Below are 57,671 nucleotides of genomic sequence, written 5' to 3'. Positions count from 1 at the left end.
TGGATATACCGAAAAAGATATTGATATTTTCATCTTTGATAAAGAAACTAAAAACTGGAAAAAACTTCAAAGGGATAAAATAGAAGCAGGTTCAGACAGAGTAAGTGCAAAAACTAATGGTTTCTCTGACTTTATTGCTGGGATTATTAAACAACCTGAGTCTCCCGATACCTCAGGCTTCACACCAACAAGCATTAGCGGACTAAAAGCCTCTGAACCTTTCGTGGGTATAGAAACTATTGCTCCACCTACAGCAAACTCAGAAGGAAGTGCAAGCACCTCATTTAATATACTCCTTCCTAAAGGGAGAGCAGGAATGCAACCCTCACTCACCCTCTCTTATGGGCACGAAAATGGACATTCCTGGCTCGGTACAGGCTGGAATCTTTCTTTACCTTCCATTAATATAGATACACGGTGGGGAGTGCCGAGATATGATACTCAAAAAGAAACAGAATCTTATACCCTCTCTGGTGAAGAACTCCTACCTAATGCTCATAGACAGGACTGGGAAGACAGAACCTCCGACAAACAATTTTTCCCAAGGCACGAAGGAGGATTTAATAAAATCATACGAAAAGGAAACTCTCCCCAAAACTATCTTTGGCTGATTAACTCAAAATCTGGAGCTACAACTACCTATGGTGGAAATGGGGCACAACTCAAAGATGCCTCTGGAAATATCGGCTACTGGGCTATAGCCAAACAGGAAGATCTTAAAGGAAATACCATCTCCTATGAATATATTGAGGAAAACGGTGCCCTCTACCCTAAAACCATCTACTACACAGGAAAAACTGGTGATAAAGGTGCATACTCCATTCATTTTATTACCGAAGGAGGAAGAGAAGATGTACAAATCTCTGGAAGGCTTGGCTTTAAGCAGGAATTTAATAAACTCCTGAAAAGAATTGAAATTAAATACCAAGATCAGCTCATCAGGGCTTATGAATTCGTATACAAAGAAGGGCAATTCCATAAAACACTCCTCACAGAAATTAAATCCCTTGATGCTAAAAATAACCTCTTCTACTCCCATAAACTCGACTACTACGATGATGTAAAAGAAAAAGGTCTCTTCTCAGATATCCAAAAATGGGAAACACCAAAGGATGACCTTAAGTATACTTTCTTGGGTATTGATGGCTTTTCGGGCAAGCCTACCTTGGCAGGAACATCAAGATCTGAAAGTGGGGGTGTAAACTTTAGACTGGGAATAGGAATACCAGGTATTGGAAAATTTAATGAAAATACCATAGGAGGACACGGAGGAAGTGCCTGGGGAAAGACTGATGCCAAAGTAATACTCCAAGACATAGATGGAGACAATCTGCCAGATAAAATCTTTATAAAAGATGATAAAGTCTATTATCATAAAAATTTATCCGCATCTGGGAAAAATGGATTCTCTACCGAAAGCATACAAATAAATCTCCCTCACTTGGGGAAAACCAAGTCTAACACCTATAATTTTGGAGCCAGCCTTCAACTTAACGGAAAAATAGCGGTAAATGTAGGGTATGACAGGCAAATATCCAGAAGCAGAACTGAAAGCTACTTTATGGATTTTAATGGAGATGGTCTCGTAGATTTCGCGAATAATGGCATCGTTTATTATAATAGACTCATCAATGGTGTTCCTCACTTTGAAAACAGCAGTACTAGAACTCCTTTCCCTATTAATGCAAGCAGTGCTCCTCTATCATCTGGTGGGCACACTTCGATAAATAAAGACAGCTTGAAACTTATCAATCCTCTACACGATGTTGTAAGAACTTGGACAGCTCCCCATTCTGGATTTATTAAAATTAAACATCAATATAAACTCTTAGAAAACCATTCTCAAGAAAGACAAAAATATAAGAAAAATGATGGCTCCCCAAAAGCTGATGGAGTAAGATTATTTGTACAGCACAAAGACTCCCTTCTTTGGAAAGAAGATATCTCAGCAGATGACTACACCCTAAAAACCAGAAAAGATTCTCTCCAAATAGAAAAAGGAGAAACTCTATTTTTCAGACTATCCTCAAAATATGATGGCAATTATGACCTCACTTCTTGGACGCAGCAAATATCCTACTCACTAATCAACGACCAAAAAGACTATAATGGTCTCGACTTAAAAAACTACTCATCCGTTAGCGATAGCCTTTCTTCGGCCGTTAAAGTTTATACATTTACAGAAGCTTCTCAACCTGAGCTCAAAGGAATATTCAAGAAAAAAAGAACTACCGATAAAGTCATTTTAAGGATTAATAAATACGATATTACCTTTGAACAAAAAACAACCCTCTTTGAAAGAGTATTTTCAGATGATGAAGGCTCTCTGGATATAAGCTCCCTTAATATAGGCTCTTTCGAGGCTGGAGAGTCTATAGAAATCAGAGTTGACAGCCCTACTGAAATCAATTGGCAAGACATTAATTTCACTCCAGAAATCTCTTTTTCCTCTTCATCTAATCAAAATCAAAAAACATCAGTAAAACTTAATGTTAACTTCGGTATATTTAATAAAGTTGATGAGCACTATTTCCCTGTTCTTGTAACGCCTCAGCAAAAAGGAAAACTTAGGCTTTCCTTAGATATTCCTGATACAGCGCTACTCTCTAGCCTTGAGGGAGAAGTACTCCTCTCCGCTAAGCAAAACGGGAAGGTAATGTCTCGCCGTAAATATTCTATTAATAACGGTAACATTTCCAATATTACACCTCCGCAGGAAATTATCAGAGACTCTATCGTAGCAAATAAAGATTTGTTTTTAGAAGTAAGTATTTGGAACAAAAACAAAGATAAAAGCATTGCCAGAATACTTAAAAACAATGAAATAGCTATTAATCTCCAAATTAAAGACTCTATTAAAATCCCGAGTAACGACCCTCGTTATCCAAATGAGAAATATGAAATCATTACTACAGAGCAAAAACACAAAAAATATGCTATCTATGAGCCTTTTGAAGAACCATACACCCAAACTCTCTTTGGAAAAGAATTCCGAAACTGGGGCTCTTTCATACTCAATGGTACCTTGGCTAATGAGATTATCGATAGAACAAGGCTCACCGACCACAAAGGAAACTATGACGATACAGATGATGGAAAACCTAATATAGACGAAAATAATCCTAATATAGATTCCAACTCTGGAATGGAAACCTCCAAAGCCTACTTTATAAGAACTACGGCTAACTATCCTCTAAAAAAACACTTTGGACTTGAAGATGACATCTTTGTAGCACCAGAGCTAATGTCACCATCCAGATTAGGAGAAAATGACCTTGAACAGTACCTTGACTTCTCCCTCCCCAATATCCAAGGAGGAATGGGGCTTGCTCTCGCAATGATTAATGAAAGCAAAAGTCATTCTTTCTCAAGTGATAATTTAAACGCATCTCATTCATTAGGCGATGCTTTCGTTACCCAAACAATGGCTGACCTCAATGGCGATAGATTTCCCGATTTTATCCGCGGAAATAATGTACAGTTTACCGCTCCAAAAGGAAATCTCTCCTCACAAACAACCAATATTGGCAACTTTGCTTCATCTAAGACCACTACTACTGGTAAATCTTTTAATGGCGGTTTCCAGCACGGAGAACCTAAATCCTCTCTCATCACTGTAAATTATAAATCTTCGGGTAGCCAGGATGCCAATAAGGTAAAAAACTCAGTCTCTATATCCGGAGGGCTATCTGGAGGGAATGACCATTCGGAATACACCCACACCGATATTAATGGCGATGGACTTACAGACCGTATCTCTCAAAATAATGTGAGCTATAACTTGGGGTATTCCTTCTCTCAAAATAAAGAAATTAATCTTCAAAAAATTAATGCTGGATATACATCTAATTTTTCTGCTGGATTAGGATACTCCGCCTATGCCGGTTCCTTTAAAGGTGGGCTCAACTATACCCGATCTAATAACCAAATGCAAAACCAGCTCTTAGACCTTACAGGCGATGGACTTGTAGATAAGGTTATCTACAAGGAAAGCACAATCCTCATCTATCCGAATCTTGGAAATAAATGGAGTGAAAACCCCATTACCATCCCTATAGAAAAATCAACTGAAAGCGTATCTGTAAGTTATGGTGGTAGTGCTGATTTCTCTATTCCTTTTAGTCTGTGGTTTATTAGATTCAGCATTACATCAGGAGGGTCATACGGTACAAATACCAACCGCTCCGAAGCTACTTTTATGGACATCAATGGAGATGGGCATTTAGACTATATCATCTCTGAAAATGAAGATGACCTGCGTGTGGCGCTATCCAATATCGGGCGTACCAACTTCCTCAAGTCCATTTCCAATGCTACAGGAAGTACTTTTGAAATCGATTACTCTTGGACGCCCCCTACCTATCAAAACCCAAACTCTCACTGGAAACTTGCAAAAGTATCTTCATTCGATGGGCATACTGGAGATGGAGAAGACTACTCTATTACTCAATATACTTATCAAAACCCTTACTACGACCGTTGGGAAAGAGCTTTCTATGGATATGAAACCGTAAAACAAGAAGTCTTAGACCCTAAAACATCCAAAGTCCTAAGGTCTTCATTACAGGAGTATTTCAATAAAGACTTCTACCGCAAAGGGCTACTCAAAAAAACATCTACCTTTGATAAAAACAATAAACTCATATCCGAGGCTCACAATGAGTACATCATCCTCCCGGTGAATACCTCCACAGGCAAAGTAGAGACTTCAAATCCGCTCTCTGCTGCGAATCTTGATTCTTCAGCCTGGCTGATGGCTAATACTCCATCGCTCTTTATAGCCCCTGTAAAAGAATATTCTAAAGTCTATGAAGGTCCAGATTTCCTCGAAACAAGCATTGAAAAATCATACGACAGCCACGGGAACATCATCTCCTATACCGATAATGGTAATGGCACCAATACCTCCAAAATCACCGCAGAAATTGAGTACCACGAAAGTGCTTCTCCTTACTTTGGCGGTATCCCTAAGTCTTTAGAAGTAAAAGACATCTACGGCACTGTAAGAAAACGAACCGCAGAAATCAACCCTCAAACTGCAGAAGTTACCCGTATCACACAGTTCTCAGATGCAAGTACCACTTCTTCTACCGAACTCTCGTATGACAGTTATGGAAACCTCTCAAAAATCATTGGAGCTCAAAACTATAAAGGCGAGCAATCTACCCTCTCTTATGAGTATGATGAGCCTACCCATAGCCATATTACTAAAATTACTGACCACTTCGGTTATACCTCCTCTATGGAGTATGATTATCGTTTTAATACTCCTGTTAAAACTACCGACAGGAATGGCGAGAGCATCCTCTATACACTTGATGATAAAGGGCGTACCGCTTCTATTCTCGCACCTAAGGAAGCCAAAGCTGAGAAACCTTACACCGTAGCCTATGAGTATTATCCTCTCGAAAAAGTACCTTATGCTAAAACCTTAAACTACGACTCTCAGCATAATGCCAATATAGAAACTTATACCTACTCCGATGGATTAGGTAGAGTAATTCAAGTAAAGAAAACTGCTTCTATATTTAAAGCTAAAGACACTCCTGATGACATCAAGCACATCATCTCTGGAAAGCAAATCTATGATGCTCTTGGAAGGGTTACAGAATCCTACTACCCTACTACTGCACCTATATCCGAAAACTTTGAGGATAGAATCTCTCCCCAGCCTCCAACAAAAAATATCTATGATGAAAAAGACCGCGTTATAGAGCAGATTCTCCCTGACCAGTCTTCCATCAAAACCCAATATCAAATCGCTACCATAGAACATTTAGGGGCAAATGAAAAAGTGCTTAAAACCACTATTACCGATGCTCTCGGCAGGGCTTCTGCTTCCTTTACCGATGTACAGGGAAGAACCCTAAAACAAGTTCAGCCTACGGGTATCGAAACCCTCTATAAATACTCTGCTATCGGAGAACTACGCTCTGTAACCGATGCCCACGGAAATATTACCGAAAGTTTCTATGACCTGCTCGGTAGGAGAACCAAACTCATCCATCCAGATGCAGGGACTACCACTCTACAATACGACCCTGCGGGAAACCTCATCAAAAGGCAAACTTCCCAAATACGGGAGCAAATGCCAGATGCAGCCATTACCTATCACTATGATTTTAATAGACTTAAAGAAATAAAATACCCTAAGCACCCAGAAAACAATGTGCGATACCACTACGGAAAAGCCTCCGAATCTCCAAGCCGAAGAGGTAGGCTATGGCTCGTAGAAGATGCCTCTGGAGGTGTGGAATATTTCTATGGAAGCCTCGGAGAAATCACCAAAGAAATCCGAACCATAAGAATTACGCCTACTGATATTCAGACCTACATCACTCAGTACGAATACGACTCCTGGAATCGTATTCAGAAAATGGTATATCCTGATGGCGAGGTACTCCACTACCACTATAACCGCGCGGGGAACCTCCAGTCTCTCATTGGGTTTAAAGACCCGGGAAATAAACCTGCAGGCATAAATCCACCAGCAGGAAGTAGCCAGCCACAAGATACCGACAAAGAATACATCTACATTAAACAGCAGGGGTATGACGAGTTTGAGCAAAAGATATATCGACTCTTTGGTAATAATACCGAAACCCATTATACCTATGACCCTATAATGCGCAGGCTATCCGCTCTCAAGTCTATAAGCATACAAAAGGGGCAAAACCCTATACTCTTCCAAAACAATACCTACTCCTACGACCTTGTGGGCAATATCCTCAAAGTTGATAATCAAGCTCCTGCTCTTCACAACCTGCTCGGGGGTGCCAGCTCATATTCCTATCAGTACGACGAGCTCAACAGGCTTATTAATGCAAAAGGTTCTTTCTCAGGAGAAATCCAGCAGGCAGACTACAGCCTACAAATGACTTATAACAAGCTCGGTGGCATTACACAAAAGGCGCTAAACCATAATCTCAATGGCACACCAAAAGGATATACGCTCAGCTATCTCTATAACGATAAAAACCACCCGAATGCACCGTCTTCTATCCAAGAACTCGGTAAGCCAAAACCCCGCTCCTACTCCTACGATGGAAACGGTAACCCTACTTACTACGACGAGTTTAAGTCCTTCCGATCTATGAATTGGGATGAGGAAAACAGACTACTCGGGATTAATGATAATGGGCGACTGCATTTCTACACCTACGACCACAAAGGAGAGCGGGCACTCAAAAGCAGCGGAGAGTCCAGCAAAGTCGTTATCAATGGGCAGACCTCCGCTATCATCAATCATACCGATAACTACACCGCATACATCAGCCCTTACTTTGTGGTGAATAAAGGGCGGTTTACCAAACATTATTTCGAGGGAACCAGCAGAATTGTCTCAAAACTCGGTGAGGGCACCTTTACCCAACCTGCACAAATCAATGCTGGGGGTATCAACTTCATACGCCAGTCGGCTCTTATGCAGCAGGCGCGAGATAAATACATCCAAAGCCTTGGCGTACCCCCTGGTCCGCCTACCCAGCACGGTATCTACGCCACCCCCGAATATACTGGGCAGCCCTACCCTTCCATCGATTGGAAAGATATCTCCCAAAACCAAGAACCGCCAGAAGGATGGCCTCGACCACCTAAATTCAACCCTCCTGGCGATGTACCCGGTCCTCCTGTACAATTCGGCGAACCTATCTCCCCAGATACCGCACAAGGTGGCTTTGGCTTCATCCCTAATGGCATCCGTGAAAAAAACATCTTCTTCTACCACCCTGACCACCTCGGTAGCTCATCGTATATCACTGGACAAGACGGCAAAGTCTCCCAGCACACAGAATACATAGCCTTCGGAGAGATATTATTTGATGAGCATAATACAGAGCACACTATGCCATACCTTTTCAACGGTAAAGAACTAGACAGCGAAACTGGATTATACTACTACGGAGCAAGATACTATGACCCGAGAGTAAGCATTTTCTTGAATGTAGACCCATTGGCAGAAAAAACAATGACACCGTACGCATATACCAATAATAACCCGATAATGTTAGTAGACCCTGATGGAAGAAGTGGAGAAGACCCACCAATAAGTTTTGGTTTTAGAATAGGTGTTAGTATAGGAATAGGTAGCAATGGTATCAACTTTAATGCCGGAATATCTGCTGGTGTTCAGTATAGAACACCTAACTTCCAAGCTGTAGCATTTGCAAGTGCAAATGTATATGGAGGACAACAGTTAGGAACATCTTATATGACGAAAGGGGTACAATACGACTTAACAGCGGGAGCCTATGCAAGTATAGGAAATGGTACGGGAACACCTCATAATTTCTATACATTAAACTATAATACTCCTTCTCCTTTTAATAACACCTTTGATAGTTCACTTTCCTATGGACAAATGCTTACTTATAATTCTGCTATAAATGCATTAGGAGATGGTCCTGGTATACAATCACAAGGGTTTGCAGGAGGAAGGTTTGGCAATAATTTCTCTTTTTCTACAAATAATGATGCTAGTGCATATGGTTCTGATTTATTATATAATAAAAAGACAGACGCAGGATGGACTGGAGGAATAGCTATAAATGTAGGAGGGATAGAATTTGGCTACCAGAATTTTAGCGGATACTGGCCTGAATTTGGATCTAAGGGACCTGATGGAAAGCCTTTATATCCATATGGACATGTATTCTCAGCTGAAAATAGAAGGGGTACAGGACAAAATGGGAAATATCACCAAGGATTAAATCGAGCGTTTAATTTCGTGAGAAAAGGAAGTGTTACAGGAGGGGTCTTCTCAGAAGCATGGTTTCAGAATTGGATTCATAAGAAAGTTTCAAATGATGGGACATACATCTATAATAATCAAGGAAATGTAAATATATCATCAGGAAAATGAAAAAGTTAGTATTATTATTTAGTTTATTATCGCTGTGTAATTCATGTTTTTTAATACACAAAGGAAGATGGGGAGATGGGATGTGCAGACCTAAGCATCCTAATTTTAAACTGCTCAAAACGCCATTTAAAGAGACCAATCTGCTTGTATTTGATAAGACTTATTTGGGAAAGTCGATTACTTCTTTTGCTCTTAAGTTTTACTCGGATGGGAGACTAATCTTCTTTACATCTCAAGATGGTTTTACTATAAAACCAATTGATACCTTTAATAAAAGATGGGAAAATGCTCCTAATATAGGTTATTGGAGAGTAGAAGACAATAAAATCAAGGTAGAATATTTTTTATGTGGTGATAGTGGTTTCTATGAAAGAAAACAAGGAGAAATAAAAGGAGACACTATTGTTTTTTATGAAAATTTTTATCATCCCTTTTATAAAGAAGTTCGAGAAGAGCGATATGTATTATCAGACATGTCATTTGAATAGCTAAGCTTCTCTACGAAGCAAAATTTCTATCGGGATGGAAAAATTTTTCCATCGAGACGGAAAGTTTGCTGGAACGGGACGAAAAAATGATTATCTTTAGATTGAATTATAAGAAATTTTCAAATGATGGGACATACATCTATAACAATCAAGGAAATGTAAATATATCATCAGGAAAATGAAAAAGTTAGTATTATTATTTAGTTTATTATCGCTGTGTAATTCATGTTTTTTAATACAGCAAGGACATATTATAAATGGAATGTGTAGACCCAAACACCCTAAATTCAAATTACTAAAAATTCCCTTTAAAGAAACGGATAAATTAACTTATAATAGAGTTTATATTAACCAATATTTGGTGGGGTTTGGGATTGGTTTTTATCCTGATGGGAGATTAATGTATTTTTATTCTAGAGATGGATATGCATTGAAAGAGTCTGATATCAAAAATAAAAAATGGGAGAACGCAAGGAATATTGGATATTGGAGGGTAGAAGGAAATAAGATAAAAATAGAATATTTTGTCTGTTCTCAACAAGGAACATATTTTAGAGAAAAAGGAGAAATAAAAGGCGATACTCTTGTTTTTTATCAGACTTTATTTTCTCCTATTAAAGGGAAAGTTATTCGTGAGACCCAATATGTATTATCAGACATGTCATTTGAATAGCTAAGCTTCTCTACGGAGCAAAATTTCTATCGGGATGGAAAAATTTTTCCATCGAGACGGAAAGTTTGCTGGGACGGGACGAAAAAATGATTATCTTTGGATTGAATTATAAGAAATTTTCAAATGATGGGACATACATCTATAATAATCAAGGGAATGTAAATACAACTATCGGACAATGAAAAGTATATTATTAACAACAATACTAAGACCCCACAATACCCCTGCCAATATGTCACAAAAACAAGAAATTTTATAAAACAAGAGGTAAGAGGGAGGTAAGAGCGATGTAAGACCTACCTCGAAGAAACTCCCTAAAAAATCCATCTGCCATTATGACAGAAAATAGAGTTGCAAAGCAATCACCCCACAACTATAGTTGTGGGGTTCTCTTCCAAAACAATACCTACTCCTACGACCTTGTGGGCAATATCCTCAAAGTTGATAATCAAGCTCCTGCTCTTCACAACCTGCTCGGGGGTGCCAGCTCATATTCCTATCAGTACGACGAGCTCAACAGGCTTATCAATGCAAAAGGGGCTTTCTCAGGAGAAATCCAGCAGGCAGACTACAGCCTACAAATGACTTATAACAAGCTCGGTGGCATTACACAAAAGGCGCTAAACCATAATCTCAATGGCACACCAAAAGGATATACGCTCAGCTATCTCTATAACGATAAAAACCACCCCAATGCGCCGTCTTCTATCCAAGAACTCGGCAAGCCAAAGCCTCGCTCCTACTCCTACGATGGAAATGGTAACCCTACTTACTACGAAGAGTTTAAGTCCTTCCGATCTATGAATTGGGATGAGGAAAACAGACTACTCGGGATTAATGATAATGGGCGACTGCATTTCTACACCTACGACCACAAAGGAGAGCGGGCACTCAAAAGCAGCGGCGAGTCCAGCAAAGTCGTTATTAATGGGCAAACCTCAGCTATCATCAATCATACCGATAACTACACTGCATACATCAGCCCCTACTTTGTGGTGAATAAAGGGCGGTTTACCAAACATTATTTTGAGGGAACCAGCAGAATTGTCTCAAAACTCGGCGAGGGTACCTTTACCCAACCTGCACAAATCAATGCTGGGGGTATCAACTTCATTCGCCAGTCCGCCCTTATGCAGCAGGCACGCGATAAATACATCCAAAGCCTTGGCATACCCCCTGGTCCGCCGACACAGCACGGGATCTATGCCACCCCCGAATATACTGGGCAGCCCTACCCTTCCATCGATTGGAAAGATATCTCCCAAAACCAAGAACCACCAGAAGGATGGCCTCGACCTCCTAAATTCAACCCTCCTGGCGATGTACCCGGCCCTCCTGTACAATTCGGCGAACCTATCTCCCCAGATACCGCACAAGGTGGCTTTGGCTTTATTCCTAATGGAATTAGAGAAAAAAACATCTTCTTCTACCACCCCGACCACCTCGGTAGCTCCTCCTACATCACTGGGCAAGACGGAAAGGTTAGTCAGCATACAGAATACATTGCTTTCGGAGAAATCCTCTTTGATGAGCATTCTAGTGAACATACTATGCCGTACCTCTTTAATGGTAAAGAGCTAGACAGTGAAACCGGATTATACTACTACGGAGCAAGATACTATGACCCGAGAGTAAGCATTTTCTTGAATGTAGACCCATTGGCAGAAAAAACAATGACACCGTATGCGTATACGAATAACAATCCTATAATGTTGGTGGATCCTGATGGAAGAGAAGCTACAGACGATTATCGACTTGATAAAAACGGTACTATTTCTTTAATCAAAAAAACAAATGATAATTTTGATAGACTTATTTCTCAAGATGGAAAAAATAGTATCATTATCAATAAAAAAAGTACTAATGATGGTAGTATTATTAGTGAGCTAGTAAGTCCTAAACAGGATAAACCTACTTATTTGGATACTCTTAAAACAGCAAAACCAGGTAATATTTCTGTGGGCCAAACTAATAATGTCAATGATGCTGTAAACTTATATAATTTTTTAAATATAAATACAGAAGAAAATATTGAATATGGTTTATTTAAATATAATAAAGGAAATAATGTTAATTATTTAATAGCTACTCAAAGAGAATATGATACAATGTCAAAAGCTTTTATATATGCAATGAATAATTATGTGGGAGAATATAGTAATTTAATAGCTTTTATACATAATCATGATGGATATGCAGGAAGTCATCCAGAAGAAATAGGTAACCAATGGTCTTCTGATCAAGGAACAAGGATTAGGATTTATAATGGTTTAACTCGATCAGGAATTCGTCAATATCCTAGATTCATGACAGTGCATGAAGGATTGAATAATACACTTATTGAACTTAATAGAGATGGACATGAAAAAACTAATCTACAATTAACACCAAACATAATTAAAAATTTAGACAAAATTAAAAGATAATGTTGAGATATATTTTTTTACTCTCTTTTTTATGTTTTTTTAATCATCAATGTAAAAAAGAAAATAGTATTGTTAAGAAGCAAATACCTCAAAAAATAGATTCTTTATGTAGATATAAAGAATTTGACTCAAAAGAACTATTTATTATACAACATGAAAAAAAAGATAATAAACATTTTATTAAAATAACAACTTCTGAGTATTTCGATGCAGATTCTGTTTCACTAGTATTAAACTATAAAAATAAAGTTATTGCTTATTATTCTCCTTTTTTTAATTATCCAGAGAAAAAGGTTACAAAAAAACAAATCACAACACAATATGCTAGTTTGATATATAAAGAAGGTATGATATCTATTTTTCACCCAAAGTATGCTATATTTGAATTAACAAATAATGGTAAAATGAAAGATGTAAAAAAAGATAAATGGAGTAATTTATTTCAATATGATTATATCAGAATTCCAGAAGAAATAAAGTAAGGAATATATGTTCCAGAAGTGTTGTTTTTATTATTAAAAATTCACAATAAAACCATAAAATAATTAGAAAACCGTAAACGAGAGGACACCGAACCTTCACCGAAGGATCTCCGAAGGAACACCGAAGGAAGAAAGCATATGGTAAATTATCAAATCCTTAAAAAGAGTAGTAGTTCTTTAAGAAAATCATAAAAAGCGGGGTATGGCTTCGTTCCGAATGGAATAAGAGAAAAGAATTTGTATTTTTACTACCCAGACCATTTGGGAAGTTCCTCTTACATCACCGATAGGGAAGGAAGAATAACCCAGCATACGGAGTATATAGCGTTTGGAGAAGTGTTATTTGAAGAGCATTCTACAAGCAAGACCATGCCGTATTTGTTTAATGGGAAGGAGTTAGATACAGAGACTGGATTATATTACTACGGAGCGAGATACTATGACCCGAGGGTAAGTCTGTGGCTGAATGTAGACCCGCTGGCGGAGAAATATCCACATGTCTCGCCGTATACCTATACACTGAATAACCCAATTAAATTTATAGATCCTGATGGAAGAGATATAGTTTTACCTAAAGGGACTTCGGTAAAAAATACTTATATTATCTTAGGAAATCTTCAGAAGTTAACAGATGATAAATTAGTATATTCTACACAAAAAGATGGAACAATTAGAATTAAAATTGCAAGTTTAGGAAAAGGTAATAAGACAGCAGGAACTAGATTAATAAGAAGGTTAAATAGTTCTGATAAAGTGACAACCATAGAAATAGGTAATAAAGGGAATTCAGCAAGAGCTAATAGTAAAACTGCTTCAGGAAAAACAGATTGGACAAAAGCAATGAACGGAACAGGAGATGATGCAACAGTTAGTTTTAACCCATCTTCGGATCCTTTGATCAAAACAGTTGAACCTAAGACAGGAAATATTTCAGGAAAGAAAAGACCAAATCAAATTGGTTTAGCACATGAATTAATACATGCTGATCATATCAATAATGGTAGTGTTGACTTTACAAAAACAGAACATACATACCAAACTGTTGGTGGAAATATGACCCAAACGCATCCAATAGAAGAATTTAGAACAGTAGGTCTAAAGGGAACAAAAAAAGGCGATATTACTGAAAATCAGATTAGAAAAGAACAAAGTCAAAACCAAAGAGGAGCTTACTAATGAAAAATATAAAAATATTAATCTTATTATTATTGATATTTTCTTGTAACTCACAAGAGAATAATAGAAGACATAAAGAAGATACGATTCTAAAAATAGAATATAATTTTTATCCTTCAAGTGGTGGAGATCCAATTTATAGAGTTAGCTATTTTAATGAAGAAGTTATTGTTGAAAATTTGGAATATTCTTATATATACAAAGGAAAAATAGCTAAAGATAAAATAGAAGAAATAGAAAATATCATATCAAAATTAAAACCAAATAATGATATAGAACCAGATATTATTTTAGATTCTTGGAGAATAGAATTAATAATTAATGACATAACATATTATAACAAAACAGAAGTTACAAAGGAGACCTTGCCAAAAGATATTAAATATCTTTTGTATATATTAATTAAGAACTCAAATGTGGATATAGATCTATATAATTTTTCTTAGGTAAATGATCTAGATTCTTGGGAAGTTCTTCGTATATTACAGACCGAGAGGGAAGGATAACCCAGCATACAGAGTATATTGCTTTCGGGGAGGTATTGTTTGAAGAACACAGCACAAGCAAGACCATGCCGTATCTGTTTAATGGAAAGGAGCTGGACAGTGAGACCAATCTGACTTATTTCGGTGCTCGTTATCTAGATATGAAGACCAGCCTTTGGCTGAATACTGACCCGCTCAGTGGTTATAATCCTATACAAGAAACTGAACACTATATAGACGGTCAGCATAATAATGGGGTGTTTAATCCAATGAACCATAATACCTATGGATATACTTACAATAATCCTATAATATACATAGACCCAAATGGGAAGCAAACATTATCTCCAGATGTATATAATGTTGCTTTTATATATTATGTTTCAGGAGGTACAGGTCATACCACTGTAGGATATTATGGTAAATATGATAAAAATAAAGGTGTCTTATATGTTCCTTTATCAGGGAATGAGACAAAACCACAAAGAAGAAGGGGGTCAGATGGTGTATGGTATGAAGGTAATGACGAAGCAAAAATTATAAAGGCTTATTTAGATAGTGGAGATAAAGTTAAACGATATCATTATAAACTTAAGGATAAAATTTTAAAAAATTTAGCTGAAACCCTTGAAGCAGAAGCTAGAAACCCAGGAAGTGTATGTGAGGGGGTATATTGTACTCTTCAAGCTAAAGATGCAATAAGACAAGCTGTTGAAGGTGTAGAAGGAGTTAATGTTAAAAAAGCAGTAGATAAAATTATTCCTTATTCAATACCTAGTGATTTATCAAATGATGAAATATTAGAAACAGGCAGTATAAAATATGATGTATTTGAAAAAGATAAAAGCAATGGAAAATATTATAAAACTACACATACATGGGATCCTAGGGATGTGGGAAAAAATAAATTAGAGAGGTGGTTAGGAAAAGATGGTTGGTCATCAAAAAAAGTAGAAATAAAATTTGAAGATAAATGATAAAAATGATGGAAACACTAAAAATGATACTAAAACTAGCATTGAAAATAATAAAAGTTTTCTTGTTGCTAATATTTATTTTGATAGGAGGAATAATGATTTATTTCCAGATAAAAGTGGAAACCTATAAAAACCAATTAATAGAACTTTATGATTTTGATTATTTGAAAAGAGAGAGAAAAAGATATCATCCTTTTGTGGTATTTTATTTATACAGCAAGTTATATGGTAAAAATAAAGAATATTTTAGGAGTACTCGTTATCCATATGAGCTGTATGATATAAAACATAACATTACATCAGATAGGGATTATATACTATCTAATATAGAATATAATGCGTATCTGATGTATTGCTATGATTTTAAAAAACCTAAGTAATAGGAGTAGTGTGGTAATGTTCCAGATGTGTTGTTTTAATTATAAATAATATATAACTATCTGATAAACAAAGTTAACATGTAGAGAAGAAGATCTTTAAAGCCGTATCTATTCAATGGAAAGGAGCTGGATACAGAGACGGGATTATACTACTACAGTGCTCGTTATTACGACCCCAAAGAAGGATATTAAAGAATTAAAATCTTTAATTAATATTTTATCAAAAAATGATAGAAGATTAGGATTCAAAAACTTAAAAAAACTTGAGAATACAGTAGAGAAATATGGCGGTAAAGTACGGTATGATATGCTTCCAATAAAAGGGAAAAGAGGTCCTCATGTTCAAATTGAAGGATTTGGAACATCTGTTAAATCTAAACATATTCAGCTAAGTAAAGAAGCTATAAATAAAATAAACAACTAATATTATGTTTCAAAAAAATATCACCCTCATTAAAACTATTTTACAATTTTACTCTGTTAGTCAAATAACTGACATAAAAGTAATTGATAATAAAATATTTGGAAGAGCTATTTGGGAAGATATACCAAATAACTTTGATTATCAAGATTTCGTACTGCAAAATCTTCTTTCTGATAAAGAAGCAAGCGATATTATAGAAATGCTAGATTTTATTTATAATAATAATATGTTTGATCATGATAAAATTCTTGCTGAGGATAAAATTATTAGTAAATATTTTCAAACAAAATGGGATACTAATAGAATAAGGAATACTATTGAAAACTTATATAATATAGAAATTGATATGATTGATGAAAATGGCGATTTAAATGATGCTTTTTATCTTCATCAATAGAGTATTAAAAATGATATAAGTACCTTTAAAATCAATCCATACTAATGGTAGACACTATCCAAAACCAAGAACCACCAGAAGGATGGCCTCGACCTCCTAAATTCAACCCTCCTGGCGATGTACTTGGACCGCCTATACAATTCGGCGAACCTATAAAACCTGAAACTGCACAAGGCGGCTTTGGCTTCATCCCTAATGGTATCCGTGAAAAAAACATCTTCTTCTACCACCCCGACCACCTCGGTAGCTCCTCCTACATCACTGGGCAAGACGGAAAGGTTAGTCAGCACACAGAATACATAGCTTTTGGTGAGATACTGTTTGACGAGCATAATACAGAGCACACTATGCCGTACCTTTTCAACGGCAAAGAACTAGACAGCGAAACAGGATTATACTACTATGGAGCGAGATACTACGACCCTAAGACAAGTATATTCTTGAATGTAGACCCGCTGGCAGAGAAAACCATGACACCATATGCATATACGAATAATAACCCGATAAATCTGATAGACCCTACAGGGATGAAGCCAGAAGACGATTACATTGATGCAACAACTGGAAAATTGTTAGGAAGTGATGGTGCAAAAACAAATAATATAAGAGTAATATATAGAAGTGACTGGAACGACATAAAAGAACAATATAAGGGAACAACCTCTGAACAAGCAACAAGTGAATTACAAAGTAGAAGTTCCATAGTAACTATTAATTCCACACAAATTAATTCCGATATTAATAATGCAAATAATGAAACTATTGCCGACCAAACAAAAGAAAGACAAGTTTTTATTGGCTTAAGTGTGACTAGAAATGATATACCTCTTGGAGAAATAACATCAGTAAGAGGACCTGATGGAATAGATGGGATAACAAATGTTGGTATTGTAACAAGAGGAAACCGAATGGTTTTTGAGGGAACAAGTATAATACCTGCTGCACAAGTTCATACCCATAATTTAAGTCAAGATACAAGAAAAATAAATATACCAGGTACATCTTTAAAGGATAAAAAAACCTCGAACAGTTTTAATATCCCTATTTTTGCTGTGGACTCCTACACAGGAAATACTCCTAATGGTAATGCTATACATAGAGTTTTACCTGATGGTACCCAAACAAATAATATAGGAACAACAAATAAACATAATATAGGACAAGAAGCTTTAAAACATTTTATTAATAAACAAAAATAAGTATATGAGAATAAAACATTTTATAGTACTAATATGCTTAGTATTTTTATATAATTGTAATACCCAAAAATATAGTAGTGATATTATTTATTTTTTACCTACTTCTGTTAGTGAAATAATAGAGAGAGAATTACAAAACCCCAATTATAAAAACCCTTATATGGTTTTATATAAAGAGAGTGACGATTATATTATATATGTATGTAGGGGAAAACACCCTATCTTCGTACAATATAGTAATCGCTCTGTATTTATCAATAATGATTTAATCCCATTATATTTCGCTTCAGATGAGTATTTTGCCTATGCTCAAAAAGGGAAAGATGTATTAAAAAATATGAAAAACGGAAAAGAACTTATAAAAAGGATTTATATAAAAGAAAATACTTTTTCAATAAAATTTGACCTTTCTGGAAAAATAAAAAATTAGTAATTAAAGTAATACCTAAATATACCCCCCCCTCCTAAAAATTTTTAGGAGGAGGTTTTTAAATTTACTAAAAAAGTAATACATTCGTAGAGATAACAAATAAAAAAATCAAAATTATGGCAAAATCAGTAAATAACATTATCACGCATGGCTTAACGGGTAAAATTGGCGATTTATTAGTATTCAGGCAGGTAGATGGCAAAACGGTAGTCTCCAAAGTGCCAAGAAAAACTACCACAGTAACAGAAAAGCAAAAACAACAAAGAGCAAAATTTCAAGAAGCCGTAATTTATTCTAAAGCCGTAATGCAAGACCCTCTTCAAAAAGAAGAATACGCAAAAGAAGCCAAAGAAAAAGGCATTCAGACTAACGCCGTAGCGATAGCAGATTTTCTGAAAGCCCCAAGAATAGAGGAAATCAACCTATCCGAATACACAGGAAAAAAGAACGATATCATCAAAATAAAAGCCTTTGACGATTTCAAAGTAAAAGCTGTAACGGTAAAAATAGAAAATGCCGACGGCACACTTGTAGAAGAAGGAAACGCCGTAGAGAGTGGACTTTACTGGATATACACCGCCAAACAAAACAATGCAGATTTAAGCGGAGATAAAATCACCGTAAGAGCTACCGATATTCCTGACAATTTGACAGAAAAAGAGGAAACTTTATAAAAGCTAAAATCGGAAGTTTACCGAACCTTCACCGAAGGATCACCGAAGGGACACCGAAGGAAGAAAGTGGAATGTAAATTATCAAATCCTTAAAAAGAGTAGCGGTTCTTTAAGAAAATCATAAAAAGCAGGGTATGGCTTCGTTCCGAATGGAATAAGAGAAAAGAATTTGTATTTTTACCACCCAGACCATCTGGGGTCAAGCAGTTACATTACCGACCGAGAGGGAAGAATAACCCAGCATACGGAGTATATAGCGTTTGGAGAGGTGCTCTTTGAGGAACACAGCACAAGCAAGACCATGCCGTATCTGTTTAATGGGAAGGAGTTAGACCAAGAAACCAATCTGACTTATTTTGGTGCGAGATATCTGGATATGAAAACCAGCCTTTGGCTGAATACTGACCCACTCAGTGGTTATAATCCTATACAAGAAACTGAACACTACATAGACGGTCAGCATAATAATGGGGTATTTAATCCAATGAACCATAATACCTATGGATATACTTACAATAATCCTATAATATACATAGACCCTAATGGAAAGCAAACATTATCTCCAGATGTATATAATGTTGCTTTTATATATTATGTTTCAGGAGGTACAGGTCATACCACTGTAGGATATTATGGTAAATATGATAAAAATAAAGGTGTCTTATATGTTCCTTTATCAGGGAATGAGACAGTGCCACAAATAAGAAGAGGGTCAGATGGTGTACAGTATAAAGGTAATAACGAAGCAAAAATTATAAAGGCTTATTTAGATAGTGGAGATAAAGTTAAACGATATCATTATAAACTTAAGGATAAAATTCTAAAAAATTTAGCTGAAACCCTTGAAGCAGAAGCTAGAAACCCAGGAAGTGTATGTGAGGGGCTATATTGTACTCTTCAAGCTAAAGACGCAATAAGACAAGCTGTTGAAGGTGTAGAAGGAGTTAATGTTAAAAAAGCAGTAGATAAAATTATTCCTTATTCAATACCTAGTGACTTATCAAATGATGAAATATTAGAAACAGGCAGTATAAAATATGATGTATTTGAAAAAGATAAAAGCAATGGAAAATATTATAAAACTACACATACATGGGATCCTAGGGATGTGGGAAAAAATAAATTAGAGAGGTGGTTCGGAAAAGATGGTTGGTCATCAAAAAAAGTAGAAATAAAATTTGAAGATAAATAATAAAAATGTTAAAAAAGATGAAAACACTAAAAACGATACTAAAAATAGCATTGAAAATAATAAAAGTTTTCTTGTTGCTAATATTTATTTTGATAGGAGGAATAATGATTTATTTCCAGATAAAAGTGGAAACCTATAAAAACCAATTAATAGAACTTTATGACTTTGATTATTTGAAAAGAGAGAGAAAAAGATATCATCCTTTTGTAGTATTTTATTTATACAGCAAGTTATATGGTAAAAATAAAGAATATTTTAGGAGTAACCATTATCCATATGACTTGTATGATATAAAACATAATATTATTAGAAAGGATAATGAATCATATTATGTATTGTCTAATATAGAATATAATGCATATCTGATGTATTGTTATGATTTTAAAAGACCTGAATAAAAGGAGTAGTGTGGTAATGTTCCAGATGTGTTGTTTTAATTATAAATAATATATAACTATCTGATAAACAAAGTTAACATGTAGAGAAGAAGATCTTTAAAGCCGTATCTATTCAATGGAAAGGAGCTGGATACAGAGACGGGGCTTTACTACTATGGAGCAAGATACTATGACCCTAAAGTAAGTATATTTGTAAATGTAGACCCGCTGGCAGAGAAGTATCCGCATACATCGCCTTATACATATGTAAACAACAATCCAATAATGTTAGTAGACCCTGATGGAAGAGATATAATAGGTGTTACAAGAAAAGATGCTCAAAACTTTCAACAAGATATTTATAGAGTATTAAAGGATAAGAAGTTTGAAGGAGTAAGAGCTTTAATAAGTATTAAAGGAAGTAAATTTAATAAAATAGATGTCTCAGCACTTACCAAAGCATTAGAAAATATATCCGTTAATACAGATGAAAAAGCTTATATTGATATGGTGGCTAACACAATAAATTCAAAAGAAATACATAAAGTGGAATATTTAAGTGGAGATTTTACATCAGCTGAAGGAGCTACTGCTTTTAGAGATCATATGAATAAAGCTCAAGAAGGGATAGGAGATATGTTACTAACTCCTGATGGTAATTTTAGTTCAACATTTATTGATAGCCAAGGAGGTGGATTAAATGTGCCTACAAAAGATGGTTCTCATTCATTCATTAGTGCTATTCATAAAGATGATGATAGAGCTATTACATCGGGACACGAATTATTTGGACACGGAATACCATCTGCAAAGAAAATGAATGATAAAACAAATAATTCTAATGCTATTAGAACAGATAATTTAATTAGAAGATTATTAGGAAAGCCTGAGCGAGATGGCAGTGATCACGCGGGATATAATCAAGGACATATTACAGAACCAAACGAATTACCTATGACCAAATGAGAACAAAAGTATATATATGTATAATACTATTTTACTCTTTTATAGAGCATAATGCCCAAACAATTTGGGAGAAAAAGATAGACTCATTAGCCTTAATAAGTAGAGATAAAGCAGATAAAGTATTAAAACAATTTGATGAATTTAATACTTCTAAAATTTTATATTCATTAGAAGACAAGTACTACTATTTGATAATACAAGACATACCCTATAATAAGGAATATTATATTGAGTTAGATGATATGGGGAATATAAAAAAAGTTCACCCTATGATATTAATTAATATTAAAAATAGAAAACAGCAGAAACAATATTCTAAATTACTATCAGAAGCAGGAAATATATTTGACTCAAATAAATATCATAAAGGTTTTATAACAAAAATATCTGATGCAAAACTGATATTAGGAATACCCTCATATTTTGTATTTAAAGATAGGGATGATAAAAGATATGGAGAGTATCGATTACCATCTATTACATTACCATTGCCAATAAATTCAAGTCTTTGGGCATATCTAATTAGGAGATTATCAGATGAAATCAAACAATAAGGGAATTCACAATAAAACTAAAAAATAATTAGAAAACCGTAAACGAGAGGATGCCGAACCTTCACCGAAGGATCTCCGAAGGAACACCGAAGGAAGAATATCTGTCAAAAAGACAGAAACAGAATAAAAATCACTAAAAAATGCTAAACAGCACCACCCAAAAACAAGAACGCAGTGCATTGCGTGAGAGATGGCAGCGGATACCCCACAGCCGTAGTTGTGGGGTTTTAGCATGGCTCACGGCGAGGAGTAATAGTGTACAGCCCGACCCGATGAAGCAGGAACAGCCTTGGCGAGGGGCACGCCCAAATAAAAGAAGCTACAACAACCCTTCCCACCCTCACGCCCCAAGTGAAATCATGGAGATGGGCAAACCTAAACCCCGCTCCTACTCCTACGATGGAAATGGTAACCCTACTTACTACGACGAGTTTAAGTCCTTCCGATCTATGACTTGGGATGAGGAAAACAGACTACTCGGGATTAATGATAATGGGCGACTGCACTTCTACACCTACGACCACAAAGGAGAACGAGCTCTGAAAAGCAGCGGCGAGTCCAGCAAAGTCGTTATCAATGGGCAAACCTCAGCTATCATCAATCATACCGATAACTACACCGCATACATCAGCCCCTACTTTGTGGTGAATAAAGGGCGGTTTACCAAACATTATTTCGAGGGAACCAGCAGAATTGTCTCAAAACTTGGTGAAGGCACCTTTACCCAACCTGCACAAATCAATGCTGGGGGTATCAACTTCATTCGCCAGTCGGCTCTTATGCAGCAGGCACGCGATAAATACATCCAAAGCCTTGGCATACCCCCTGGTCCGCCTACCCAGCACGGAATCTACGCCACTCCCGAATATACTGGACAGCCCTACCCTTCCATCGATTGGAAAGAGATCTCCCAAAACCAAGAACCACCAGAAGGATGGCCAAGACCTCCTAAATTCAACCCTCCTGGCGATGTACCCGGCCCTCCTGTACAGTTCGGCGAACCTATCTCCCCAGATGCCGCACAAGGTGGCTTTGGCTTCATCCCTAATGGCATCCGTGAAAAAAACATCTTCTTCTACCACCCCGACCACTTAGGAAGTAGCTCTTACATTACTGGTAATGATGGAAAAGTCTCCCAACACACAGAATACATAGCCTTTGGAGAAATCCTCTTTGATGAACATTCTAGCGAGCACACTATGCCATACCTCTTTAATGGCAAAGAACTAGACAGCGAAACTGGACTATACTACTACGGCGCAAGGTACTATGACCCTAAAGTAAGTATATTTGTAAATGTGGATCCATTAGTAGAAAAAACTATGCAACCTTATGCCTATGCCAATAACAACCCTGTGAGGTTTATTGACCCTACAGGGATGGAGGGAAAGGAACCTCCTATTAAGGGAATTGATTTTTTTAGTGATAATACAGGGAATTATTTTTGGAATCTATCAAAAAATCAGTATGAACACTATCAAAAAGGGAAAGATGGACGAACATATTTTAAAGGTTTCTATACGCCAACAGAAAAGAAAGGACCTGTTGGAAATTATTCTATAATACATAATAAAAAAGAATTAGCCATTAGAGATTATGTAGAAGAAACATTCTACACTGATACTTTTAAAGAAGAAATTTCCCATCCTATAACTTTAGAATATAGTAGTAGAGATATCAAAAAATCCGAAGTCTTTGTAAGAGACAAAAATACTAAAGATAAAATCACACTTATAGAATCCATAAATCAACCAAGAACAATGACAGATCATATATCTGGTATATCAATCAAAGTTAATAAATATGTAGAAACTCGTGGATATAATACTCTTCCAAGACAGAAAGCTATGCCCTCTCCGACTAGTAATGCAATGGAAAATATAGCCGTAGATATTCTTTCTACATTCATAGAAAAAACAATAAAGAAGAAATAGATCATGAAACAATATATAACTTACATATTACTACTAATTATGATAATTTCTTGTAATAAGAAAATTACAAACCAAAACTACAATGAATCTCTTTTATATTTTCAAAATAAAAATAAAAAACTCGTATCCCATTTCCCCATAAAGAAAAATTTATTAAGTAAATATTCAGTATCTGTAGATACCAGTGCATATTTTAACACTGAAAGTTTAAATATAACCATTACTAATGCCAAAGAGGAAATAGAGCGTATAAAAAAAGAAAATAAGTATAATTTATATAAAATTACAGACCCTTGTATAGTAGCTGTTAATGATTTTATAAAAGAAGATAATTTTCCTTTTATAGATGATGACCCACAAAATAATAATTATCACACTACATATTCCGAAAATTGTAGGAATAAAAACTACAAAATAATTCCTAATTTCTGGGGTGCTATCTATGGTAAAGATAGTAAAATAAAAAACAACCTTAGTTCTAATTTTAAATATATTATTCTTGATTCTAATACAGAAACTATTTACTCTGATAAAATAAGACAAGATATATCCTACATGCCTGCATTTATAAATCACGGCTATTCAAAAGGAGTAGCTTTTAATGAAGATGAAAATATTATTATCTATTGGGTGGTTTTATGGTAATAAATTGGCAAGAGATAAACCAAAATCAAACCCCTCCGGAAGGTTGGCCTCGACCTCCTAAGTTCAACCCTCCTGGAGATGTCCCTGGCCCTCCTATACAGTTCGGCGAACCTATCTCCCCAGATACCGCACAAGGTGGCTTTGGCTTTATTCCCAACGGCATCCGTGAAAAAAACATCTTCTTCTATCATCCTGACCATTTAGGAAGTAGTAGCTATATTACAGGACAGGACGGAAAGGTTAGCCAACACACAGAATACATTGCCTTCGGAGAAATCCTCTTTGACGAGCACAACACTGAACACACTATGCCGTACCTTTTCAACGGCAAAGAACTAGACCAAGAAACCAACCTAACCTATTTTGGGGCAAGGTATCTGGATATGAAAACTAGCCTGTGGCTAAATACTGACCCGCTCAGTGGCTATAATCCTACCTTTGAACACGAACACTATATAGACGGTCAGCATAATGGAGGTATCTACAACCCAATGAATATGGCAACATATTCCTACACTTACCAAAATCCGATAAAATATATAGACCCAAATGGAAAGCAACTTGAAGCACCTAATATAATAGGAATACAAGCTCATGAAACATTTGCTAACTATATGAGAGGTATCAGTGGTAATTCGGGTAATTGGGTTGCGGAAAGTTATATGTTTGATAATTTTAGACCAGATTTATTATATTATGGTGGAAAAAATAATATATCAGGAATGGGAGCAGTATGGGAGTTAAAACCTTTTTCACAACAATTACCATTAGCAACTTCAATGAATAGTATTTTACAAGTAAACCATTATGTTGGAGAGTTAAACGCAAGAAGAGAGGGAGGATTAATATGGGCTGCAGGAACCACAGCAGAGGGAACCCCAAAACCTTTTGAAGGAAATTTGGCACTATCAAATGGAAAATATAATTTTAAATATTATATTCCTGATCCAAAGACAAGAATTATATATTATAATCAATCGTTAAATAAAGAACCACAAAAAACACCTATAAATATACCAGTTCCTATGCCAAATGGAATTAGAATGCCTAATATAAATAGTAATGTAGTAAAAGCTGGTGCAGCAGTTGGAGTTGGTGCTATTCTATTAAAAGGGTTAGAAATATTTATTAATAGGCTATCTCCTCCTATATTTACAATTACTCCCTTTATGATGCCACAAACAGCCGAACAACAAACAATAGAAACTTTATGAGATGATTAAAAAATATTATGAAAAAGATAAACAATAAAGGCTTCATATTTATCAGCAATGATAAGGAAGCTGACACGACAATTAAAGTAAATTATAAAGGTTTTGTGTTTTTTGATGTCTATGGATTGGAGAATGACAAGATCTATAAAATAGTAGATGATTTAGTATATCAGTTTGATCTAAGAGCAGGGAAAGAACATTTTTTTGAAGAAGAATCCTTTGTAGTGTTAATAGAAGGAGGAAAAGAAATCATACAACAAGAATTTGAAGGTAGAATGTTCTATTTTTTAGAATGTAGCCTACTGTTTCCTCCACAAGCATTAACATATGATTGTTATTTTTGTTGGGAAAAATTAGATAGTGGCGAATTACAAGCCTATTGGACATCAGACTTTCCTGAAGAAGAACTAAAACAATATGTAGAAAAATCAACAAAAAGAAAAAAAAGGTAATATCCCAGATATGTTATTTTAATTATAAATTAAGATACAGAGAAAAAGTTCTTTAAAAAAAGAAGAATAACCCAGCACACGGAATACATAGCGTTTGGAGAGGTGTTGTTTGAGGAACACAGCACGAGCAAGACCATGCCGTATTTGTTTAATGGGAAGGAGCTGGACAGTGAGACCAATCTTACCTATTTCGGAGCTCGCTACTTAGATATGAAAACAAGCCTCTGGCTAAACACTGACCCACTCAGTGGTTATAATCCTATACAAGAGACTGAGCACTATATAGACGGACAGCATAATAATGGGGTGTTTAATCCAATGAACCATAATACCTATGGATATACTTACAATAATCCTATAATATACATAGATCCTAATGGGAAGCAAAATTATTTTGCAATCAAACAAAAAGCAGAAAAACTAATCACTCATTCTTCTGCTGCTGGATTAGGAGCTTCTCATGCCGTTGCATCTGCATTTTCTCTGGGACTAGGAGATCTATTTAATTTAACTGAACCACCCAAAGGGATGACCAAAGAATATTTAATTTCATATTATGCTGGTAGAGCAATTGCAGATATAGCAATGATTTTAAAAGGTGGAGAAATAGCCTCTACAGGTGGTAGTGTAGCGCTGGCAACAGGAGCAGAAACAGCAGGTGTAGGTGTTATTGTCGGTGGTGGAACTGCAGCATATGGAGGGGGTGTAGCACTTACAGGATCTGTAGATTTAGCTCAATCAATAGTTGAGCTGGGCAATTTAGGAATAGATTTATATGAAGCTAACTCCCAAAAAGGAGGAGGTATTGGTTCTAAGAAATCAAAATCAGGTGATAAAATGGGGACTAACACACAAGCTAATAAACAAATAGATGATGTTGCTAGAAAATATAAAATAAATAGAAAAGAATTTGGTAAATATATAGAAAAATTAAAAAAGAATGAAGGAAGAGGAGGCGCAGATAATTATAGTTGGAGAGAATTAGAAGATATAGCGAAGAAATATAGCGAAAAATAATTTTACTATGGATATACAAAGAGAAAATGGTATTGATGAGATAAATTGTGTTTTTAGAATGTTAAATATCGATTTCGACCAGTTTATTGAGATACAACATTTTATTGTGAGTTTAGACTTAGACTTTGAGATTAATGAAGAGTATAGAAACATTATTATAGATATTAATCGGAAAGAAGATGTTTACACAATTATTAAATTATGTAAAAAATTTAATATTAAAAAAGGAAATATATATTGTTCTATTATATCATCTTATGATCATGGAGGTTTTAGACTGCCTTCATATATTATATATTTAATAAAAGAAATGAAAGAAATAGAATTAGACTTTTCGTTTGTAGTATGTTAAGGTAATATGGTAATGTCCCAGATGAGTTATTTTAATTATTGAAAATTCACAATAAAACCATAAAATAATTAAAAAGCCATAAACGAGAGGACACCGAACCTTCACCGAAGGATCTCCGAAGGAACACCGAAGGGAGAGAGTAGAATGTAAATTATCAAATCCATAAAAAGAGAAGCAGATCTTTAAGAAAAATATAAACCCAGCATACGGAGTATATAGCGTTTGGAGAGGTGCTCTTTGAGGAACACAGCACGAGCAAGACCATGCCATACCTTTTCAATGGCAAAGAACTAGACCAAGAAACCAACCTCACCTATTTTGGGGCAAGGTATCTGGATATGAAAACCAGCCTTTGGCTCAATACTGACCCGCTCAGCGGTTATAACCCAATCCAGGAAACAGAGCATTATATTGATGGACAACATAATGGAGGTATCTACAACCCAATGAATATGGCAACATATTCCTATACTTACCAGAATCCGATAAAATATATAGACCCAAATGGGAAGCAGGTAGAATGGAAAAAGGCATGGGAAAGTGTTAAACAAGGAGTAAAAAATTTTGTATCAAATCCCCTAGTTCTGGATGCATTAACAGATGGGGGATATAGTAGAGGATTAAGAGAAATAGAATATGCAAAAACCAATCCTTCTACAATGGAATGGGCGGCATTCCAAGCAGGAGAAAATGCAAGAGAAATAAAATCTGAATTCCTAGGTGGTTATGGTGTTGGGGGAATAATGAAAAATAATAATGCAGAAAGAGTTAAGTTATATAGAGGTGTTAATAATACAAGTCCTGCATATACTGCTGCTAAAAAAGGGAATGTTTCTCCAAGAGGAGGCAATGCTTCTGCATTGGAACATAATTTAGGAAATACAGAAAGTATATTTACTTCTTGGACAACAGATATAGAAGTTGCTACAAACTTTGCATTAAGACCAAGTGGAAAAGGAGTTATTTTAACGGCAGATATTTTAAAAAGTAAATTAGTTAAAAGTCCTAATAAGAAAAAAACTAATTTAATGCAATCACCAGGAAAAGTAATAAGTGAAGCAGAAATTTTAGTGAAAGGAAACATAACTAATGCTAATGTTAAAGAAATAAAAATAGATAAATAAAATGAACTTTCCTAAAATAAAAGAATCAGAGTATGCAATTTTAATAGCAGATAGTAATACAGGTATCATATTAGATGTTGATTTTAATATATACATAGATGATAATCAAGCAATTTATAGAATTTTTTCAAGTATTGATGAAGTAAAAGAATTTATAGAAGAAATTCTTAAAGAAAAAGAAAATATAGAAATTATTGTGTATGATAATAATAAGAATGTAGTAATGTTTCAAAAGTAAAAGGAATGTAATGTTCCAGAAGTGTTGTTTTTATTATGAATAAGATACAGAGAAAAAAATATAAAAATGAGGCAGTCATCACCCACATGGACGACTATACCGCCTATGTGAATCCTTATTTCGTGGTGCAGAAAGGAGAAGCAAAGATAAAAACTATTGAATGGAAAGTAAGTAAAGAAAAAGAATAAAAAATGAAAAAGATACTCCTATTATTAATATGTATGTCTTGTTTTGAATCAAATCAATTTGAAAGTAATATTTACACAAATATAAGACAATTACAAAAATATATAGATTTACCTGTTCCTATCCAAAATGCTAAATATGAAATATCTATTAAGAAGCTCCGAGATGGAGCACAAGATTGTAATGAAATTACTGAGATATATGCAATATTAGAGTTTTCAGAACAGGATTATATAAAAATAATTGAATTAGCTAATGAAAAATATAATTTTCCTTTAGTTGTGAATAAAGATTACTGTAGAGATTGGTATCCTAATTATATTAAAGAATATTTTATAGAAGACAGTAAAGAGTTATATAAAATAGCTTCTTCTTATGAAGGACATAAATTTTTAAAAGAAAATATTATAGGAAATGTAATATATTTTCCTACCCAAAACAATACTATTTGTTATATTATTTCTATTTGTAGTAACCAGTAACAAAGAATCCCCATTCTCTCAAAAAAATTGCTGGGATGGAAAAAATCATTACCTAAAAAGTAAGAATAGAAGTGGTAATGATCCAGAAGTGCTGTTTTTATTATGAATAAGATATAACTATCTGATAAACATAATAAATATAAAACAGAGAAAAAGATCTTTAAAGCCGTACCTTTTCAATGGCAAAGAATTAGATCAAGAAACAGGGCTTTACTACTACGGCGCAAGGTATTTGGATAGTAAAACCTCCTTATGGCTCAATGTAGATCCATTAGCAGAAAAATATCCTAATATCTCTCCTTATGCCTATGTAGCTAATAATCCTATAAAATACATAGACCCTGATGGGAGAAGAATTATTGTCCCTCAACAAGCAGATAGAACTAAAGTAATATCATATTTAAATAGAATTTACGGAAAGGATAATTTCTCATTTAATGAAAAAGGGATACTTGAATTTGTAGGTAATACAAAAGATATGAATAGAAAGCAAATTAAATCATTAAAACTTATGAAAAAGGCTATTGATATAGATTATGATATAAATATAAAACTAAGTAATTTTACAAATGATGAAAATCAATTAATTGAAAAAAAATCAAATGCTGTTGCAACAGAGGGAGGCGCCATTTCACTAATATATACGAATGAAAATCATAAGATAGTAAAAGCCTCTATTCTAATGGATCCTCAAAATCTTACAGATATTCCTCTATATAATGAAACATATATATATCAAGATACAAATGGAAACCTTGTAACTGGTGCCCAAAGTTGCCCAGATGGCACTAAGTGTGGTAAAGCTCACGAAGTGATATTTCAAAATAAGAAAGTTATGACTGCACCTAAAAGTGCTGAAGCAACACTGATTCATGAAATTGCTCATACTATTTATGAGGGAAGAAATCAAAAAAATGTTATTAAAGAAGAAAATACTGTAAGAGAGATTCTCAATATTCCTCAAAGATCATCTTCAGACCCTGAACATAATTAAACCTAATATTTATGACTAAACAAATTATTGCTTCTATAATTCTATTATACTCTTTTTTTTGTTATGCACAAACAGATTATAGATATTTATATATCAACCAAATAAACAATATCATCCCTCAGGATAACAATATTCAAGTCTTTTGTTGTACTGAAGAAAGTGAGCAAGTTGAACCTAACTTATTCAAAGTAGATAATAGATGCCTAAACATCAATATAAAAATCCAAAATGAAAAGCTTAAAATCAACTTGGAACAGATTATCTCTGATGAAAAATTCATCAATATATCTATATTTTTTAGACCTAAAGCTAAGCCTAATAATAAAATAATTTTTACTAAAAGAGGAGATTTTATAAATATTCAAAAAAAATGTAGAGATAAGAATTTATGCCACTTGATAACCATTGAATTCCCTAAAATTGTCATTGTGGATAAAAAATATGAAACAACTATAAATCCTATTTTCTCAAAATATATATTCGATTGATTTTATAAAAAAAATCAAAAACAACAACCTCTCTATAAACATACAGCACTAGAATTTAAAGAGCATTAAGATATTATAAATCAAATAAAAACTAACTATGTACAAAATATTATTTACAGCTGTAGTTTTATCAATATTAAGCTGTACAAGCCATAAAAAAGAAATATTAATAGATAGACAAGAAATATTATATGACTCTACAAAAATCAGTGATAAGACATTCAAAATAACCGTAATCACTACTCTGAAATACAAAAATAATATTAATTTAACTTCCAAAGATTTAGATGGTTTCTATATGTTGGTAGATAATGATACATTAGATTTAAAAATGGAGAGTATTCAACAATTTAAAGATAGTTCTTTAATAAAAGCAGAATATATAACCTTATTAAAACATAGAGAAAAAGAATATAATAATATACCTTTCGTTAATCGTGTTGAGAATTGGCAAATAAAAAATAGAAATACTAACATAATTCTAAGAAAATCTTCTAATTATAAAATCATTTCTTTGATAGCATTATGGGAAAATAATAATCCTAATGAAATACAATAATAAATATTTTCTAACTTCTTTCCCAAGACCAGCATTCTTTAAAATACTAAGAATCTACAATACCCCCTGCCATTATGTCACAAAAACAAGAAATTTTATAAAGCAAGAGGTAAGAGGAAGGTAAGAGCGATGTAAGACCTACATAGGAGAAACTCCCTAAAAGAATCAACTGCCATTATGACAGAAACCACTATAAAGAAATACATACCGTTCGGCGAACCTATAAAACCTGAAACCGCACAAGGTGGCTTTGGCTTCATCCCTAATGGAATTAGAGAAAAAAACATCTTCTTCTACCACCCTGACCACCTCGGTAGTAGTAGTTATATCACAGGGCAAGACGGCAAAGTCTCCCAACATACAGAATACATAGCCTTCGGAGAAATCCTCTTTGATGAGCACAACACCGAGCACACTATGCCATACCTCTTTAATGGCAAAGAACTAGACAGCGAAACAGAATTGTATTACTATGGAGCGAGATACTACGATCCGAGAGTGAGCATTTTCTTGAATGTGGATCCGCTGGCAGAGAAGACTATGACACCGTACGCATATACGAATAATAACCCGATAATGTTGGTGGACCCTGATGGAAGAAGTGGAGAAGACCCACCTAATTTAAGTGGAGTTACAAATGTAAAAAATGTACTACAAGGTAAAAAATGGATACCTTATATGTCAAAAACCATTGAAGAAAGATCTTGGAGTTTTTCTTGGAGCCAAGGACCATATAGACAAACTACATGTAGAACAGGAGAATGTGCTGATTATAGCAGATTACAGGTAAAGCAAGGTGGTGATTATACAGCAGTAGGAGCAAAAAATAGAATAGATATGTATATTAAAAAAGGAGGAGATAAATCAAAACTTGATTTACAAAAAGGAATTAATACTATTATCAATAATCTGAAAAAAGGAAGAGCTGTGATGGCAGGAGTAATGTATAATCCTGATAAAGAAACAGGTAATCCTAATAGTGCTACTAATCACTATGTTACCATTGTAGGAATGGGTAAAGATGATAAGGGAACTTACTTTTCATATTATGATAATTATACTGGTGAAGGACATACAGAACAAACTAAACAAAGTGTAGGCACGGATATAAAATTAAATAGATTTAGGTTGCATAAAACAAAAACTGGCACATATTATTTTTCTGATGGTGCAGATGGAAATATTCCTTATAATCAAAATAAGAATGTACAATTAGGAAATGACAAAGGTTTACCTGCAAGATATGTTTTAACAGAAGTAAGAGATAATAAATAGAACATGAAAAATTATGTGTTACTAATGGTGATTATTTCCCTGATAATTGGATGTAATAAGAAGCACAAAGAAGATATTGTTGGTTTATATGAAGTTGATAAAGTACCATGGGAGTTATCAAATAAGGAAATATATTATTACTTAGAATTACGAGAGGATGATGTTTATAAACTCAAAAAATTAAATGGAGATTCATTAAAAGGACATTGGTATATTCATTCTGAAGAAAAAGACTCAATAATTATTAAATTTGAGTTTGATAATAATTATATAGTAGGAAAATTAAAGGGTTCTACACTATTATTTAAAGAACCTGATGTTTTTGACCGTAACTTTTCAAATTGGTTATACATAAAAACAAATAAATAATATTCCAGATGTGTTGTTTTGATTATTGAAAATTCACAATAAAACCATAAAATAATTAAAAAGCCATAAACGAGAGGACACCGAACCTTCACCGAAGGATTACCGAAGGATTACCGAAGGGACACCGAAGGAAGAAAGCAGATGGCAAATTATCAAATCCTCAAAAGAATAGCAGTTCTTTAAGAAAAATGTAAACCCAGCATACGGAGTATATAGCGTTTGGAGAGGTGCTCTTTGAGGAACACAGCACGAGCAAGACCATGCCATACCTTTTCAATGGCAAAGAGTTAGACAGCGAAACAGGACTATACTACTACGGTGCAAGGTACTATGATCCAAAAGTAAGTATATTTGTAAATGTAGATCCATTAGTAGAGAAAACTATGCAACCTTATGCCTATGCCAATAACAATCCCGTAATGCTTATTGACCCTACGGGAATGGAGGGAGAGGAACCTCCCAAGTGGAATTATTATAATATTTTACAAGGAGGAAAACTAAGATTCATAAAAAAAACATCTCCTGATTCTTGGAATTTAAATACCTTTTTTGGAACAGTAAGTTTACCTAATCCTACTGCTATAAATTTTTATATCCTTTCTGTAGGGTTTGATGAAATGGTATTTACATCTCATAAACAAATGGCAATATATGCAAATGCTATTAATTGGAATTATTTCAATGAAACTCATCACTTACAATTTAATGAAACTTCCTATTATAACGGAAAAACTTATAAAATAGGAAAAACTCCTCCTACTTTAAATGAAATAAGAAATAATATAGCTGCTCTACAAGAATTAAGTTGTAATTGTGGTGCTGTTTTAGCTGGATTTACTAGTGCATCTATTGCGAGTAGATCATCAAATTTACCAATTTCTAATAGACTTAGAATACAAAAACAATTATCAGAACATACTTTAGGAGGCTCAAGAATTGGAAATAATAGTTATTTAAATTCACTAGATGATGCTACAGTAGTATTAAATGCAGCTAATAAGGGAAAAGCTAAAATATTATCAACTAATTTCTCTCAAAACAGAGTATATATTGAGTATAAAGGTGTTACTGGATATTACAATAATAATGGAGTGGATATTCCCACTAATAAATTTATGATTAAAAGAGGAGGTAACAATGGTTCTACAGTTGTACTAATTCATCCAAAATCAACCAAATTTAAATAGAAAAATGGAGAAAAGTAATAAAGAAAAAAAGTATGAGGTGTATTTAAATGCAATTTGTTTTGTTGCTGGTTATATAACAAAAAACCTGAGCAGACTATACTTAGATATAAATTTAGATAAAAAAACTGCGCAAATTACAGCTTTCTACAATACATTACCAACAGACCTCGATTTAGAATTATTAGATGATATAGAGACAAATAGTATATCTAGATCTCCTGATATTATTTTTGATCAAAGCAAATGGTTCTTGGTTAAGGATCTTAAAAAAGATGAGTATAAATACCATGATTTTCTTTTATTTTCATTTTATGAAGAAGAATAAAGATGTTTCAAAAAATAGGCTAATTCTGTATCATGCAGGGAATAACGGCTCTAATACAGAAGGTTGCAATATGCCAGGCACTACTAAAGGAAATGGAGTTATAGGAGGTAGCAAACCCAAAATGCAAGAATTAAGAACTTTCATTAAAAGCAAAGGAGCAAGTAATATTAAGACAATCATTAACAACAAAATACCTGAAAAAAAATGAGAAAGATATTTTTATTTTTGGCAATTTCCTGTTTATTTTTTTCTTGTAATGTAAATAAAAAAAAGGAAGAAAATAATAATGTTACACAAAAAAATAATATTGCTGATACAAGGATGGAGAAACTTAAGCGAGCCTTTGAGCAGAATGACTATACAACATTTTTTAAACTATTTCCCGATACATACAGCGAACTTGTAGATTTTTACGGTTTTGATGATGATACAGGAAAAAAACCTTTATATGATTTTTATGAAGTTCACATCAATTATTTGTTTGAATATGAAGAAAAATTAAGCTCTGAATTCTTTGCAGAAAAAGTCTATAAAATTGTAAACGGTGGTGTTTGGAGAGCTGATGGAATTGGGCTTTTTCAATCAAATTTATCTGAGTTGATAATCCACAAACCAAATATTTTTTTAGAAATTCTGACAACTAAACCCGATAAGGAGGTAGCAAGTTTTTGGTATTTTGTTTTTGATGGTTCGGGAAAATATGATTTACAGAATAAAGAAAAGTTTAAAACGATTTACAAGAAAATCAATTCTCTTGATAAAAAACAAGGTAGACTATTAAAAAACGAATTTGAAAGAATGTATAAATAATCAAAATTCTACAAAATTATAGCTTTTTTCTATCCTATTTTTATTTTGGTCAACGAAACTAAAAAGAGTGGTTTTTTGATTCTTATATTTTAATCTTCTTCTACCTCTTTCCCAACCAAGACCAGCACTCTTTAAAATACTAAGAACCTACGATATCCCTGCCATTATGTCACAAAAACAAGAAGTTTTATAAAGCAAGAGGTAGGAGGAAGGTAGGAGCGATGTAGGAGCTACATAGGAGAAACCCACTAAAAAAATTCAACTGCCATTATGACAGAAACCACTATAAAGAAACACATACCGTTCGGCGAACCTATCTCCCCAGATACCGCACAAGGTGGCTTTGGCTTTATTCCTAATGGTATCCGTGAAAAAAATATCTTCTTTTACCACCCAGACCACCTCGGTAGTAGTAGTTATATCACAGGGCAAGACGGAAAGGTTAGTCAGCATACAGAGTACATAGCCTTCGGAGAAATCCTCTTTGATGAACACAATACCGAGCACTCTATGCCGTATCTTTTCAACGGCAAAGAGCTAGACCAAGAAACCAACCTCACCTATTTCGGTGCTCGCTACTTAGATATGAAAACAAGTCTCTGGCTAAACACTGACCCACTCAGTGGTTATAATCCTACCTTTGAGCACGAGCACTATATAGACGGGCAGCACAACAGTGGTGTATTCAACCCTATGAACCTCAATACTTATGGTTATACTTATCAAAACCCAATATTGTATATAGACCCTAATGGGAAGCAGGTTGAATGGAGTAAGTACTGGGAGGATATAAAAGAGTTTGTAAACAACCCTATATTCTTAGATGCTATTACAAATGGAGGATATAGTAGAGGGAAAAGAGAAATAGAATTTGCAAAAACAAACCCATCTACAATGGAATGGGCAATGTTCCAAATAGGTGAAAATGCAATTGAGATAAAATCTGATTATTATGGAGGATATAATAGTAATCATTTAGGGAAAAAGATATAGCAAAAGAAAAAAAAGTAATAGGTAAAGTTAGATTAGTTCCACAGAATGGAAAAGGGAATGTAAAAGGCAACAGAACAGATACTGACCAACTTATTAGCAATAATGATGGAACATATACAATAATAGAAACAAAACGCTCTGCGAGTACCCGATTATCAAGAGGGCAAAATGCAGCTAAAAAACATGTTGAAAAAGGTAATGGTATATTTGAGGTAAGAACTAATGACTCAAAAACAGGAATAAATAGAGGTCAGCAAATAAAGGTAAAAGAATATAAAAGAGTAAATAAATATGACTAAGACATTAATTACAAAAATTATTGAAGGATTACAACAAGATCCCTATTTCGAGGAGTTTAAGTTTAGGAAGAGAGATTACACTTTCATTAAAAAAGATAGATTAGGATTTAAAGCAATAGAGTTACAGCATCATGATTCCTATGACCTGAAACGAGATTGTATAGCAAAAGCCATTTATCCAATGTATCTTCGTAGATTTAACATTTTACACCAATGGTTTGAGAAGCATAGCTTTAGAACTTTAACTGATCAAAGAGATACTTATAGTGTTTGTGATTCAGAGCCACTGCATACAGATTTAAATAAATCTTATTATTATTTCAAATATGATGGAGAAAATTTTGAGAAAGATTTAGAAAAATTAGCCAATGATATAAAAGTACGCTCTCAAAATTTCTTCAATAAATACCAAACATTACAGGATATGTATCAGTATGAAATAGTTCCTATTTTAGAGAACACAAAAAAATTAGAGGGAGTAGGTGCTGACTGGGTATTCGAATACTTAAAACTTTGTAAAAACGGTAGCACCAGAAAAATACCCCATACTAAAAGAAATCTTATTGAAACAAATAGAATTTATGTATGGTAGAGAAGAACCAAATGTTGTTATTTATTACCCAAAACTAAAAGATATTTTATTTGATATAGAAAACCCTTAGGAAGTAGCTCTTACATTACTGGACAAGATGGTAAAGTCTCCCAACACACAGAATACATAGCCTTTGGAGAAATCCTCTTTGATGAGCACAACATCATACACACTATGCTACATCTTTTCAATAGCAAACAGCTAGATACTATTTCCCAAAAGCAAGTATATCCACATTATTTCTCTCTCTTCCATATTCCAGTAAAAACACCTATTTTTACGCACCAGAAAAAATAAAGAAATAAATCTAATTATTTTATGAATACAACAGAATTTGTAAACCGTCACATCTCTTTGAATGAACAGGACAAAAGAGAGATGCTCAACAAAATCGGTGTAAAGGATACCGAAGAACTCCTTTCTCAAACCATCCCCTCAGCTATTCGCTTACAGAAAGATTTGGAGCTTAGTACTCCGCTTTCAGAGTATGAAATGCTCCTCCACTCCAAAGATTTAGCCTCTAAAAACCAAAGCTATGATACTTATATCGGCTATGGGTATTACGGTGCTATATTGCCATCGGCTATACAGAGGAATATCCTTGAAAACCCTGGCTGGTACACGGCTTATACCCCTTATCAGGCAGAGATAGCACAAGGGAGATTAGAGGCATTGCTCAATTTCCAAACTGCGGTAGCCGACCTTACGGGCTTCCCGCTGGCAAATGCTTCTTTATTAGACGAAGGTACAGCTGCTGCCGAAGCTATGCACATGTTCCTCGGTAGTAGAACCCGAGAGCAAAAGAAGAACAATGCTAATAAATTCTTTGTTTCCGAATGGGTATATCCTCAGACACTTGCCGTGCTCAAAACCAAAGCCGAGGGCTTGGGAGTAGAGATTATTACAGGAGACCACCATACGCACACATTTGATGAAAGCTACTTCGGTGCACTGTTCCAAAATCCAGGCAAGAATGGAGTGGTTGCTGATTATTCAGAGATTATTTCCAAGCTCAAAACCCTCGATTTGCAGGTGGCAATGGCTTGTGATATCCTCTCCCTTGTAAAACTCAAATCCCCTGCTTCTATGGGGGCAGACTGTGCGGTGGGTACCACCCAAAGATTCGGGATTCCTATGGGATATGGAGGTCCGCACGCTGCTTACTTCGCTTGCAAGGAAGATTATAAAAGAGAAATTCCTGGAAGAATCATCGGAATATCTCAAGATGCTTACGGTGGCAGGGCTCTTCGGATGGCACTACAAACTCGTGAGCAGCACATCAAGAGAGAGAAAGCTACTTCCAACATCTGTACAGCGCAGGTACTCCTCGCCGTAATGGCAGGTATGTATGTGGTTTATCACGGTGCTGATGGATTAAGATTCATCGCTGACCAAATTCATTATAAAACCAGAACGCTTGCCGATGCTCTAAAAACCATAGGCTATAATGTGGTAGATGAGCCAACTTTTGATACCGTAAAAATCAAAATAGCCGAAGAGGATAAATTCAGCCTGCAACAAACATTAAAAGACCAGAAAATCAACCTCAACTTCTTCTCCGAAGGGGTGGTGAGCATTGCATTAGATGAAACCTCCACTTTGGATAAGATGCAAAAACTGCTCAATGTACTGGCCAGCCACCTCAACAAACAGGCGTTTAAATTAGCACTAAAAGAAAATGAGAGCAACATCCCATCCGATCTATTAAGGAATGATGAAATCCTCACTCAGGAGGTGTTCAACAAGTACCATACAGAAACCGAGCTGATGAGATACATCAAAAAATTAGAGCGGAAAGACATCTCGCTTGTACATTCTATGATTTCCCTCGGCTCGTGCACAATGAAGCTCAATGCCGCTACCGAAATGCTCCCTCTTTCGTGGTCCGAATGGGGAAACATCCACCCATTTGTCCCTACCGATCAGGCAGGAGGCTATCAACAGCTCATTAAAGAGTTGGAAAAAGACCTCGCCGAAATTACAGGCTTCGCTGGTGCTTCTCTCCAGCCTAATTCTGGGGCACAAGGCGAGTATGCCGGTCTAATGGTCATCAGAGAATACCATAAATCGCAAGGAAATGAGCACAGAAATATCGTTCTCATCCCACAATCGGCGCACGGAACCAATCCTGCTTCCGCCATAATGGCAGGAATGAAAGTCGTCGTAGTAAAAAATAATGAAAGAGGAGAAATTGACTTTGAAGACCTCAAAGCAAAGGCAGAAGAGCACAAAGACCACCTCTCTGCGGTGATGATTACCTACCCTTCCACCTACGGTTTCTTCGATTCTAATGTAAAGGATATTATCAACCTCATACATTCGCTCGGTGGACAGGTCTATATGGACGGTGCCAATATGAATGCACAGGTGGGCTACACAAGTCCTGGATATATCGGGGCAGATGTCTGTCACCTCAACCTTCACAAGACCTTCGCAATACCTCACGGTGGTGGCGGACCAGGCGTGGGGCCTATCTGCGTAGCAAAACACCTCGTCCCATTCCTCCCATCAAACCCTAATCTTAAAGTGGGCGGCACAAATGCCATCAGTGCCATTTCTTCAGCACCGTATGGCTCCGCTCTCGTGCTCAATATCACCTACGCTTACATCAAAATGATGGGCACAGCAGGGCTGAAAAAGGCTACCGAACACGCAATACTCAATGCCAACTACCTGAAAGAAGTTCTCGCCGAGCACTTCCCTATCCTCTATGCCAATGAGCAAGGCAGAGTAGCACACGAGTGTATTGTGGATTTCCGACCGTTCAAATCTTATGGAATAGAGGTGGGCGATGTAGCAAAACGGCTAATGGACTACGGTTTCCACGCCCCTACGGTGAGTTTCCCAGTGGCAGGAACCCTAATGATAGAGCCTACCGAATCCGAAAGCAAAGCCGAAATCGACCGATTTGCAGAAGCACTTATCAACATCAAGAAAGAGATTGATGAAATAGCCAACGGCACCGCCGATAAGGAGAATAATGTCCTCAAAAATGCTCCTCATACCGAGCAGATCGTCATCTCCGACCGCTGGGACAAGCCTTACAGCAGAGAAAAGGCAGCCTACCCTCTCGAATGGGTGAGGGAGAACAAAGTCTTCGCTTCCGTATCTCGTGTGGATGATGCCTATGGCGACAGAAATCTCATCTGCACCTGTAACCCGATAGAAGCATATCTATAAAAATATCTTTATCTAAACCCTCGAGCCGAAGCAAATGCTTCGGCTCGTTTTTTTTATCTCAAAAGAGTAGAAGAATTATATTAACTAAACTCTCCCTAACTTGGTAGGGGCGATTTTAGACCCATCGTAGTTTCTTTTAACCTACTTATATAAAACGAATGACTCGGTGAAAATCAATACAATCAATACCGAGCCAATAAAATAAACAAAATAATAAGACTAAGGAATGTGAGGTATCGCCACACGAGAGTGTGAGAGACCCTCACACGAGTATGTGAGAGTCTCTCACACGGGAATGTGGGATACTCCCACACGAGAATGTAGATTACCTCCTCATCCCTACTTGATAAGTTCTGCTAAAACTTAAACCTAAACCCGAGCATACCACGGATACCTTGATTGGGGGCATAGATATAGTCAGGGCTAAACTCTAAACCATATGGGTTAGGTACGCCTCGGTTATCAAACGGGTCTTCTGCGCGGGAGATAAGGAACGGAAGGTTCTTAGCAGGCGTCCAATCCAGCAAGTTTTTTACCCCTGCGTAGATCTCCCAGTTCTTAATGCCCTCGTAAGTAAACATTATGTTCTGAAGACTAAACCAAGGAGAGTATTGCGGGCGTGGGTCATCATCACCAGCAAGGGCGAGCTTCATCGGGCTGTATACATTACCCGTGTAAGCGATATTGAGGTGGATGGGCTTTATCTCGTAAGAGACCGTCCAAGTTCCAGAGAACTTCTCCGAGAATTCTATTCGGGTGGTTACATCGTCTTCGGTTTTGGTATTCTCCATTTGAGTAACGCCAAGATTCATACGAAGCCCATTAGCAAGCGCAAGATCTACATTAAAGGACAGCCCTTTGCTGAGGGAGGTAGTATTCTCATTATCATAGATGAGAAGGTTGTTTGAAGCATCAAACTTAGGAACGATACTGTTGTTGATAAAGGTATAAAATGCCGTAGCATCGAGCCCAAGGATAGAACCAGAATCAAAATAAATCTTTTTATTATAGTTAAGGTTTGCGCTGTAAGATTTCTCTGGTTTTATATCATTTTTGAAGACTACTCTTCTACCGCCCGTCATCGCGGCGTGCTCTTCAGTAAAGATACTCGCCACGCGATAGCCCGTACCAGCATTTAAACGGAGGAGGTTGGTCTCCCCAAACTTCCATTTGTAGGCGAGCCTTGGGGTGAGGATATTCCCGTGCACATTATTGTGGTCATACCGCAGCCCAAGTAGGAGTTTATGCTTGTCATTAAAGCTGATTTCATCCTGAACGAAGACGCCCGGAAGCCATATTTTCTGATGATCATTCACGATAATGGGATCACCCGTATGTACATCCGTAGCCTGCACAGTAGCATCATAATAAGTATATCTAAGCGCAGCACCAAAGAGTAAATCGTGAGCACCAAGCTTCTTATCCCAAGTGAGCTGCCCAAATCCGATCTTCTGATCAGCCATATAAGGTCTGTCGCCATAGAAACTGTTTTGCTCGTGGTTACTAAAAGAGAACATCAGGAACATTTTCTCTTCCAAAGGGAGCTGGTAGTTACCGAGAATCTCCGCTCTATTGGTATAAATGCTTTCGGCATAGACCTCATCCCCACCGCGGTGCTCTTTCTTCCAGTTCATCTCTCCCCCCACTCTGTCTTCATAAAGATACCTTCCCGCAATGCTAAACAGGCGGTTATCTTTCCTATGGATATTCCACTTTTGGAATACGGAGATTCGGTCTTGGAGGGTTACATCCATAAAATTATCGTTATTCTTATCTACCCTGTTCTGGAAATTGAAATAATTAATCCCCGTAAGTACATCTACCTTTTTGCCTATATTGAATTTAACGCCAAGATCGGCAGTATTCTCAAGCCAAGTCGTCGTACTGAAATCCGCAGATACAGTAGGCGCATTCTTAGGACTTTTAGTGATGATGTTAATAAGCCCGCCCATAGCCTCACTCCCGTAAAGAGATGATGCAGGACCTTTTACGATTTCTACCCTGTCGATAAGCGCACTCGGTATCCCCGAAAAGCCATACACCGCCCCCAATGAGCTTACGATAGGCATCCCATCGATAAGTACCATCGTATTAGGACCATCAAGACCATTGATTCTGATATCCCCCGTGTTACATACCGCACAGTTGAGTTTCGGATGTACGCCATTCACATTCTGGAGGGCATCAAACAAGCTGGGGGTGGGGTTCTTTCTGAGATATCCTGCTGGATAAACCTCTACGGGAACAGGGCTATCCAACCTTTTTACAGACTTCATCGTACCTGTTATTACGACCTCATCTATAAATTTTGATTTACTTAAGCTATCAGTCTTTGTCTCTTGACTGTAAAACACCGCAGGTGTCAATAAGCAGGAAAGAAGTATTTTTTTCATTGTTATAAATTTAAAAAGTTAGGCAAAACTAATAAATTTAATGCTAATATGAAAGAAACTGCCAATAGCAGTGGTATAAATAACCCTGTAATCCCTTGTATAAGTGATGAATATTAACACAAAAAAAAGTTAATTTTTCTTTTTAAGGATTGACTTTGGCTAATGGAGTTATAGTTTTCATCTCACCAAAAAATTTGAAAGGATTTCCCTTCCCCGCGGAGTTAAAATGCTTTCAGGATGATACTGTACCCCGTGCAGATCATAAACTTTATGCCTTAAAGACATCAAAATTCCCTTATCATCTACCGATGTAACTTCCAATTCTCCTGGAAAGCCCTCTGGATTTACTGCCCAAGAATGATACCTGCCCACTTCCAAGACCTTTGGAAGCCCATCAAAAATATAATCCTCCTCTATCTGATAAGTCTGGGTAGCTACGCCGTGATAAATCTCCGAAAGATGAATAAGACTCCCTCCAAATGCCTCAGCAATGGCTTGCTGACCAAGGCAAACGCCCAAAATAGACTTAATAGGTGCGTAAGTTTTAATCACCTCCAGTAAAATTCCTGCCTCATTCGGAACACCAGGACCAGGCGATAAAACAATCTTATCATACCTGCCGATATCTTCTATTGAGATTTCATCATTCTTAAAGACATCAACCCCATTTCCTGTAATCTGCTCCATTATCTGAACCAGATTATAGGTAAAGCTATCATAATTATCAAAAACAAGAATTTTCATTATCTACGCTTATATAAAACCACCCGCAAAGGCAATTGTAGCAGAGTAGGCACACTGTAGCCAGTGGGGCATTTGCCACAAACTCACTTCCTAAAGCCTGCGGCTTATGCCTATCGCCACCGCAGAAAGCACAAGAAAGAGGATAAAGGAGATTAGGGAGAGGGTTTTCCCTGTTTCTATTACTTTGGGTGCGAAGGTCATTTTCAGGCTGTGCTCGCCAGCGGGTACATAGACCGCACGGAGGAGGTAGTTCGCTTTTATGTAGGGCACTTCCTTCCCGTCGAGGAGCATTGTCCAGCCGTGAGGGTAATACACTTCGGAGAAGACTGCCAGCTGTGGGGTTTGGGATTGGGTTTTTAGCTCCATAGCATTCGGCTGATAGCTGATGAGCTCGATGCTTGCGGTGCTATCGGCTTTCAGCGGCTTCCCTTTGAAGTAGCTTTTATCTTCTTCGGAGATGATTGCCTGGCGCTTGGTAATCGTCTTCCCAATCAGGTCAATCTCCTCATTAGGCGTCTTTGCAAACTTAAGATCGGAGACAAACCACGCATTACCGTTGGAGAGCGGGTTAATCTGCACTTGTGGCTCGGCAAGGCTACCTCCGACTATATATTTTACATTGAGCATATTGAGGATTTCGGGGATTTGCTGCTGCCTAAGGCTATCCGCAGAGTAGAAATATTCATTGATAAGGTCATCATAGCGGCGGAGCTTTACAGCGTGGTAGCCCCCAATGGAGGACTTGAAGTAAGAGGTATTGGTCTCGCTAAATGCACCGAGCGTTTGGTTAAAAATCCTGTAATGCCCCTTATCCTTCTCGGCAATCGTCTCCAAAGTCTTGTTGAGATTCGCCGCACGGAGCATAGACTGGAGGTTAGGGTTTTCCCCTGCTTTCTCTATGAGCAGGTCGGTAACTTCGGTTTGGAAGGGGTTCTGCGCAAAGACTTTATCTACGAAATTATCACTGTTGAGGTATCGCCTATTGACCGTCCATAGGTCAAACACACTCACCACTCCGATGATGAGCAGGGCTACATCCGTACTGATTTTCTTCTTTAATGCAAAGTAAATCGCCCCAGCGGTGAGGAGTACGAAGATTATCGCCTTTATGGCATCTTCCCTGAACATTTTGTATCGGGCATCTACCAAGAAATCTACTATATAGGGTGGGAGATAGGCGTTTTCATTCGCTGTACTGAACCCGAGAATAGATTTCCCCAAGAGGAGGAGAATGAGGGTAGCCCCCACCACAGAAGCCGTGATGTAGAGTAGCTTTTTTATAGCTGATGAATGGCTTTCGGCTGAGGTTTCATCCTTTCTATTGAGGATTTGATACAGGCCGATTATCCCTATCAGTGGGAAGAGGAGCTCTACCACCACGAGGATGGATGATGGCGCCCTGAACTTGTTATAAAACGGCACGAAATCTATAAAGAAATCGGAGAGAAAGAGGAAGTTTGCCCCCCACGCCAGCATTATGCTCAGTGCAGATGCTCCGAGTACCCAGTACCTGTATTTCTTTGGTGCGAAGAAGAACCCGAGTATCGCGAGAAAGACAACCACCCCCCCTTGATAGGCAGGCCCAGAAGTCATCGGCTGATCCCCCCAATAGGTAATGCTCCCCAGACCTTTGGAGATTTGCTTCATCGTTCGGTTATAGTCCTCTTCATCGGTAATATTTTGCTCTAATAGCCCTTTCAGCCCTTCGGTAATCTCCTCTGCGCCTTGTTCATTGCTCGCCCCTCCCATTAGTCTTGGGATAAAGAGGTTTAAAGTCTCCGCCTTTCCATAGGACCACGCGAGGATGCTCTCTTTATCCATCCCCGATTTCTCGGCGGTATGCTTTTCATTATTTAATAGCTGCTTCCCCCTTACGGTTTCCTTTATGTATTCGGAATTTGCCATTATCCTTTGGGAATTCATCCCCACCCCTAAAACACAAGCTAAACCAACCAATCCTGTGGAGATAAGGAAGTGCTTAAGGTGGGTTCTCTTCATCACTACTCTAATAAGCTCGGAGATGAAAAGGAAGGCGAGCGCCAGGAAGAGGTAATAAGTCATCTGCGGGTGGTTGGCAGCAATCTGCAAGCCCATAAACAAGGAGGTAATGATAAAGCCCAGCGCATATTTCTGCCGAATATAAATCAGGAGAATGCCCGCTACAAGCGGTGCGAAGTAGGCAATGGTATGTACCTTACCATTATGCCCCGCCCCGATGATGATATAGAAATAGGTAGAAAACCCAAAGAACAAAGCACCCAGCAGAGCGTATTTCCAGTTGTTCTTCAAGCATACCATACCGAGCAGAAAGAAGCCTGAAAAGAGGAGGAATAAGTAATTAACAGGCTTTGGGAAGATATTGAACAAGCCATCTATCTTCTTAATAATATCTCCTCTGAACTGTGCCCCCATCTGGTAGGTAGGCATACCGCCAAACATAGCATCTGACCAGTAAGTCTCTTCATCTTGGCTGGCTCTATAATCGAGGAGCTCTTTTGCTCCGCCTTTGTACTGCACAATGTCTGGCTGATACAGCTCCTTGCCCGTAAGCACAGGATGAGCATAAACAAAAGCAATGATGATAAATACCACAAGACTGGCAATGATGTATATGAGGTTTTTGTACTTCCCAAGCATAATTAATTCTTTTTAAATGATAATATTAAGTCCTATAACAAAAAGAGGAAATCACTTTTCCTCTTTTATCTCTTCGTAATCTACGGTCTCGGCATCCCAGTTAAGGTTCTCACTTTTTGGATTGTTCTTTTTCTGGGTTTGCGGAGCTTCATTCCACTTCTTCTGGTGCGGATACTTATTATAAAAGCTATTAAAGAATAACCTTTTGAGGATGTTCCACACAAAGAATATAATAATCGTGGAGAGGATGAGTTTTAAAAGCCACATTGTATCTTCAAATTATTTTGTTGGTTGAGCCGTATCCCTATTAAACTAAGGATTAACGGAGATGGTAGAGTTGGTTACTGAGGACATAGACTCGGTTTGCTTACCATCGGTCATAGACTCGGTTTGAGTAGATTTCACACTGATGGTTTGGTTCTTTATCCAGCCTGTTTTCTGGTCAAATGATATCGTTCCCGACTGCTGCAGCTCCGAGCTTAGAGAATGCGTAAGCCCATTCTGAGATTGCTTATCGGTTTGCTTTGGTATTCCTCCACTTATGCTGATGGTTACAACTCCATTTTCTACACTTTTTAAAGTATAAGCAGTGGTGATTTTCACTTTTCCATCAGGGGAGATGTTCTCAGACTTCGTCCATTTAGCTCCTACTTTTGCTCCTGTTTCGGGGAGAACTAAAATATTCTTAGAGAACTGGTCTTTGAGGATTTTCTCATTAAACCCTGCTTTCGTTTGCTCAAGGAGCTGCTTCTTTACCTCTGCATCTTTGGTTAATGTACCAATAGTTGTGGATATTTTAGTATAGATAGGCTCAAAGCCAGAGATTGAAAGGATTTTCCCAGAGGTTTCCATCTTCATTTTGAGCTGATTTCCTGTGAGGGCTTTATCTACCGTCCATTTATTCTTAAGCCCTTCTTCTTTCGGTGCAGAGGCTTTGGTATCTACGATTACGGATTTTCCTTTATTGGACTGTGAAGACCTTTTGCTCACAAAATTAATGGTAATTTCATAGACATTGTCCTTAATATCATCTACGGTAAAGGCTACTTCATCGGAGCTTTCGCTCGTAATGCTTTCCGATTGCCCATTCGGAGCCGTGATTTTCATTATATCTTTCTGCAAAGTAGTGAATGGGTAAGTATGCCCTTTCTCCAAAAGGAAAGACTGCTTGTATGCCCCTGCGGAATCTATATCTATCGCAAGGATTTCCTTTACGGGTGCTGCCTCTTCTCTTTCTTGTTCTGCGGACTCTGTGGCTGTAGTTTCTGTTTTATTTTCTGTGGCTTTCTCTGTTTTTGCATCTTTATCTTTATTACAGGAAACCATCGTTAATACAGCGATTGCTACAATACTTATTTTTTTCATCTTTTTATTTCAATTAAAGAGGCTTAGCCTCAGTTTTATCATTTATTCTGTTATTTTTTTAATTGATTATTCTCTGTCTTAAAACCTCATAGAGTACAGCTCCACAAGCTACAGATACATTGAGGGACTGTGTCTTGCCTTCTATTGGGAGCTTTATTTTCTCATCAGAATGGTGCAGAACTTCTTTGGAAATGCCCGTCTCTTCATTCCCCATAACGATTGCACAAGGCTCTCGAAAGTCGGTTTCATAGACCGTCTTCTGTGCTTTCTCAGTGGAAGCAAAGACCAAAATACCCGACTGCTGCAGGAAGTCCACCGTATGAGCGAGGTTCTTCTCTTTACAGATTTTCACATTATAAATTGCCCCTGCGGAGGTCTTTATCGCATCTGAGTTAATAGGTGCCGCCCCCTTATCTGGGATAATAATAGCATCTACACCTACGCACTCCGCTGTTCGGCATATCGCTCCAAAATTTCTCACATCGGTAAGCCTATCTAAAACAAGGAGGAAAGGTGTCTTCCCCTCTTCAAATAGCTGAGGAACGAGGTCTTCTATCTTATAAAAAGCAATATCGGTAGTAAAAGCCACTACGCCTTGGTGATTCTTTCGAGTGATACGGTTGAGCTTTTCTACTGGAACATAATTCGGACGAATACCCGCCTTAGAAAGTTGCTTCTTAAGCTCAGCTACAATATCTCCCTGTAATCCATTCTGTATAAATATTTTGTCTATGGTTTTTCCTGCTTCTATCGCCTCTATCACGGGGCGAAGCCCAAATATAAAATCGTCTTTCATTCTATCAAGCCCTGATTAATATTTCTCTCCTAAAATTGCTCTTTTCTGTGCCATCACATAGCCATAATGCAGGCTCTCGTGCATATTATTAAAAATAATGGCATCTTGAATTTTCTTTAAATCTAAACCAAAACTCGTGCTGTAAGGTCTATAGTCTGAGAATATCCCCTCATCATAGTTCTTTACCAAAACCTTTGAAGTTTCAATGAGAATAAAGTCCAGATTCTGCACATCTTCCTGCGATATATCCAAGTTAGGAAGCGTTCCTTTTTTATAGTTTTCTATCCAAACGGTATCAATGACGAATTCATTTCCACTGAGGTAATAATGTAAAAGCTGCTGAGTAGCTACACAATGAGCAATATTCCAAAATATGTTGTTATTAAAGCCATCAGGTATCATTGTAAGCTCTTCAAGAGAAGTTTTGCGGAGGATTTCCTGCAAATTTTCCCTCACCTGCCGATGGGCTAGAAAATGATAATTCATCACAGATTTGTTTAAACGCCCAAAAGTAGTTCATTTAGTTGGCTCAAACCAAAAAACAAAGCTGAAGAATATAATGATAGCTAAAATTTTAACTTATATTATCATTTGCCTGCGGATATCTTAAAATAATTTATTGATTTAGATAGAAATAAAATTCCTATTACAGGGAAATTTTTACATAAAAAAGAGAAGAGTCACAGCATAAAATCCAAAGAAGAGTAAAAAAACAAAAGCCTTCCAAAAAATATAAGATTCCAATGATAAAAAATTAAAATCCTTTTCCACGCCATCAAGAGTGATTAATTATATTTCATTTAAAATAAACACTTTACACTACATTGTTTAATTAAAAACAGAAGAAAAATAAGAATTATAGCTCTTTTTGTATTTGTCTATCGTAGTTTCCTAATCCTGTGGAAAACTTTTATACACACAAGGGTTTTACGAGGCGATTTATTTATACTTTTGTGGTTCAAATGCTGCAATTAAACCATTGCAAACTATCATTACAAACTTCAATTATTGAAGGATTTTTTATTAATACATTATATTTTTCATTTAATTAAAAAAATTATAACAAAAGATGCATCAAGCAGAGGAAATAAAAATTTTAACAGAGAAGATTCAGGCTCAAAGCTACCATTTCACGCTACTAAAGCAAGAAATCAACAAGGTCATTATAGGGCAGGAATATATGGTGGAGAGGCTTCTGATAGGGCTTTTAGGAAATGGACACATCCTCCTCGAAGGCGTACCCGGTTTGGCAAAAACATTAGCAATAAAAACTTTATCCGAAGCGGTAAATGGCGTTTTTTCAAGGATACAGTTCACTCCCGACTTGCTCCCAGCCGATGTTATAGGCACAATGGTCTATAATGTAAAGGAAAACGACTTCCTGATAAAGCGAGGCCCCGTGTTTGCAAACTTTGTCTTAGCAGATGAGATTAACCGAGCTCCATCAAAAGTGCAATCCGCCCTCTTAGAGGCAATGCAAGAAAAGCAGGTAACAATAGGTGATGAAACAATGCCTCTCCCTAAACCTTTCCTCGTGCTCGCTACACAAAACCCAATAGATCAAGAGGGTACTTATCTGCTGCCAGAAGCACAGAGCGACCGTTTTATGCTAAAATGCACCATAGACTACCCCGATTTTGAAGATGAAAGAAAAGTAATGCGAATGGTCTCAACCGCTCATCAGCCCCAAATACAGCAGGTAATATCTTTGGAACACATACAGGAAGCAAAGGAGCTTATCAATCAAATTTACCTTGATGAAAAAATAGAAAAATACATCCTTGATATGGTCTTTGCTACCCGATACCCAGAAAAATACGGACTGGTAGAGCTGAAAGATTTTATCGATTTCGGTGCTTCGCCAAGAGCATCCATTAATCTGGCAATTGCATCCCGCGCCTGTGCATTCCTGAAAAATAGAGCTTTTGTAATTCCAGAAGATGTGAAAAGTATAGCAAAAGATGTTCTCCGTCACAGAATAGGGCTCTCCTTTGAAGCAGAGGCAGAAAACATCACCGCAGAAGAGATAATAGACAAAATTTTAAACAAGATACAAGCACCTTAATCGTGTAAAAAGTAATAATAAAATGCTCCGATACCATAACATACAGGTTGTTTTGCAAGAGGTTCCCGGTCAGATTACGCTCTGTTTCAGTATCACAGGCTGTCCTCTGCGCTGTAAAGGTTGCCACTCGCCTTTTCTGTGGAAAAATGGTAGCGGAAATCTGCTAACCGATGAATTATTCATCAGCCTTATAGACAAATATCAAAGTATGATTTCCTGTATCCTCTTTATGGGAGGAGAATGGGAGGAAGAAGATTTAATAGAGAAACTAAAAATAGCGATAGATAGAGGATTAAACACCTGCCTTTATACAGGTTTGGATGATGTATCAGATGAAATAAAAAAATATTTAACATGGCTTAAAGTAGGACCTTGGATAGAAGAATTAGGTGGATTAGACAGTCCGAAAACCAATCAAAAATTTATTAATGTAGAAACCAACGAGATTTTAAATTACTATTTTAACAATAAAAATTCAACACTATGATTCGTTTAACACCTAACCAGATCAATCAAAAGATTGATTTTATCGACAAGTACATCAAAGCAGGAAATGCTGCATCTGCTTCATCCGTAGATGCTAATGCCAATGTAACTTCCAAAAATATTGCGACAATGGAAGCGGAAATCAACAAGGATATCAATATCCAGATTAACCGCGAACTGGTACGCAGAAAGATTGCAACCCTCTTTGATGAAGAAACTGCAAGCGAGTACATTCGTCAGATTGAAAATCACGAAATCTATGTTCACGACGAAACCTCACTCAAGCCTTATTGCGTTTCTATCAGTATGTATCCTTTCCTACTCGATGGTCTCCTGAAAATCGGTGGAGAAAGTAAAGCTCCTAAGCACTTGGAGAGCTTCTGCGGAGAGTTCGTAAACTTGGTTTTTGCCGTTAGTTCGCAGTTCGCTGGGGCTTTGGCTACGGTAGAATTCCTCTTATACTTTGATCATTTTGCTGCAAAAGACTATGGTGAAGATTACTTAGAAACCCATACTAAAGCCGTTGAAAATCACCTACAGCATGTGGTTTATGCCATCAACCAACCAGCTGCAGCGCGTGGATATCAGTCCGTATTCTGGAATATTTCGCTTTATGATAAGCCTTACTTTGACAGTATGTTTGGTGAGTTCGTCTTCCCTGATATGTCTCGCCCTGTCTGGGAGCGCTTCTCTCGCTTCCAAAGGTTCTTTATGAAGTGGTTTAATAAAGAACGAACTAAAGCCGTTCTTACTTTCCCTGTCGTTACCGCGGCTATGCTTACCGATGGCACCAAGCCTGTGGATAGCACTTTTGCCGAAATGTGTGCAGAAGAGCTCAGCGAAGGCAATTCATTCTTCGTCTATCAGTCCGAAAGTGCCGACAGCCTCGCTTCCTGCTGCCGACTCCGCAATGAAATCAGTGATAATACCTTCAGCTATTCTTTGGGAGCAGGTGGGGTAGCTACGGGCTCTATCAATGTCATCACATTAAATATAAACCGACTGATTCAGCAGAAAAAAGACCTTCAAAAAGAAGTTCAGAAAATACATAAGTACCAAGTTGCTTTCAGAAAATTAGTAGAAGAATACAAAGAAGCGGGCTTACTTCCAGTCTATGATGCAGGCTTTATCTCTCTAGATAAGCAGTTCCTCACCATAGGAATTAATGGAATGGTAGAAGCTGCCGAATATCTCGGTATAGAAGCAAGCAATAACGATGACTATAAAAACTTCGTAAGCCATCATCTTAAAATAATTTATGATGAGAACAAGAAAGCAAAACAGCTCTATGGTTATATGTTCAACACAGAATTTGTCCCAGCCGAAAACCTTGGGGTAAAAAATGCTTCTTGGGATCAGAAAGACGGCCTATTCTCTCCTCGTGATTGCTACAATTCTTACTTCTACCCTGTGGAAGACGAAAGAATCAATGTCTTAGATAAAATCATCCTTCACGGAAAAGAGATTATCCAATATTTAGATGGCGGTTCTGCTCTCCACCTGAACTTAGAAGAAACACCGAGCAAAGATGGCTTTATCAAACTTCTAAACGCCACTGCTCTCTCGGGTTGTAATTATTTCTGCTTCAATATTCGTATCACGATTTGCAATGAATGCAACCATATCGACAAGCGAACCCTCTACGAATGCAGCAAATGCCACTCAAGCAATATAGACCACGCCACCCGAGTTATCGGTTACCTAAAACGCGTATCTTGCTTCAGTAATGCAAGGCAAAAAGAGCATCAGTTGAGACATTATCACTATTCATAATGATAAAAGACATTATAAAAAAAGTAAAACAGATCGAAATCCGATCAAAAAGGAAGACCAATACTTCCCTCATAGGTCTACATTCCTCTGCCTTCAAAGGGCAGGGGATGACCTTTTCTGAGGTACGCCCTTATCAGTTCGGCGATGAAATCCGAAGAATCGACTGGAATAAAACCGCTCGCTTCCAAGAGCCCTTCGTAAAGGTGATGGAAGAAGAACGAGAGCTCACCATAATTTTCTTAGTAGACATTTCAGCGTCTATGGACTACGGCACCCACATCTCCCTTAAAAAGGAGTTCGTAGCCGAAATATGTGCAAGCATCGGGCTTTCCGCTGTTGGTAATAATGACAAAGTAGGCCTCATCCTCTTTGCCGACAAAGTCTATAAAGTCATCCCTCCAAAGAAAAGCAAAAAGCACCTCTTAGCCGTAATTTCCAGCATTCTCTCGGCAAGCTATATCCCCGCCGAAACCAGCATAGACAATGCCCTAGAATATGTAATGAATGCCTTTAAAAAGAGAGCTTTGCTCTTCATCTTGTCCGATTTTGAAGCAAGATACTCCACCAAATCATTAAAAATCGCAGCCAAAAAAAATTCCCTACTCGGGATAAGAATTTCCGATGAAAAAGACAATCAAATCCCAGACATCGGAATCGCCCTCCTCACCGATTCCGAAACGGGCGAGCAAATCTGGGCAAATACCTCCAGCCCCCGCTGGCGATACAACTTCCGAGAGGCAAGGATGAAAAAACTCCACCACCTCAAGACCGACTTTGAAAGCGCATCAGCAGCCCTCATCAATCTAAACACAGGCGACGACTATGTAAAGAGCCTAAGAACTTATTTCAAAAGGTAATTACGAATGAAAATCCTTCATATACTCCTTATTTTTTCGGGCATCTCTATCCATTCTCAGACCCTCAGCACTCAGCTCGATAAGCGCAAGCTCTCCCTCGGCGAGCCCGCCACTTACACTTTAAGAATCGAGGGGCTAAACTCCCAAAATATCTCCATTCCACAGAAGAATAAGCTCCTGCCTTTCCACTTTGAGGTCATTCGCGACAGCATCAGCCAGTCGTCCGATATCTACGAAAGGATTATAGAATTCAGCATCTTAGAGGAGGGCAACTTCAAAATCCCCTCCTACGACATCAAGGTGGGAGAAAAAAACCTCAAAACCATTTCCTACGATATCGAGGTCTTCAATTCCTCCCAAAAAGGCGAACAAATCCACGATATAATGAAAAATAAAGGAATAAAGCTCTCCCTCACCGATTATTGGCTCCTCTACAAGAACTTTATCCTCGCCGGCATCCTCATTATCGCTGCCACCCTCGCCATCCTCTATTTTATAAGATACAGCAAAGCAAAACACTCCTCTCCTGCTCAAATTACCAATACCACACTCAAAAGATTAGACACTTTGCGCAAGAAAAAATACATACAAAACAATGATTTCCGCTCCTTCTATGTCGAGCTCATAGAAATCACCCGTGATTTCCTCACAAAGCAATACAGAATACCCGCAAATATCCTCCTCACCGACGATCTTATCTTCCTGATGAAGAAAATTAACGCCATCCCCACCGAAACAGAGCAGTTGTTAGAGCAAATCTTCTTTCGGGGTGATGCTGCAAAGTTTGCAAAAGCCTATCCCGAGCAAGAGCAAATGCTTATTGACCTCAATGACTTAACGCATATCGTAAAAAAATCAATAAGTGACATAGAGTTTGAGAACCTAAGGAAAGAGGTTTAGATCAGAATATTAAAAATAAAAGAGACTCATAAAAGACAATGATAGCTAATTTTCAGTTTCATTCACCTGTATTTTTATTCCTCTTCATCCTGTTTATACCTTTGATTATTCGGGATGTAGTGCGCAGGAGATCATCAGGAGTGAAAATTCCCTCTTTGGCGGGTAGCTCTCCCAGCCGAAGCATCAGAATCATTATTCCACTGCTCAAGTTCAGCAAATATCTTATTCTTTCCGCTCTTATTCTTGCAATGGCAAGACCTCGTACTTTCACTGTCTCCCAAAATAGAGATGATACTAAGGGCATAGACATCATACTCACCGTAGATGTCTCTCTTTCTATGCTTGCGAAGGATTTAGAACCCGACAGATTAGAAGCCTTGAAAAAAATTGCTATTGATTTCGTCTCCCAAAGGCCCAGTGACCGTATTGGGCTGGTCACCTATTGTCTGGAGAAGCACTTACAAAAGTCCCTGTAACCTTTGATCATAAAGTTCTAAAAGAAGAACTCGCAGCCCTCAACCCTACTGAACTCGAGCCAGGCACCTCCATTGGTGATGGGCTTGCAGTTGCTGTTTCTCATTTAAAAGATAGCAAGGCAAAAAGCAAAGTTATCATTCTGATGACCGATGGCGTTAATACTATTTTTAACGGTGTTCCTCCAATGACAGCTGCTGAGCTCGCTCGCAATAATAATATAAAAGTCTATACCATCGGTATCGGTACCAATGGCTATGCCCTGATGCCCACTTCTGTAGATATCTTCGGTGAACTTATCTTTAGTGAGACCGAGGTTACTATAGACGAACCTGTTCTCAGAGAAATTGCCCAAAATACAGGTGGTAAATACTTCCGCGCTACATCCAACGAGAGCCTCGCAAAGGTCTATGAGTCCATTAACACCCTTGAAAAGTCTGAGCTTAAAATCCAAACCCTCTATCAGTACGAAGAATACTTTCAGTACTTCTTATGGATAGCTCTCTTACTGCTGTTCACCGATGCACTCCTCCGTTGGGTACTTTTTAAAATGATTAATTAAATTTGGCATTATAAAAAACCAAAAATATTTATTTCACCTTATTTAAAGCCATATTCAGAATGATATTAGGAAACTCCACCTATCTTTTACTCCTTCTCCTTTTTCCACTAATGGGGCTCATCATTATCCGCTACATCAGGTGGAAAAAAAGCCGAAAACACATCTTTGCTGAAAGCTCTTTTCATAAAAATATATTTGGTGGAGAGCATAGGTTCAGTAGGATTATACCCTATTTCTACCTTCTTAGTCTGCTTTTTCTGATTTTCTCCATCATAGACCTGGTCGCAGGTGAGGAAAAGGTGGAAAGCAAACAGAAAGTGAGCAATATTATCTTCGTTTTAGATGTTTCCAACTCTATGAATACTGAAGATGTCCCCCCAAGCAGGTTAGAAATGGCAAAAGACATCATCAGTAGTACCCTTCCAAGTCTCTCTGGTAGTAGAATAGGCTTAGTTGTCTTTGCAGGTGAGGCTGCCTCCATTATGCCCCTTACTTCCGACCTCAGTGCCACCGAAAACTATATTAACGGCATCCAATCCTCTATAATAAAAGTACAGGGAACCGATTTTCTAAAGGCAATCGAGACCGCAGCAGCTAAATTCCACGATATTCCCAAAGGTTCAAGGCATATTATCCTCCTCAGCGATGGCGAGGACAACGAGGGTAATGAAGATTCTGCCATCTCACTTGCACAGAAGGAGGGAATTTCGGTTACGACTGTAGGAATTGGTACTCCCGAAGGTGCTCCAATCCCAGAATACTTCTACGGGCAGCTAATGGGCTACAAAAGCGACCTCTATGGCGAGACCGTCATCAGTAAAAGACAGGAAAAAGCCCTAAAAAATATCGCCAAGAAGACCAATGCCTCCTATATAGATGGAAATAATAGGGCTACTGCCAGCTCAGAAATCATCAGTAATATAAAAAACAGAGCAGGCAATTCGTCCATCATCATAGAATCCCAAAACACCGAGCATTACTATCAGTATTTTCTGGCTGTTTCTATTTTCTTCCTCTTCATCATCTACCTTTTCAATCCAAAACGAGACTTGAATTTGTAATTCTTCTCTTTTATGAATAAATACGAATGTTATAAATTAGCCCTAAAATCACTTCTTATGATAAAGAACCTCACAACTTTCATCCTGTTTTTATTCACTTTCTCAATCTCCGCCCAGCAAAAATACTACGAATTCGGCTGGAATAATCACTACGGAATTGTAGATGAACAAGGAAACGAGATCATCCCTCCCACATACGAATGGAAATCCTATACATTAGGGCAAGAGTCTCATTTTATCTCGCTTAATAGCGATTATAACGGTGCTTTAATCATCAATACCCAAACAGGGAAAACAGAAAAATTTGACTATCTCAAAGACACTTATTTAGTTGATTTAGATAATAAAGAATATCTCTATGCCTACAATGAAGAAGGAGGTTTTCTTCTAAATAATATCGACTTGGATGAGCGAATTAGCCTTCCAAAAAAATACAAAACAGTACGAAAAGATGGCGAATACCTAACGGCTTTTTTGGATAATCATAATCTTGAATTCATCTCTATCAAGGATTTTGAAATAAAAAAATCGGTAAAAACCCAAGATATTATACAAAATTTCAAAACCAAAAAAGGCAATAGAATTTATGTGGTTCATCAAAGAAACTCCACCCTCTTTTTAGACGACCATTTGGATAAAATAACCTCCATAAATAAAACCCTTAAAGGCTTCAAAAACATTCA

54 protein-coding genes and 1 pseudogene (2 of these 55 running past the window's edge) are annotated in these 57,671 nt (G+C 36.9%); 48 read left to right on the top strand and 7 right to left on the bottom strand.

From position 1 onward, the window contains the following. The 40 genes from DBX24_RS05900 to gcvP all read left to right on the top strand — a co-directional run. Positions 1-8,860, top strand: partial view of a SpvB/TcaC N-terminal domain-containing protein gene (locus DBX24_RS05900; RefSeq protein WP_160224270.1) — the 3' portion only. Its footprint begins 458 nt before the window's first position; the window shows 8,860 of its 9,318 coding nt (coding positions 459-9,318); the start codon falls outside the window, past its left edge; it ends in the stop codon at positions 8,858-8,860. Beyond that, on the top strand, positions 8,857-9,348 hold the full coding sequence (locus tag DBX24_RS05895; RefSeq protein WP_160224269.1) for a hypothetical protein: 492 nt from the start codon (positions 8,857-8,859) through the stop codon (positions 9,346-9,348). The genes DBX24_RS05900 and DBX24_RS05895 overlap by 4 nt, the downstream gene beginning before the upstream one ends. 178 nt (positions 9,349-9,526) lie before the next feature. Then, positions 9,527-10,021 (top strand): hypothetical protein, encoded by a 495-nt coding sequence (locus DBX24_RS05890; RefSeq protein WP_160224268.1) that lies wholly within the window; start codon positions 9,527-9,529, stop codon positions 10,019-10,021. A gap of 335 nt (positions 10,022-10,356) precedes the next feature. Further along, entirely contained in the window at positions 10,357-12,447 is a 2,091-nt protein-coding gene (locus DBX24_RS05885; protein WP_160224267.1) for an RHS repeat domain-containing protein, read from the top strand. Further along, positions 12,447-12,929 (top strand): hypothetical protein, encoded by a 483-nt coding sequence (locus DBX24_RS05880; RefSeq protein WP_160224266.1) that lies wholly within the window; start codon positions 12,447-12,449, stop codon positions 12,927-12,929. The genes DBX24_RS05885 and DBX24_RS05880 overlap by 1 nt, the downstream gene beginning before the upstream one ends. A gap of 237 nt (positions 12,930-13,166) precedes the next feature. Continuing rightward, complete coding sequence (locus DBX24_RS09355) at positions 13,167-14,105, top strand: RHS repeat-associated core domain-containing protein (RefSeq protein WP_221411188.1); 939 nt, start codon at positions 13,167-13,169, stop codon at positions 14,103-14,105. After that, positions 14,105-14,551 carry a hypothetical protein gene (locus DBX24_RS05870; protein ID WP_119059914.1) on the top strand — a complete coding sequence of 149 codons (447 nt, stop codon included), beginning with the start codon at positions 14,105-14,107 and terminating at the stop codon, positions 14,549-14,551. The genes DBX24_RS09355 and DBX24_RS05870 overlap by 1 nt, the downstream gene beginning before the upstream one ends. A gap of 17 nt (positions 14,552-14,568) precedes the next feature. Continuing rightward, the gene (locus DBX24_RS05865) at positions 14,569-15,567 is read left to right on the top strand and encodes an RHS repeat domain-containing protein (RefSeq protein ID WP_260392791.1); all 999 of its coding nucleotides are present in this window, start codon (positions 14,569-14,571) and stop codon (positions 15,565-15,567) included. Beyond that, positions 15,564-15,947, top strand: coding sequence for a hypothetical protein (locus DBX24_RS05860; protein ID WP_160224265.1), 384 nt, complete (start codon positions 15,564-15,566; stop codon positions 15,945-15,947). The genes DBX24_RS05865 and DBX24_RS05860 overlap by 4 nt, the downstream gene beginning before the upstream one ends. A gap of 126 nt (positions 15,948-16,073) precedes the next feature. Then, the gene (locus DBX24_RS09535; RefSeq protein WP_260392847.1) at positions 16,074-16,139 is read left to right on the top strand and encodes an RHS repeat-associated core domain-containing protein; all 66 of its coding nucleotides are present in this window, start codon (positions 16,074-16,076) and stop codon (positions 16,137-16,139) included. A 236-nt stretch (positions 16,140-16,375) separates the two neighbouring features. Then, positions 16,376-16,768: a hypothetical protein gene (locus tag DBX24_RS05850; RefSeq protein ID WP_160224264.1), complete on the top strand. Its 393-nt coding sequence runs from the start codon at positions 16,376-16,378 to the stop codon at positions 16,766-16,768. Between the two features lie 44 nt (positions 16,769-16,812). Next, a complete protein-coding gene (locus DBX24_RS09410) occupies positions 16,813-17,967 on the top strand; it encodes an RHS repeat domain-containing protein (protein ID WP_160224263.1) in 1,155 nt (384 codons plus the stop codon). 4 nt (positions 17,968-17,971) lie between these two features. Further along, positions 17,972-18,397, top strand: coding sequence for a hypothetical protein (locus tag DBX24_RS05840; protein WP_160224262.1), 426 nt, complete (start codon positions 17,972-17,974; stop codon positions 18,395-18,397). Positions 18,398-18,513: 116 nt separating this feature from the next. Next, on the top strand, positions 18,514-19,071 hold the full coding sequence (locus tag DBX24_RS05835) for a hypothetical protein (protein ID WP_160224261.1): 558 nt from the start codon (positions 18,514-18,516) through the stop codon (positions 19,069-19,071). Between the two features lie 301 nt (positions 19,072-19,372). Next, the gene (locus tag DBX24_RS05830; protein ID WP_374210792.1) at positions 19,373-20,263 is read left to right on the top strand and encodes an RHS repeat domain-containing protein; all 891 of its coding nucleotides are present in this window, start codon (positions 19,373-19,375) and stop codon (positions 20,261-20,263) included. Between the two features lie 17 nt (positions 20,264-20,280). After that, positions 20,281-20,661 (top strand): hypothetical protein, encoded by a 381-nt coding sequence (locus tag DBX24_RS05825; RefSeq protein WP_160224259.1) that lies wholly within the window; start codon positions 20,281-20,283, stop codon positions 20,659-20,661. 126 nt (positions 20,662-20,787) lie between these two features. Next, entirely contained in the window at positions 20,788-21,606 is an 819-nt protein-coding gene (locus DBX24_RS05820; RefSeq protein WP_160224711.1) for an RHS repeat-associated core domain-containing protein, read from the top strand. Continuing rightward, positions 21,603-22,160, top strand: a complete 558-nt coding sequence (locus DBX24_RS05815) for a hypothetical protein (RefSeq protein ID WP_160224258.1) — start codon at positions 21,603-21,605, stop codon at positions 22,158-22,160. The genes DBX24_RS05820 and DBX24_RS05815 overlap by 4 nt, the downstream gene beginning before the upstream one ends. Before the next feature lie 140 nt (positions 22,161-22,300). After that, positions 22,301-24,094, top strand: a complete 1,794-nt coding sequence (locus tag DBX24_RS09405; RefSeq protein WP_160224257.1) for an RHS repeat domain-containing protein — start codon at positions 22,301-22,303, stop codon at positions 24,092-24,094. A gap of 39 nt (positions 24,095-24,133) precedes the next feature. Beyond that, the gene (locus tag DBX24_RS05805; protein WP_160224256.1) at positions 24,134-24,739 is read left to right on the top strand and encodes a hypothetical protein; all 606 of its coding nucleotides are present in this window, start codon (positions 24,134-24,136) and stop codon (positions 24,737-24,739) included. Then, entirely contained in the window at positions 24,733-25,953 is a 1,221-nt protein-coding gene (locus DBX24_RS05800; protein ID WP_160224255.1) for an RHS repeat domain-containing protein, read from the top strand. The genes DBX24_RS05805 and DBX24_RS05800 overlap by 7 nt, the downstream gene beginning before the upstream one ends. Positions 25,954-25,970: 17 nt before the next feature. Beyond that, complete coding sequence (locus DBX24_RS05795; RefSeq protein ID WP_160224254.1) at positions 25,971-26,405, top strand: hypothetical protein; 435 nt, start codon at positions 25,971-25,973, stop codon at positions 26,403-26,405. A 135-nt stretch (positions 26,406-26,540) separates the two neighbouring features. Continuing rightward, positions 26,541-27,422: an RHS repeat domain-containing protein gene (locus DBX24_RS05790; protein ID WP_374210791.1), complete on the top strand. Its 882-nt coding sequence runs from the start codon at positions 26,541-26,543 to the stop codon at positions 27,420-27,422. Between the two features lie 7 nt (positions 27,423-27,429). Further along, entirely contained in the window at positions 27,430-27,774 is a 345-nt protein-coding gene (locus DBX24_RS05785; protein WP_120489545.1) for a hypothetical protein, read from the top strand. Between the two features lie 263 nt (positions 27,775-28,037). Next, positions 28,038-28,898: an RHS repeat domain-containing protein gene (locus DBX24_RS05780; protein WP_374210790.1), complete on the top strand. Its 861-nt coding sequence runs from the start codon at positions 28,038-28,040 to the stop codon at positions 28,896-28,898. Position 28,899: 1 nt separating this feature from the next. Next, on the top strand, positions 28,900-29,136 hold the full coding sequence (locus tag DBX24_RS05775) for a hypothetical protein (RefSeq protein ID WP_160224253.1): 237 nt from the start codon (positions 28,900-28,902) through the stop codon (positions 29,134-29,136). Positions 29,137-29,171: 35 nt separating this feature from the next. Beyond that, positions 29,172-29,324: a hypothetical protein gene (locus tag DBX24_RS05770; RefSeq protein WP_160224252.1), complete on the top strand. Its 153-nt coding sequence runs from the start codon at positions 29,172-29,174 to the stop codon at positions 29,322-29,324. A 3-nt stretch (positions 29,325-29,327) separates the two neighbouring features. Continuing rightward, positions 29,328-29,804 carry a hypothetical protein gene (locus tag DBX24_RS05765; RefSeq protein ID WP_160224251.1) on the top strand — a complete coding sequence of 159 codons (477 nt, stop codon included), beginning with the start codon at positions 29,328-29,330 and terminating at the stop codon, positions 29,802-29,804. Between the two features lie 121 nt (positions 29,805-29,925). Continuing rightward, complete coding sequence (locus tag DBX24_RS05760; RefSeq protein ID WP_374210825.1) at positions 29,926-30,798, top strand: RHS repeat domain-containing protein; 873 nt, start codon at positions 29,926-29,928, stop codon at positions 30,796-30,798. A gap of 11 nt (positions 30,799-30,809) precedes the next feature. Continuing rightward, positions 30,810-31,286, top strand: coding sequence for a hypothetical protein (locus DBX24_RS05755; RefSeq protein ID WP_160224250.1), 477 nt, complete (start codon positions 30,810-30,812; stop codon positions 31,284-31,286). Between the two features lie 97 nt (positions 31,287-31,383). Next, positions 31,384-31,845: a hypothetical protein gene (locus DBX24_RS09340; RefSeq protein ID WP_221411187.1), complete on the top strand. Its 462-nt coding sequence runs from the start codon at positions 31,384-31,386 to the stop codon at positions 31,843-31,845. 177 nt (positions 31,846-32,022) lie between these two features. After that, a complete protein-coding gene (locus tag DBX24_RS09400; protein WP_260392788.1) occupies positions 32,023-33,120 on the top strand; it encodes an RHS repeat domain-containing protein in 1,098 nt (365 codons plus the stop codon). A 24-nt stretch (positions 33,121-33,144) separates the two neighbouring features. Beyond that, positions 33,145-33,489: a hypothetical protein gene (locus tag DBX24_RS05740; RefSeq protein WP_160224248.1), complete on the top strand. Its 345-nt coding sequence runs from the start codon at positions 33,145-33,147 to the stop codon at positions 33,487-33,489. Between the two features lie 260 nt (positions 33,490-33,749). Beyond that, positions 33,750-34,676 carry an RHS repeat-associated core domain-containing protein gene (locus DBX24_RS09395; protein WP_374210789.1) on the top strand — a complete coding sequence of 309 codons (927 nt, stop codon included), beginning with the start codon at positions 33,750-33,752 and terminating at the stop codon, positions 34,674-34,676. A 4-nt stretch (positions 34,677-34,680) separates the two neighbouring features. Beyond that, a complete protein-coding gene (locus DBX24_RS05730; protein WP_160224247.1) occupies positions 34,681-35,001 on the top strand; it encodes a hypothetical protein in 321 nt (106 codons plus the stop codon). Then, positions 34,988-35,209, top strand: coding sequence for a DUF5675 family protein (locus DBX24_RS05725; RefSeq protein WP_160224246.1), 222 nt, complete (start codon positions 34,988-34,990; stop codon positions 35,207-35,209). Before DBX24_RS05730 ends, DBX24_RS05725 begins: the two co-directional genes overlap by 14 nt. Beyond that, positions 35,206-35,811, top strand: coding sequence for a hypothetical protein (locus DBX24_RS05720; protein ID WP_160224245.1), 606 nt, complete (start codon positions 35,206-35,208; stop codon positions 35,809-35,811). The genes DBX24_RS05725 and DBX24_RS05720 overlap by 4 nt, the downstream gene beginning before the upstream one ends. Before the next feature lie 270 nt (positions 35,812-36,081). Further along, positions 36,082-36,804: an RHS repeat domain-containing protein gene (locus tag DBX24_RS05715; protein ID WP_160224244.1), complete on the top strand. Its 723-nt coding sequence runs from the start codon at positions 36,082-36,084 to the stop codon at positions 36,802-36,804. 291 nt (positions 36,805-37,095) lie between these two features. Further along, positions 37,096-37,695, top strand: coding sequence for a hypothetical protein (locus DBX24_RS05710; RefSeq protein WP_160224243.1), 600 nt, complete (start codon positions 37,096-37,098; stop codon positions 37,693-37,695). 318 nt (positions 37,696-38,013) lie between these two features. Continuing rightward, positions 38,014-40,875 carry an aminomethyl-transferring glycine dehydrogenase gene (gene gcvP, locus DBX24_RS05705; RefSeq protein WP_160224242.1) on the top strand — a complete coding sequence of 954 codons (2,862 nt, stop codon included), beginning with the start codon at positions 38,014-38,016 and terminating at the stop codon, positions 40,873-40,875. 356 nt (positions 40,876-41,231) lie between these two features. On the opposite strand, the gene DBX24_RS05700 is transcribed toward gcvP, so the two are convergent. From DBX24_RS05700 to DBX24_RS05670, 7 genes are all read right to left on the bottom strand, one after another. Further along, positions 41,232-43,268: a TonB-dependent receptor plug domain-containing protein gene (locus DBX24_RS05700; protein ID WP_160224241.1), complete on the bottom strand. Its 2,037-nt coding sequence runs from the start codon at positions 43,266-43,268 to the stop codon at positions 41,232-41,234. A gap of 177 nt (positions 43,269-43,445) precedes the next feature. Beyond that, complete coding sequence (locus tag DBX24_RS05695; RefSeq protein WP_120489560.1) at positions 43,446-44,012, bottom strand: anthranilate synthase component II; 567 nt, start codon at positions 44,010-44,012, stop codon at positions 43,446-43,448. A gap of 90 nt (positions 44,013-44,102) precedes the next feature. Continuing rightward, positions 44,103-46,649: a YfhO family protein gene (locus tag DBX24_RS05690; RefSeq protein ID WP_160224240.1), complete on the bottom strand. Its 2,547-nt coding sequence runs from the start codon at positions 46,647-46,649 to the stop codon at positions 44,103-44,105. A 51-nt stretch (positions 46,650-46,700) separates the two neighbouring features. Beyond that, positions 46,701-46,916 (bottom strand): hypothetical protein, encoded by a 216-nt coding sequence (locus DBX24_RS05685; protein WP_120489562.1) that lies wholly within the window; start codon positions 46,914-46,916, stop codon positions 46,701-46,703. Between the two features lie 45 nt (positions 46,917-46,961). Next, the gene (locus DBX24_RS05680; protein ID WP_120489563.1) at positions 46,962-48,014 is read right to left on the bottom strand and encodes a DUF6263 family protein; all 1,053 of its coding nucleotides are present in this window, start codon (positions 48,012-48,014) and stop codon (positions 46,962-46,964) included. A 58-nt stretch (positions 48,015-48,072) separates the two neighbouring features. Next, a complete protein-coding gene (rlmB, locus tag DBX24_RS05675) occupies positions 48,073-48,810 on the bottom strand; it encodes a 23S rRNA (guanosine(2251)-2'-O)-methyltransferase RlmB (protein ID WP_160224239.1) in 738 nt (245 codons plus the stop codon). 15 nt (positions 48,811-48,825) lie between these two features. Further along, positions 48,826-49,296 (bottom strand): DinB family protein, encoded by a 471-nt coding sequence (locus DBX24_RS05670; protein ID WP_120489565.1) that lies wholly within the window; start codon positions 49,294-49,296, stop codon positions 48,826-48,828. A gap of 583 nt (positions 49,297-49,879) precedes the next feature. Here DBX24_RS05670 and DBX24_RS05665 point away from each other — a divergent pair. From DBX24_RS05665 to DBX24_RS05630, 8 genes and pseudogenes are all read left to right on the top strand, one after another. After that, on the top strand, positions 49,880-50,875 hold the full coding sequence (locus DBX24_RS05665; RefSeq protein WP_160224238.1) for an AAA family ATPase: 996 nt from the start codon (positions 49,880-49,882) through the stop codon (positions 50,873-50,875). 22 nt (positions 50,876-50,897) lie between these two features. Continuing rightward, on the top strand, positions 50,898-51,362 hold the full coding sequence (gene nrdG, locus DBX24_RS05660; RefSeq protein WP_120489567.1) for an anaerobic ribonucleoside-triphosphate reductase activating protein: 465 nt from the start codon (positions 50,898-50,900) through the stop codon (positions 51,360-51,362). Then, entirely contained in the window at positions 51,359-53,134 is a 1,776-nt protein-coding gene (nrdD, locus tag DBX24_RS05655) for an anaerobic ribonucleoside-triphosphate reductase (protein WP_120489568.1), read from the top strand. Before nrdG ends, nrdD begins: the two co-directional genes overlap by 4 nt. Beyond that, positions 53,131-53,991, top strand: coding sequence for a DUF58 domain-containing protein (locus DBX24_RS05650; protein WP_160224707.1), 861 nt, complete (start codon positions 53,131-53,133; stop codon positions 53,989-53,991). The genes nrdD and DBX24_RS05650 overlap by 4 nt, the downstream gene beginning before the upstream one ends. A 6-nt stretch (positions 53,992-53,997) precedes the next feature. Next, on the top strand, positions 53,998-54,891 hold the full coding sequence (locus tag DBX24_RS05645; protein ID WP_120489570.1) for a BatD family protein: 894 nt from the start codon (positions 53,998-54,000) through the stop codon (positions 54,889-54,891). A 38-nt stretch (positions 54,892-54,929) separates the two neighbouring features. Continuing rightward, positions 54,930-55,927: pseudogene (locus DBX24_RS05640) on the top strand (vWA domain-containing protein). A 59-nt stretch (positions 55,928-55,986) separates the two neighbouring features. Then, on the top strand, positions 55,987-56,988 hold the full coding sequence (locus DBX24_RS05635) for a vWA domain-containing protein (protein WP_120489572.1): 1,002 nt from the start codon (positions 55,987-55,989) through the stop codon (positions 56,986-56,988). A 57-nt stretch (positions 56,989-57,045) separates the two neighbouring features. After that, positions 57,046-57,671, top strand: the 5' portion of a protein-coding gene (locus DBX24_RS05630; protein WP_160224237.1) for a hypothetical protein. 343 nt of this gene lie beyond the right edge of the window; only the first 626 of its 969 coding nucleotides appear in the window; it begins with the start codon at positions 57,046-57,048; its stop codon lies off the right edge, out of view.

Source organism: Bergeyella cardium, assembly GCF_009914665.1.
Lineage (GTDB): Bacteria > Bacteroidota > Bacteroidia > Flavobacteriales > Weeksellaceae > Bergeyella_A > Bergeyella_A cardium.
This window is presented reverse-complemented; position numbering and strand designations above follow the sequence as displayed.

Excerpts from the sequence above, each read along its gene's own strand:
- DBX24_RS05895 (WP_160224269.1), top strand. The coding sequence starts at position 8,857 with ATGAAAAAGTTAGTATTATTATTTAGTTTATTATCGCTGTGTAATTCA.
- DBX24_RS05890 (WP_160224268.1), top strand. The coding sequence starts at position 9,527 with ATGAAAAAGTTAGTATTATTATTTAGTTTATTATCGCTGTGTAATTCA.
- DBX24_RS05885 (WP_160224267.1), top strand. The coding sequence starts at position 10,357 with ATGACAGAAAATAGAGTTGCAAAGCAATCACCCCACAACTATAGTTGT.
- DBX24_RS05880 (WP_160224266.1), top strand. The coding sequence starts at position 12,447 with ATGTTGAGATATATTTTTTTACTCTCTTTTTTATGTTTTTTTAATCAT.
- DBX24_RS05870 (WP_119059914.1), top strand. The coding sequence starts at position 14,105 with ATGAAAAATATAAAAATATTAATCTTATTATTATTGATATTTTCTTGT.
- DBX24_RS05860 (WP_160224265.1), top strand. The coding sequence starts at position 15,564 with ATGATAAAAATGATGGAAACACTAAAAATGATACTAAAACTAGCATTG.
- DBX24_RS05850 (WP_160224264.1), top strand. The coding sequence starts at position 16,376 with ATGTTTCAAAAAAATATCACCCTCATTAAAACTATTTTACAATTTTAC.
- DBX24_RS09410 (WP_160224263.1), top strand. The coding sequence starts at position 16,813 with ATGGTAGACACTATCCAAAACCAAGAACCACCAGAAGGATGGCCTCGA.
- DBX24_RS05840 (WP_160224262.1), top strand. The coding sequence starts at position 17,972 with ATGAGAATAAAACATTTTATAGTACTAATATGCTTAGTATTTTTATAT.
- DBX24_RS05835 (WP_160224261.1), top strand. The coding sequence starts at position 18,514 with ATGGCAAAATCAGTAAATAACATTATCACGCATGGCTTAACGGGTAAA.
- DBX24_RS05830 (WP_374210792.1), top strand. The coding sequence starts at position 19,373 with ATGCCGTATCTGTTTAATGGGAAGGAGTTAGACCAAGAAACCAATCTG.
- DBX24_RS05825 (WP_160224259.1), top strand. The coding sequence starts at position 20,281 with ATGAAAACACTAAAAACGATACTAAAAATAGCATTGAAAATAATAAAA.
- DBX24_RS05815 (WP_160224258.1), top strand. The coding sequence starts at position 21,603 with ATGAGAACAAAAGTATATATATGTATAATACTATTTTACTCTTTTATA.
- DBX24_RS09405 (WP_160224257.1), top strand. The coding sequence starts at position 22,301 with ATGCTAAACAGCACCACCCAAAAACAAGAACGCAGTGCATTGCGTGAG.
- DBX24_RS05805 (WP_160224256.1), top strand. The coding sequence starts at position 24,134 with ATGATAATTTCTTGTAATAAGAAAATTACAAACCAAAACTACAATGAA.
- DBX24_RS05800 (WP_160224255.1), top strand. The coding sequence starts at position 24,733 with ATGGTAATAAATTGGCAAGAGATAAACCAAAATCAAACCCCTCCGGAA.
- DBX24_RS05795 (WP_160224254.1), top strand. The coding sequence starts at position 25,971 with ATGAAAAAGATAAACAATAAAGGCTTCATATTTATCAGCAATGATAAG.
- DBX24_RS05790 (WP_374210791.1), top strand. The coding sequence starts at position 26,541 with ATGCCGTATTTGTTTAATGGGAAGGAGCTGGACAGTGAGACCAATCTT.
- DBX24_RS05785 (WP_120489545.1), top strand. The coding sequence starts at position 27,430 with ATGGATATACAAAGAGAAAATGGTATTGATGAGATAAATTGTGTTTTT.
- DBX24_RS05780 (WP_374210790.1), top strand. The coding sequence starts at position 28,038 with ATGCCATACCTTTTCAATGGCAAAGAACTAGACCAAGAAACCAACCTC.
- DBX24_RS05775 (WP_160224253.1), top strand. The coding sequence starts at position 28,900 with ATGAACTTTCCTAAAATAAAAGAATCAGAGTATGCAATTTTAATAGCA.
- DBX24_RS05770 (WP_160224252.1), top strand. The coding sequence starts at position 29,172 with ATGAATAAGATACAGAGAAAAAAATATAAAAATGAGGCAGTCATCACC.
- DBX24_RS05765 (WP_160224251.1), top strand. The coding sequence starts at position 29,328 with ATGAAAAAGATACTCCTATTATTAATATGTATGTCTTGTTTTGAATCA.
- DBX24_RS05755 (WP_160224250.1), top strand. The coding sequence starts at position 30,810 with ATGACTAAACAAATTATTGCTTCTATAATTCTATTATACTCTTTTTTT.
- DBX24_RS09340 (WP_221411187.1), top strand. The coding sequence starts at position 31,384 with ATGTACAAAATATTATTTACAGCTGTAGTTTTATCAATATTAAGCTGT.
- DBX24_RS09400 (WP_260392788.1), top strand. The coding sequence starts at position 32,023 with ATGACAGAAACCACTATAAAGAAATACATACCGTTCGGCGAACCTATA.
- DBX24_RS05740 (WP_160224248.1), top strand. The coding sequence starts at position 33,145 with ATGGTGATTATTTCCCTGATAATTGGATGTAATAAGAAGCACAAAGAA.
- DBX24_RS09395 (WP_374210789.1), top strand. The coding sequence starts at position 33,750 with ATGCCATACCTTTTCAATGGCAAAGAGTTAGACAGCGAAACAGGACTA.
- DBX24_RS05730 (WP_160224247.1), top strand. The coding sequence starts at position 34,681 with ATGGAGAAAAGTAATAAAGAAAAAAAGTATGAGGTGTATTTAAATGCA.
- DBX24_RS05725 (WP_160224246.1), top strand. The coding sequence starts at position 34,988 with ATGAAGAAGAATAAAGATGTTTCAAAAAATAGGCTAATTCTGTATCAT.
- DBX24_RS05720 (WP_160224245.1), top strand. The coding sequence starts at position 35,206 with ATGAGAAAGATATTTTTATTTTTGGCAATTTCCTGTTTATTTTTTTCT.
- DBX24_RS05715 (WP_160224244.1), top strand. The coding sequence starts at position 36,082 with ATGACAGAAACCACTATAAAGAAACACATACCGTTCGGCGAACCTATC.
- DBX24_RS05710 (WP_160224243.1), top strand. The coding sequence starts at position 37,096 with ATGACTAAGACATTAATTACAAAAATTATTGAAGGATTACAACAAGAT.
- gcvP (WP_160224242.1), top strand. The coding sequence starts at position 38,014 with ATGAATACAACAGAATTTGTAAACCGTCACATCTCTTTGAATGAACAG.
- DBX24_RS05700 (WP_160224241.1), bottom strand. The coding sequence starts at position 43,268 with ATGAAAAAAATACTTCTTTCCTGCTTATTGACACCTGCGGTGTTTTAC.
- DBX24_RS05695 (WP_120489560.1), bottom strand. The coding sequence starts at position 44,012 with ATGAAAATTCTTGTTTTTGATAATTATGATAGCTTTACCTATAATCTG.
- DBX24_RS05690 (WP_160224240.1), bottom strand. The coding sequence starts at position 46,649 with ATGCTTGGGAAGTACAAAAACCTCATATACATCATTGCCAGTCTTGTG.
- DBX24_RS05685 (WP_120489562.1), bottom strand. The coding sequence starts at position 46,916 with ATGTGGCTTTTAAAACTCATCCTCTCCACGATTATTATATTCTTTGTG.
- DBX24_RS05680 (WP_120489563.1), bottom strand. The coding sequence starts at position 48,014 with ATGAAAAAAATAAGTATTGTAGCAATCGCTGTATTAACGATGGTTTCC.
- rlmB (WP_160224239.1), bottom strand. The coding sequence starts at position 48,810 with ATGAAAGACGATTTTATATTTGGGCTTCGCCCCGTGATAGAGGCGATA.
- DBX24_RS05670 (WP_120489565.1), bottom strand. The coding sequence starts at position 49,296 with ATGAATTATCATTTTCTAGCCCATCGGCAGGTGAGGGAAAATTTGCAG.
- DBX24_RS05665 (WP_160224238.1), top strand. The coding sequence starts at position 49,880 with ATGCATCAAGCAGAGGAAATAAAAATTTTAACAGAGAAGATTCAGGCT.
- nrdG (WP_120489567.1), top strand. The coding sequence starts at position 50,898 with ATGCTCCGATACCATAACATACAGGTTGTTTTGCAAGAGGTTCCCGGT.
- nrdD (WP_120489568.1), top strand. The coding sequence starts at position 51,359 with ATGATTCGTTTAACACCTAACCAGATCAATCAAAAGATTGATTTTATC.
- DBX24_RS05645 (WP_120489570.1), top strand. The coding sequence starts at position 53,998 with ATGAAAATCCTTCATATACTCCTTATTTTTTCGGGCATCTCTATCCAT.
- DBX24_RS05635 (WP_120489572.1), top strand. The coding sequence starts at position 55,987 with ATGATATTAGGAAACTCCACCTATCTTTTACTCCTTCTCCTTTTTCCA.